Consider the following 56,394-nt stretch of genomic DNA (forward strand, 5'->3'; position numbering starts at 1 on the left):
AACATCGACTCCTTCGACCAGTGGGGCGTCGAGCTCGGCAAGGTCCTCGCCAAGCGCGTCGAACCCGCCCTCACCGAAGGCGCCGACGTCCCCGGCCTCGATCCCTCCACGGCCGCTCTCGTGGCCGCTTACCGCACTCTCCGAAAGTAGTGAACTGACAATGCAGCTCGGACTCATCGGTCTCGGCAAGATGGGCGGCAACATGCGCGAGCGGATACGCCGCGCCGGCCACACCGTCATCGGCTACGACCGCAACCCGGACCTCGCCGACGTGCACAGCCTCACCGAGCTCGTGGGCGCGCTCGAAGGCCCGCGCGTGGTCTGGGTGATGGTGCCGGCCGGCGCCGCCACCCAGACCGTCATCGACGAACTCGGTGATCTGCTGGAGGCCGGCGACACGGTCGTGGACGGCGGCAACTCCCGCTGGACCGACGACGAGAAGCACGCGCGGGAGCTGGCCGCCAAGGGCATCGGCTTCGTCGACGCGGGAGTCTCGGGCGGGGTGTGGGGCCTGGACAACGGCTACGCGCTGATGGTCGGCGGCGACGCCGAGAACATAGCGAAGGTGCGGCCGGTCTTCGACGCGCTCAAGCCGGAGGGCGACTTCGGCTTCGTGCACGCCGGCAAGGTGGGCGCGGGGCACTTCTCCAAGATGGTCCACAACGGCATCGAGTACGCCATGATGCAGGCCTACGCCGAGGGCTGGGAGCTCCTGGAGAAGGTCGACTCGGTCACCGACGTGCGCGAGGTGTTCCGCTCCTGGCAGGAGGGCACCGTCATCCGCTCCTGGCTGCTCGACCTCGCGGTCAACGCCCTGGACGACGACGAGCACCTGGACAAGCTGCGCGGCTTCGCGCAGGACTCCGGCGAGGGCCGCTGGACCGTCGAGGCGGCCATCGACCACGCGGTGCCGCTGCCCGCGATCACGGCCTCCCTCTTCGCGCGTTTCGCCTCCCGCCAGGACGACTCGCCGCAGATGAAGATGATCTCGGCGCTGCGCAACCAGTTCGGCGGCCACGCCGTCGAGTCGGCGAAGTAGCCGAGGTCATGGGCGACCTCGTCCTGGTCCGTCACGGCGAGACCGAGTGGAGCCTGACGGGCCGGCACACCAGCCGGACCGATCTGCCGCTGACCGGACACGGGGAGGAGCAGGCCAGGTCCCTGGTCCCGTTCTTCGCCGGGCGCTCCTTCGCCCGGGTCCTCACCAGCCCGCTCGGCCGCGCGGTGCGGACGGCCGGGCTCGCGGGCCTGTCCGGCGCCCGGATCGACCCCGATCTGCGCGAGTGGGACTACGGCGGCTACGAGGGGATCACCACCCGCGACATCCACCGGACCCGGCCCGGCTGGGTGCTCTGGGAGGACGGGGTGCCGCCCGGCCCGGACGGCACCCCCGGTGAGTCGCCCAGCGAGGTGGGGGCGCGCGCCGACCGGGTGCTCACCCGGGTGGACGCCGCGCTGCGCGAGCACTCCGGTGATGTCGTGCTGGTGGCGCACGCGCACTTCCTGCGCGTGCTCACCGCGCGGCGGCTGGGGCTGCCGCCCGGGTCGGGGCGGCTGTTCCGGCTGGCGACCGGGACGGTGAGCCGGCTCTCCACCGAGCACGGCGATCCGGTGATCGCGACCTGGAACGAGCGGGGAACTTCCGCGGCGGTCCACTAGTTCCCACGGTGCCGCAGCAACCGGGTGTCCGGTCCGCCCGTCGGGCGGACCGGACACCTGACTACGTATGGAGTTCTCATGGCCCTGTGGGACCGCGTCAAGGAATCCGCGTCGACGATGCAGACCCAGCTCATGGCGAAGAAGAACGACCTCAAAAGCGGCGCCTTCCGCGACGCGAGCATGGCGATGTGCGCGCTCGTCGCCGCGGCGGACGGCTCGATCGACCCGTCCGAGCGACAGCGGGTGGCCCAGCTCATCGCCACGAACGAAGTGCTCCAGAACTTCGACGCCACGGACCTCCAGCGCCGCTTCGACGAGAACCTGAACAAGCTGACGGCCGACTTCGCCTTCGGCAAGGTCAGCGTTCTCCAGGAGATCGCCAAGGCTAAGAAGAAGCCCGCCGAGGCCCGCGCCGTCATCCAGATCGGCATCGTCATCGGCGGCGCGGACGGCGACTTCGACAAGACCGAGCAGGCCGTCGTCCGCGAGGCGTGCTTCACCCTCGACCTGCCGCCCCACGAGTTCGACCTGTAGACACCCGCTGCGCGAGAAACGGGCCCGGCCGCGCCGCCTCCCCGACCCGCTGCCCTCCGGCCGGGCGGGCGGGTGGGGACGGCGGCCGGGATCCGTCGGTCCTCTCCCGGTTCCCGAGTCGTCCCCGTCCGGCGGCACTCCCGACAGCGGCGGGCGTGTTCCACCGTGCCGCCCGGTCAGCGTCCGGCGCCTCCCGCCGCGCGCTGTGCCGCGAGGCGCACGGGGGCGTTCGGCGCTCCGTAGCCCTGGTATCCGCCGTCGCGCTGGACGAGTTCGAAGAAGACGCGGCCGACGCTCTCCGTGTAGCAGTGCCGGAACTCCCCTCCCCCGTCCCGGTCGTAGAGGATGCCGAACGCGCGGTACGCCGCGAGTTCCTCGTCGCCGAGTCCGTAGCGCGCGGCCAGGTCGTCGTAGTAGTTGGCCGATATCGCCAGCAGTCGGCCGCCCGCCGCGCGAAAGCGCCGGGCGGCCTCGATCACGTCGTCGGTGGCGAGGGCGATGTGCTGGGCCCGGGCACCGTCGTCCGAGGGCCCGGGCCCCACGCCCAGGGCGATCCGGACGCTTCCCTCGGCGTTGGTGACGGCGCGGCTGCGGTGCAGGCCGTACGGGTCGGCGACGTCGACGCTCTCCCCGCCGCTGAGCCCGAGCACCCCCCGGTGGAAGAGGGCGGCCTCGTCGAACTGGTGCCAGGGCTGGGTGAGCGCCAGGTGGTCGATCCGGGTCACGGAACCGGCGCCCGACCCCTGCTCGGGCCGCCCCGCGCCATCCTGCCCGGCCCGCTCCGGCGGCCCGGCGGGCGGGACCGGCTCGAAGTCTCCGGTCCAGTCGCGGGGTTCGGGGTGGCCGGGGTCACCGCCCTCTTCCGCCGGGGCCGGGAGTCCGGGAGCGGCGCAGAAGAAGAGTTCGGTGCCGTCGGGTGCGGCGACCGCGTCGAGGGGCGCGTCGGTGAGGGCCCGACGGCGCGGCAGGACGGGGGCGAGGAGGGATTCGGCCCGCAGCGCCGCGGCGGCCGGGTCGGGTGACTCCAGGCCGATGGCGGCGAGAGCGGTGCCGCCGTGCCGGACGGCCGGTCCGGTGTTGACCAGGACGCGGGCCTCGCCCTGCTGCCAGAGGTCCACCGGCTTTCCGCGGTGCCGGGCGCCTCGGCGGAAGCCCAGAGCGCCGAGGAGCCCGGTGACGGGGACGACGTCGGGTGTGACGAGTTCGGCGAAGGCCACGCCGGTGGGCACGACGGGGGCGGGCGGCGCCGCGAGCCCGGCCGCTTCCGGAAGGAGGGGCCGGGTCGCCTCCTGGAGGACCAGGAGGGAACGGCGGGCGTCGACGGCGGTCGGTCCCGCCTCGGCCTGCCGGAACACGTCGTTGAAGACCTCCAGGGACAGCGGCCCCCGGTAGCCGGCCCGCAGGACGTGGGCGAGCAGTCCGGCGAGGTCGAAGCCGCCCTGCCCGGGGAAGCAGCGGTAGTGCCGGCTCCACTGGAGCACGTCCATCGCCATCAGCGGGGCGTCGGCCAGCTGCAGGAAGAAGATCTTGTCCCCGGGGATGTCCTCGATCCCCTTGGGGTCCGATCCGCGCGCGAGGATGTGGAAGCTGTCGAGACAGGTGCCGAGCGCCGGGTGCCCCGCGGCCTCGACGATGCCCCAGGCGCGGTCGTACGTGTTCACGTGCCGGCCCCAGGCGAGCGCCTCGTACGCCACCTTGACGCCGAAGTCCTCGGCCAGTCCGGCCAGTCGGCTCAGCTGCTCCGCCGCGAGCGCGTCGTCGTCGACGGCGAGCGGCGAGACGCTGGAGCACACCAGCACGGTGCCGGCGCCGAGTCGGCGCATGAGCTCGAACTTGTGACGGGCCCGTCGCAGGCCGCGCGCGAACTCCGCCTCGGGGACCGCCTCGATGTCGCGCATCGGCTGGTAGAGGTCGATGCTCAGACCGAGGTCGGTGGTGCGGGCCCGGATCTCCTCGGGGGTGAGGGGGCTCGCGAGCAGGTCGTTCTCGAAGATCTCCACACCGTCGAACCCCGCCCGGGCCACTGCGGTGAGCTTCTCGGTCAGAGAGCCGCTGAGGGACACGGTGGCGATGGACGTACGCATGACGACGCTCCTTCGGTTCGCTTCATTTCGGTCGGGCCCCCGGGGCGGGCGGGCGTCGGCGGCGATACGGGTACCTCGCGCCCCCGACGGACGTGCGGAGACGCGGGGTGCCGGCGGAGGTACGGGACGGCCCGCGCCGCCGACGGACGTACGCAGGGACGCGGCGGCGACGGAGGTGCGGAGCGGCGCGAGAGGCATCCGCCGACCCGGTGCCCGCCCGCCCGGCCGGGCGGCGAGGTCTCCCGACACACACCGCGCTCGTCTCGGGGCACCCCTGCGCCGGAGCCCGGGGCCGGCTCAGCTCCGGGCCCCCGCCGCGCCCGCCAGACCGGCGATGTCCGCGAGCATCCGTGCCGGGTCGGGTTCCCGGCCGGTGAACAGCCGGAAGGCGTCCGCCGCCTGGAACGCGGCCATGCCTCCTCCGTCGAGGGTGGCGCAGCCGACGGCGCGGGCGGTGCGCAGCAACGCGGTCTCCAGCGGCCGGTAGACCACCTCGGCCACCCACAGCCCGGGACGCAGCAGCCCGGCCGGGAAGGGGAGTCCGGGGTGCGCGGCCATGCCCGTGGGCGTGGCGTGCACGACGCCGTCCGCGCGGGCGAGCAGGGCCCCGAGGGCCTCCGGGGTCGCGGCGGCGGCCCGGCCCTCGCCGAAGTGGCGGTCCAGGGCGGCGGCGAGGGAGACGGCGCGGTCGGGCATCGCGTCGACGAGGGTGATGTGCCCGGCGCCGAGGGTGAGTACCGCGTGGGCGACGGCCGCCCCGGCGCCGCCCGCGCCGAGCTGGACGACCCGTTCCAGGGACACGTCGGACAGCCCGCGCGCGAAGGAGGCCGCGAAGCCGGTGACGTCCGTGTTGTGCCCGATCGCGCGGCCGTCCTCGAAGACGACGGTGTTGACCGCGCCGAGTGCCGCCGCCCCCGGGGAGAGGTCGTCGAGGTGCTCGATGACCAGCTGCTTGCAGGGGTGGGTGATGTTGAGCCCGTCGAAGCCGACGTCACGGGCGGCGCGGACGAGTTCGCCCACCGCCTCCGGCGGAGCCCCGAGGGTGTCGATGTCGATCAGCCGGTACAGACAGCGCAGTCCCTGCCGTTCGGCCTCGCGCTCGTGCAGCGCCGGGCTGAGGGAGGGACCGATTCCGGCGCCGATGAGGCCGACGAGATACGAGGTCTGGGACACGGCGGGCCTCCGGAGGCGTGAGGTCGGCGGCGGGTCGGCGGGCGGTGGCGGCCGACCGGCGACCGATTAATGTACTAACCGGTTCGTTAGTCATATCAAGTCGTCCGCATGAAGGGAAGGGCGGCACCCGGGCCGCCTCGCGTCGCCGTGCCCTGCTTCTAGAATCGCGGACACCGACCGCCTCGCCCGAAGGAACCCGATGACCAGCGCCGAAGAACCGGCACGACCCGGCGGCCGCACCCGCGACGCCGCCCGCACCCGGGCCGAGATCCTCGACGTGGCGACACAGGAGTTCTCCCGCGCCGGTTTCGCGGGTGCCAGGGTCGACGAGATCGCCGCCCGCACGAGCACCACCAAGCGGATGATCTACTACTACTTCGGCGGCAAGGAGCAGCTCTTCACCGCGGTCCTGGAGCGCGCGTACACGGTGATCCGGCAGGCCGAGCAGGAGCTGGACGTCGAGCACCTGGACCCGGTCGCGGCCATCCGCCGGCTCGCCGAGCTGACCTTCGACCACCACGAGGCGCACCCCGACTTCATCCGCCTGGTGAGCATCGAGAACATCCACGAGGCCGAACACATCGCCGCCTCCGAGGAACTGGGCCGCATCGGCTCACCCGCCCTCGACGTGATCGGCCGGATCCTGGCGACCGGCCGGAAGTCCGGTCTGTTCACCGCCGACGTCGACGCCGTCGACCTGCACGCGATGATCAGCGCCTTCTGCTTCTTCCGGGTCTCCAACCGGCACACGTTCGGCGCCCTGTTCGGCCGCGACCTGGTAGCGGCCGACCAGCGGGAGCACTACCGCGCCATGCTCGGGGACATGGTCATCGCCTATCTGACCGCGGACCGCACCGGCGACTGAGCGCGGCCGGCACGGCCCCCGGCCGCGGACCCCGGGGGCGACCGGCCGCGGGAATCCTTCGACGCACCCCCTTGACACCCGGGAAGCGCGGGCGCAGCATCCCTAGCCATCCACTACTAACTATCCAGTGGGTTAATTAGCCGCGCCACCGCCACCGTCGTCACCCCGACGCGCTCCCGGCGCGGCCGACCCGCACCCTCGGGGCCGGTATCCCTCCCCGTCCCCGCCGCACTCCCGTCCCCCGGAGTTCCCCCGAAGGAGCACGCCGTGTCCGACCCCGCCGTCCCGCTCGACGCGCCCGAGGGCCAGCCCAGGAAGGCGGCCATGGCCGCCTGGATCGGCAGCGCCCTGGAGTACTACGACTTCTTCATCTACGGCAGCGCCGCGGCCCTGATCTTCCCCAAGGTCTTCTTCGACGAGTCCGACCCGGCCACCGCGACGCTGCTGTCGCTCGCCACCTTCGGCGTCGCCTACGCGGCCCGCCCCGTGGGCGCGCTCTTCCTGGGCCATTTCGGCGACCGGCTGGGCCGCAAGAAGATCATGGTTTTCACGCTGATCCTGATGGGGCTGTCGACGTTCCTCATCGGCTGCCTGCCGACCCGCGACCAGGTCGGGGGACTCGCCCCGGTCCTGTTGGTCGCCTGCCGCGTCCTCCAGGGCGTCTCCGCGGCCGGCGAACAGGCCAGCGCCAACTCGATGACGCTGGAGCACGCGCCCCCGAACCGGCGCGGCTACTTCACCAGCTTCACCCTCAGCGGCACCCAGGGCGGCCAGCTCCTCGCGACCCTCGTCTTCCTGGCGGTGGCTGCGCTGCCCGAGGACCAACTGCTCTCCTGGGGCTGGCGCGTGCCCTTCTGGGCGAGCCTCGCCGTCGCCGTGGTCGGCTACGTCATCCGCCGCACGCTCCAGGAGACTCCGGCCTTCACCCGGCAGGCCGCGACCGAGGGGATCGTCAAACTGCCCCTCGCCGTGCTCTTCCGCGAGCACTGGGCGGATGTGCTGCGGGTCGTCGCGGGCGCGCTCATCGCCTCGGTCAGCACGATCTTCACGGTGTGGGCGCTGGCCTACGGCACCAGTGACACGGTCGGCCTGTCCCGGACGCAGATGCTGTGGGTGGGGGCCCTGGCCAACCTGGTCGCGCTCGGCGCGATCCCCGCGTGGGCCACGCTCTCCGACCGCATCGGCCGCCGCCCGGTCTTTCTGATCGGCGCCGCGGGCAGCGCGGTCCTCATGTTCGCCTACCTGTGGGCCATCTCCACCGGCTCGTACCCCCTGGTGCTGCTCTTCGGCATCCTGGCGTTCGGTGTCGTCTACAGCGCGGCGAACGGTGTCTGGCCCGCCTTCTACGGCGAGATGTTCTCCACCCGCGTCCGGCTCTCCGGCATGGCGATCGGCACCCAGATCGGCTTCGCCGTGGCCGGGTTCGCCGTCACGTTCGCGGCGCGGATCGCCGGACCGGACGGCGACGACTGGTCCTCGGTGGCCCTGTTCACCGCGGCCCTGTGCGTGCCCCCGGTCCTCGCCGCGCTCACCGCCCGGGAGACGCACCAGGTGCCGAGCGAGCGGCTCGGCGGGGACGCGGCCGCCGACGCGGCACGGCGCGAGGCCGTCACCGCCTGACCCGCCGCGGGCGCGTCCACCGAGGCCCGCAACCCTTTCCGAGTCCCCGAGCGGCCCGAGCCGCTCGGGGACTCGCGGCCGTCCGGGTCCTGGGCGGGCCGGTCTCAGCGTCCGGGAATCCCGTACGCCCGCTCCACGCGCAGCCGCAGGACTAGCCGGCGGTCGCGGACCATCGCGGCGCGGTAGTCCTCCCAGTCGGGGTGCTCGCCGAGGACGTCCCGGTAGACCCGGATGAGTTCCTCGACCGTCTCGTCGTACGGGTCCTCCGCCACCGGCGTCAGCTCGGCCGTGCCCTCGACGACCGTGTACGCCCACCGGTCCGCGCTGGTCACGTGGTAGGAGGCCCGGTCGTCCCGGCGCAGGTTGCGGGTCTTGGCGCGGTCGTCGGTGAGCGAGACGCGGACGATCCGCTCGTCGGGGTAGTAGAAGTGGCTGACGTTCGACAGCTGGGGCCGGCCGTCCTTCTTGAGGGTGACCAGGACTCCGCCCCTGTGCTCGGAGAGCAGCTTGAGCAGTGCGTCCTGCGTCACGCCGGGGGTCTCTTCGTTAGTCATGTCTGCACCAACGCTCCGCATCCCGCACGCCATTCCGCGCGGGCGGCCGCACCGGCGGGCCGCCCGCCCGCGCTCCCCGTCCCGGCACATACGAGTAGACAGTGTCTACCCACTCCTGGTAGACACTGTCTATGAGCGATGAGGACACCACCGGGCTGAGAACCCGTCTGATCGACGTCGGTGTCGACCTCGTGACGAGGGAGGGCGCGCAGGCACTGACCCTTCGGGAGATCGCCCGCCGGGCGGGGGTCTCCCACGGCGCCCCGCGCCGCTACTTCCCGACCCATCTGGAACTGCTGTCCGCCATCGCGCGCCGCGGCTTCCTCGACCTCCAGGCCCGGGCGGCGCGGGCGGCCGGGGACGACGGGGCCGACCCCCGCGCCCGCCTCACCGAACTGGCGGGGGTCTACCTGGACTTCGCGCTGTCCCAGCGCGGCATGTACGAGCTGATGTTCCGTCACGACCTGCTGGAAAGCGGCAGGCTGGGACTCCGCGAGACGAGCCTGCCGATGTTCGGGGCGCTGGTGGACCTGGTCGGCCGGGTGCGCCCGGACGCCGACGCCCGGATCGTGGCGGGCTCCCTGTGGGCGAACCTGCACGGCATCGCCCAGCTGTGGGGCTGGGGCAGCCTGAGACTCACGACGGGCGCCGACGACTTCGTACCGCTGCTGCGCGCGGCGCTCGACGCGCACCTCGGACCGGAGGAACGGTGAACACACCCGCCACGGGCGACGCCGCCGCCCGCCCCTCACGCGCCGCCGTACACCGGTGGCTCACCCTGGCCGGCAGTGTCGTCGGAGCCGTGATCGTCGCCCTCGACGGCACGGTCCTCACGATCGCGCAGCCCACCCTGCAACGCGACCTGGGCGCCTCGTTCGCACAGGTCCAGTGGGCCGGCACCGGGTATCTCATCGCGGTGGCGGGTCTGTTGGTGTTCTCCGGCCGGCTCGGGGACCGGCTCGGACATCAACGGGTGTTCGCCTTCGGCATCCTGGGGTTCGGAGCGGTGTCCGCGAGCATCGCCCTCGCACCCGGGATCGGCTGGGTGATCGCGCTGCGGGTCGCGCAGGGGGTCTTCGGAGCGCTGCTGCAACCGGCCACCCTCGGGATGCTGCGCGCCGCGTACCCTCCCGACCGGCTCGGGATGCCCATCGCGCTGCGGACGAGCGCCATCGGACTCGCCGCGGCGGCCGGTCCGCTGCTCGGCGGCGCGCTGGTCAGCCACTTCGGCTGGCGGGCCGTCTTCCTCCTCAACGTCGTACCCACGCTGGTGATGGGAGTGGCGGCGCTCATCGTGCGAGCGCCCGCCGAGGCGGGGAGCGGGTCCGCCGGCCCCACCACCGCGGGTGACCTGGACCTGCCGGGCGCCTGTCTGCTGATGGTGGCGCTGGCCGCCCTGGTGCGGACGCTGGTCGCGGTGCCCGAGACGGGCTGGACCGGTGCGACGTTCGCCGGAACGGCCGTGGTGGCCGTCGCGGGTGCCGCGTTCGTACGCCGGGAGCGCCGCGCCGCGAACCCCCTGGTGCCCTCCGAGATCCTCGGCTCGGCGGCGGTCGGGGCGGCGCTCGGCATCCTGGTGGCCGCGTCCGCCGCGATGCTCGGCACCCTGTTCGCCGCCGCCTACTTCCTCCAGGGCCCACTGGGTCTCGACCCGCTGGAAACCAGCCTGTGGGCCCTGCCGGGCGGCGTCACCATGGTGCTCGGCGCCCCCGTCGCCGCCGTACTGCTGCGGAGATTCGGCCCGCGGCGCACCGCCCTGGCCGGCACGCTCGTCCTCACGCTCGGTGTCCTGCTGCTGTCCCGGCTCGACGAGTCGTCGGCGGCCCTGCCGGTCGGACTCGGCTTCCTGCTGCTGGGCGGCGGATTCGCCACGGTGATGGTGACCGCGACGGCGGTCGTCGTGCGGCACGCCCCGGTGGCGTCGGCCGGGGTGGCCGGCGGCCTGCAGCAGACGGCGATGAACATCGGGCCCGTCCTGGGGATCGCGGTCGCGGCCACGCTGATGGCGGCGGCTCCCGGCGCCGCCGTCGGCCTTCCGCTGACCACGCTCGCGGCGTTCTCCGCGACGGGCGTCCTGCTCGCGCTGCGGCTTCCGGGGCATAAGAACACGGTGGGCGCCGCCCAGGAGAGCCCGGAGGACGTCTCACCCGCGCGTACGGGACGATGAGGGACACGAGCCGCAGCTCGGAGGAGAGCCATGGGACGTCTGCGACAGGAAGTCGAGCCGGGATCGGTCGGCCTCGACGCCGGGGCACTGGACCGGCTCGACCGGCACTTCGCCCGGCTGGTCGACGAGGGCCGGCTGCCCGGTCACCTGGTCGCCGTCTCCCGGCACGGCCGCGTCGCCCACCTCACCACGTACGGCAGCCGTGACCGTGCGGCCGGGCTGCCGGTGGAGAGCGACACGCTGTGGCGGATCTACTCGATGACCAAACCGGTCACCTCGGTCGCCGCGCTGATGCTCGTCGAGGAGGGCCGCCTCGGACTGGACGACCGCCTGGCGGACTTCCTTCCCGCCTTCGCGGAACCACGGGTGTACGTCGACGGGGCGGGGCCGGACACGAGGACCCGGCCGGCAGGACAGCCCATCCTGATCCGCCACCTGCTGACCCACACGGCGGGCCTGACCTTCGGCTTCTACCACGCGCACCCCGTGGACCAGCTCTACCGGGACGCCGGCCTGGAGTCGTCGGTGGCACCCGGCGCGGACCTGGCCGGGACCTGTGAGGCGTACGCCCGGCTGCCGCTCCAGTTCGAGCCCGGCACCCGGTGGAACTACTCGGTCGCCACGAACGTCCTCGGCCGTGTCATCGAGGTGGTGTCCGGCCGGGATCTCGACGACTTCGTCCAGGAGCGGATCCTGCGCCCGCTCGGGATGACGGACGCCGGTTTCCAGGTCACGGACGAACAGGTCGGCAGACTGGCCGAGTTGTACGGGGAGGACGGCGAGGGAGGGATCGTCCCGATCGCCGGTCTCCCGCTGCGCGGCCGGCCCCGGTTCCTGTCCGGCAGTGGTGGGATGGTCGCGACCGCTCACGACTACCACCGCTTCATGGAGATGCTCCGGCGGCGCGGTGAACTCGACGGGGCCCGGCTGCTCCGCCCCGCGACCGTGGACCTGATGGTCACCAACCACCTGCCCGGCAACGCCGACCGCCTCGCCTTCGGCAGCGCCGTCCACCGGGAACCCGGCAACGCGGGACTCGGTTTCGGCCTCGGCGTGTCCGTCGTGGTGGATCCGGCCCGCACCCAAGCGCCGTCTAGCGAGGGCGCGTTCGGCTGGAGCGGAGTGGCCACCACGACGTTCTGGGTCGACCCCCGGCGCGACCTGACCGTGCAGTTCCTGAGCCAACTCCGCCCGACGGCCTCCCACTCGGTGTTCCCCGAGCTCAAGCGGCTGGTGCACGAGGCCGTACGGTCCCCTCGGTGACCACGAGGCCGCCCCCGTCGGGACGGCACCCTTGTCGCGGCCGTACCGTCCCTTCCGCCGCGTGGGCGCGGGCCCGGAATCCCGCCGGGCGGATCCACGGTGCCGTCACCGGGCGCGGTGACGGCCGCGCGGCACCGCGGGGGTCACCCCGGCGGTGTCCGGCGGCCGTGTCACCCGCTCACGCGAGAGGAACCACGGGCGGAGGTATCCCCGGTCATTCCTCGGTGACGGCGGTCTTCGCCGACTCGCACAGGATCGCCTTCGCCCATTCGTCGCCGTCCAGGTGGGGCAGGTGGTGGTCGAGACGCTCCCGCTTGGTCATCAGGTAGGTGAGGTTGTCCTCGCACGGCGGTATCAGCAGCGGCACCTGCTCGGCGACCTTGATGCCGTGGCGCACCAGGGCCTCGCGCTTGCGCGGGTTGTTCGACAGCAGCCGTACGGACCGTACGCCGAGGTCGTGCAGCATCTCCGCCGCCACCCGGTAGTCGCGGGCGTCGACCGGCAGCCCGAGGGCGAGGTTCGCCTCGACGGTGTCGAGGCCCTCCGCCTGGAGCTTCATCGCCTTCAGCTTGGCGAGCAGGCCGATGCCCCGGCCCTCGTGGCCCCGGAGGTAGACGAGGACGCCGCGGCCCTCGGCCACGATGGCCCGCAGCGCGGCGGTGAGCTGGGGGCCGCACTCGCAGTGCTGCGACCGGAACGCGTCGCCGGTGAGGCATTCGGAATGCAGCCGGGTGAGCACGTCCCCTTCCCGGACGGCATCCAAGTCGCCGTAGACCAGGACGACTTGTTCTTCGCCCCGGTCGTGGTCGAAGAAGCCGACGGCGTGGAAATCGCCGAACTCGGTGGGCAGTGGGGCAATCACGACTCGTTCGACACCTGTGAGGTGGGCATTCCCGCCGAGTACGCCAAAGTTATCTGTCATGATCTGGTTCCTAAGCAGAGTCGAAAGGGCCGTGAAAAACATGAGTGGTTCGGGAACGCGCGCGACGGCGTCCGGTGTACTGCCGCTGGACACCACCAAGGACGTCCGTGAGCGGGGGGCCGGTGTCGCCCGTCAGGTCGCCGTCCTTCCCGTCGGCAGCCTCGAACAGCACGGCGCCCACCTGCCGTTGACGACCGACACCCTCGTGGCCTGCGCCATCGCGCGAGAGATCGCGGACGCCTATCCGGTGCATCTCCTTCCTCCGGTGACGATCTCCTGCTCGCACGAGCACGCCGACTGGCCGGGCACCGTGAGCATCTCCGCCGTCACCCTGTACGCGGTCGTCCGGGACATCGCCGCTTCCTTGCGCCGCTCGGGTGTCGACACCCTGGTGGTGGTCAACGGACACGGCGGAAATTACGTACTGGGCAATGTAGTGCAGGAATCCGCCGGAACGGGCACGCGCATGGCACTTTTTCCCGCGATGGAGGACTGGGAAGGCGCTTGCGAACGGGCCGGTGTGCAGACGTCGTTGCTCACCGATATGCACGCGGGAGAAATCGAGACGTCCATTCTCCTGCACGCCCATCCGGAATACGTCAAAGACGGTTATGAGGCCTCCGATTTCGTCGCCGACGACCGTCGTCATCTGCTTACCCTCGGCATGGCGGCCTATACCGAGTCCGGGGTCATCGGCCGTCCCTCGATGGCCCGCGCCGAGAAGGGGAAGGAACTCCTCGCCGGGCTGACCGAGTCGTTCGGCGCGTACTTCTCGCTCGTGACGTCCGAGACGCTGCACTGATCACGCCCTCCCGCGCTCTCCTCGCCGGGGCGCCGGAACGCGGCACCCCAGCGGACGACCAGGACCACGGCGCCGGGCAGGCTCGCCGCGAAGCTGAGGACTCCGTAGATCACCGCGACCGTGAGGCCCATGCCGGCGCCGAGCCCGGCGGCGCCGAACGCCCACGCGGTGACGCCCTCGCGGGGGCCCCAGCCTCCGACGTTCAGCGGCAGCCCCATGGCCAGCAGGGCGAGCAGCGCCAGCGGTACCAACTGGGCGACGGGAGCGGCCGATCCGGCGGCGCGGGCCGCGAGGACGAACATCGCCAGATGACCGGCGAGCACCAGCACCGACGAGATCGTCACTCCGGGCCAGCTGCCACGGGCCAGCAGGGCGCCGCGGGCCTCGGCGAGCGCGTCACGGAGTGCCCGGTACCGGGGGGAGGCGGAGGGGGTCCGGCCGCGGACCCGGCGGACGGCGCCCACGGTCACCACGGCGCCCACCGAGACGATCGCGAGGATCAGCGCGAACTCGCGGGCGTCGGCGAGCACCGGTGACGGCCGGGTGAGCAGCACCACCGCGCCGACGGCGGCCAGCACGGCCTGTCCCGCAGTGCGTTCGAGCACCACGGCGCGCACCCCCCGGCCGACGTCACCGGCGCTCTGCCCGTGCCGGACGGCCCGGTGCACATCGCCGAGGACCCCGCCGGGCAGCGCGGCGTTCAGGAACAGCGCGCGGTAGTAGTCCGCTACGGCCGCGCCCAGCGGGAGCCGGATGCGCAGTTCGCGCGCGACCAGGCACCAGCGCCAGGCGCTGAACACCGTGGTGAGCAGCCCGATCCCGATCGCCGCCCACAGGGTCGTGCCGTCGATCCGCCGCAGGCCGTCCAGGAACACCCCGGTACCCAGCCGCCAGAGCAGCACACCGAGGATGACGACGCCGGCGACGGTGCCGAAGTGGGTACGCAGCCGACGGTCACCCAGCCGGGCCCGCAGGCCCGTCCGCTTCGCGTCGGCGGCGGAACCCCCGGGGGCCCCGGCCGGGTCGGAACCCGGCTCGGCGCCCTCGGGGACGGAGACGGACGGTGGGGGGACGTCCGTACCGGGTCCGGCCGCCGCACCCGACTCGGTGCGGACCGGCGGCCGGCTCGTGTTCAGGTGCGGGCCGTCGAGATCCGGGGCCGTGACCGCAGCGGCCACGTCCACCGTCTCCAGGCCCGCGCTCACACCGCACCCCCGGCCGGATGCGGCAGGGCCAGCAGGTCGCTGTGGTGGACGACCACCCGCAACTCGCCCGCGGCGCACGCCTCGAGGCGCGCGTCCAGGTACGCCTGCGCGCGTTCCGCCAGCTCGGGGCTCTGCTCCACCGCCGCGCCGACCCAGCCGCGCAGCCACTCCGCGGTGAGATCGGCCGTCGCGGGGCCGAGCCGCCAGGGGCTCGGGTGCACCCGTACGGTCGCGCCGTGGCGGCCGAACGCCTCGCAGGCGGCCGTGATGGCCTCCGGGCCGAGCAGTTCGCCGCGCCGCTGGTGGGCGTCGAACGCGTCGGCGATCTCGGCGTCCATCGGGTCGGCCGGGGTGAGCTCGACGCGTCCGACGACGGACAGCGTCAGCAGGGCCGGCACCCCGGCACCGGCGCAGGCCTCCGCGAGCCGCTCGATCTCCTCGCTCGTGAGCACGTCGAGCAGCGCCGACGCGGTCACCAGCGCGGCGCCGGCCAGCGCGTCCGGGGTCAGCCGGCCGATGTCACCGCGCTGGGTGGTGACGCCGACGTGGCTGCCGTCGGCGGCCGCCCTGGGCGCTCCGACACTGGCGAAGTGCAGCAGGTACGGGTCCCGGTCGTGCAGCACCCAGTGCTGGGCGCCGTCGAGCCGAGGCGCCAGCCAGCGGCCCATGGAGCCGGTCCCGCACCCCAGGTCGTGGATGACCAGGTCGCCGCCGCGCACCGGCCGGTTGGCCAGCCGTATCCGCAGCGGGTCGAGCAGTTCGACGGCGCGCGCGGCGGCGTCGGCGGGTTCACGCAGCTGGAGCCACTGGGGCGCGAAGCGCGGCACCTCGTCGGTGTCCGGGTTCCCGACTCGCTGAACGGGCACGCCCGCCCTCACCTTCTCCTCGGGGAAGCCGGAGTCCGGCCCGCTCGCGGGGGTCGTCGCGGTACTCACGCCGCCCTCCGGGGTTCCTGGGGCAGCCGGCCGAGCACGCCGGCCAGGCTGCGCGCCGTGGTCGCCCAGCCGTCGAGCGCGGCGCGCCGTCCGCGGGCGGCGGCCTTCAGCCGTCGGCGTACGTCGGCCTCGCCGAACCAGCCGCGCAGCTCGGCGGCCAGCGCGGCGGGGTCCTCCGGCGGTACGAGGATGCCGGGCACCCCGCCGTCGGGGGCGCGTCCGACCGCCTCGGGCAGTCCGCCGACGTCCGTGGCGAGCACCGGGATGCCGCGGGCCAGGGCCTCGGTGACGGCCATGCCGTACGTCTCCGCGTAGGAGGTGAGGACCATGAGGTCGGCGGCCGCGTAACTGGCGTCGAGTTCGGCGCCGGCCTGCGGTCCCGCGAGGTGCAGCCGGTCACCGAGGCCGTGCTTCTCGATCAGGGCGCGCAGCTGGGCGACGTAGGCCGGGTCCTGGGCGAGTCCGCCGACGCAGACGCAGCTCCAGGGCAGGTCGGTGACGGTCGCGAGGGCCTCGATGAGCCGGTGCTGCCCCTTGCGGGGCGTCACCGCGGCGACGCACAGCAGCCGGGAGACGCCGTCGGTGCCGGAGGCGAGGGGCGCGATGTCGGCACCGGGCGTGGCGACGTGGACGCGGTCGGGGGCGAGGCCGTGGTGGGCGACGAGCCGGCGGACGGCCCATTCGCTGGTGGCCACGACCGCCGACACGGCCCGCAGGGTCGTCCGTTCCAGGGCGTCCAGCTCCGCGGCGACGGCGGGCTCGAGCCCGGTCTCGTCGCCGAGCGGCAGGTGTACGAGGACGACCAGACGCAGCCGGTCGGCCTCGGGGGCGATGATCTCGGGGACCCCACAGGCGACGATGCCGTCGAGGAGGACGACCGTGCCGTCGGGCAGGTCGGCCAGCGTCCTGGCGAGTTCCGCCCGGGCGGCGGCGGTGGGGCGGGGCCACTCACCGGGAACGACGTGCCGGTGGACCTGCCAGCCGAAGCCGGGAAGATCCAGGCAGAGCCGGCGGTCGTAGGCGTTGCCGCCGCTCGGCGCGGCCGGGTCGTCGACACCGCCCGGCATGACGAAGTGCACGGAGCGCAGGGACATGGGGATGATCTCGGCGTTCTTGAGAGCCGTGTGCTGCACGGGGACGTAGCTCAGCGCACCCGGGGCGGCGGTCGCGGCGGCCTGGCCGGACAGCGGTGATGCCTGGTCGAGGGTCACGTCGGTCACAGCTCACGCTCATAACTCGCCCAGGCGATGTGCGACTCGTGCAGGGTGACGGTGAGGCCGGTGAGGCCGTGCGCGCCTTCGCCGAGCGCTCCGGCCCGAATACGGTCCGCGAGTCTGTCGGCGATGACCTTCGCCAGGAACTCGGTCGAGGTGTTGGTGTCCTTGAAGTCCGGCTCGCTGTCGAGATTGCGATAGTTCAACTCGCTGACGACTGCGCCGAGCTCCTGCGTGGCCAGTCCGATGTCGACGACGATGTTGTCGTCGTCGAGCTCGGGGCGGCGGAAGGTTGCGTCCACCAGGAACGTCGCCCCGTGCAGGCGCTGCGCGGGTCCGAAGACCTCGCCACGGAAGCTGTGGGCGATCATCAGGTGATCGCGGACGGTGATGCTGAACAACGGACGACCCTCCAGGTGCGGTGCGTCTGATCCTCTGCCGGGATCACGTTGGGTAGTACGGCTGCCCGGTTCACCTTGTTCAGCCGCTTGTCGGCCTTTCTTCGGAGTCCGTAGAGGTCAGGCCGGTTCTCGTCGGCTCAAACGTCGTCGTAGGCGACGCGGTGGCACAGGGCGGGTATCGATCCGGAGGCGAGTTCCCCCATCACGTCGGGGAGTTCCCCGAAGGCGCTCTCGCCCGTGATCAGGGCGTCGAAGGCCGGTTCGGCGAGGAGGTCGAGGGCCAGCGCGAGACGGTCGGCGTAGGTCCTGCCGGGCCGGCCCGAGGGCGATACGGAACCCACCTGGCTGCTGCGCAGGGTCAGCCGGCGGGAGTGGAAGGCCTCGCCGAGCGGCAGGCCGACCCGGCGGTCGCCGTACCAGCTCAGCTCGATGACGGTGCCTTCCCGGGCGAGCAGGTCCAGGGAGCGGTTGAGGCCGGCCTCGGTGGCGCTGGCGTGCACGACGAGGTCGAGCTCACCGGTGGCGTCCTCGGGGAGCGCGAAGTCGACGCCGAGCGCCCGGGCGACGGCGCCGCGGGCCGGGTCGGCGTCGACGAGCTGGACCCGTACCCCGGGGAAGCGGGCGAGCAGCGCGGCGACCGAGCAGCCGACCATGCCGCCGCCGACCACGGCGATCCGGTCGCCGACGAGCGGGGCGGCGTCCCACAGGGCGTTCACCGCGGTCTCGACGGTGCCGGCGAGGACGGCGCGGGACGCGGGCACGGACTCGGGCACGACCGTCACGGCGCTCGCCGGGACGACGTAGCGCGTCTGGTGCGGGTAGAGGCAGAAGACCGTGCGCCCGAGCAGGTGCGCCGGCCCTTCCTCCACTCGCCCGACACTCAGATAGCCGTACTTCACGGGCGCGGGGAAGTCCCCGTCCTGGAACGGCGCGCGCATCGCCGCGTGCTGGTTCTCCGGCACTTTCCCGTGGAACACGAGCGTCTCGGTGCCCCTGCTCACGCCGGAGTAGAGCGTGCGTACGAGCACCTCCCCCTCCGCGGGCGCGGGCAGGGTGACGTCCCGGATCTCACCGAGGCCCGGTGCCGTGAGCCAGAAGGCTCGAGCTGTGAGTTCCATGAGCGTCCCCCTGAACGATTGAGCAGATCTTCACGTACGGACCAGTGACAAGCCGCGCACTGTACGCGGCGTTGATCGAATCTGTCATACGGCCGGAGGATGTGCGGTGGCCCTGAACGACATGTACGGCGCGAGGCTTCCCCAGCAGGAGACCATGGTGGGAGCCGGCGTGCAGCTCCTGCTGCTGGCCCTGCTGGGCTCGGCGATCGGGATGGGGCCCGCGGGCTGGCTGACCGGCGTGGTCTTCGCGATCGCCACCTGGGCGGTGCTGACCCGCGCCCTGCGGCGCACGCGGCCCCGCTCCTTCGGGCCCGCCAACCGCGTCACGCTCGGCCGCTCGATCCTGGTGGGCGGCGTCACCGCCCTGGTCGCGGACTCCTTCGAGAGTTCGCCGCCGGCGAGTCTGCTGGTCGGTCTGACGGCGGTGGCCCTGATCCTCGACGGCGTCGACGGCAAGGTCGCCCGGCGGACCGGCACCTCCTCCGCGCTGGGCGCGCGCTTCGACATGGAGGTGGACGCGTTCCTCATCCTCGTGCTGAGCGTGTACGTCGGGATGGCGCTCGGTCCGTGGGTGCTGCTGATCGGCACGATGCGGTACGTGTTCGTCGCGGCGGCCCGGGTGCTGCCGTGGCTGAACGGCGAACTGCCGCCGAGCATGGCGCGCAAGACGGTGGCCGCCCTGCAGGGCGTCATCCTGCTGGTCGCGGGCTCCGGGCTGCTGCCGTACGAAGTGGCCATGGCGGCCGTGCTGTCGGCCCTCGCGCTCCTGGTGTGGTCGTTCGGCCGCGACATCGCGTGGCTGTGGCGGCAGAGCGTGTCCGCTCCCGTCGAGCCGGTCCGCGCGGAGGAGCTGCCGCGCGAACTGGTCGGCGTGGCCTCGGCCCCGGCGCGTTCCGAGGGCTGAGGGCCCGCGCGGGGCGGCATCGGGCACAGGACGTGCGTCGCGCGGGGGACTTGAGACGGCTCACAGGAACCGAGACGCCCGACGGGACTTGGGACGGCTGACGGGGACGTACGGGCGGTGACACCCGGGGCGTGAACGGCGGCGCTCCGGCGCGGGCGGCGAAATCGGACCTTCGTCCGACATTCGCGCTCCGTCGCGACCGGGAACGAACATCAACTGGCTAGACTACGCACCCTCGTGCACGTGATCGCGCCACGCGCGAGCAAAGCCGTTCCCGAAGGGTCTCGACGCTTGATAGCCATCGAAGATGTCAGCAAGCGATACGCCGACGGCACGGTGGCCGTCGATCGCCTGTCCCTCCAGATACCTGACCACTCCATCACCGTTCTCGTCGGACCTTCGGGCTGCGGCAAGACCACCACGCTCCGCATGATCAACCGCATGATCGAGCCGAGCAGCGGCACGATCCGGGTCGACGGCGAGGACATCCGGAACCGGCCGGTCAACTCCCTTCGGCGTTCCATGGGTTACGTCATCCAGAACGCGGGGCTCTTCCAGCACCGGACGATCCTCGACAACATCGCCACGGTGCCCCGGCTGCTCGGCTGGTCCAAGCAGAAGGCCCGGGAGCGCGCGGCGGAACTGATGGAACGGGTCGGTCTCGACCCCGCCATGGCCCGCCGCTACCCGTACCAGCTCTCCGGCGGTCAGCAGCAACGCGTGGGTGTGGCACGCGCGTTGGCCGCCGACCCGCCGATTCTGCTGATGGACGAGCCGTTCTCCGCGGTCGACCCGGTCGTACGCCGGGGTCTCCAGGAGGAGTTGCTCCGCATCCAGGGTGAACTGGGCAAGGCCATCGTCTTCGTCACCCACGACATGGACGAGGCGATCACGGTCGGGGACCGCATCGCGGTGCTGCGCACCGGTGGCAAGCTCGCCCAGTTCGCGGCCCCGGACGAGATCCTGTCGTCGCCCGCCGATTCCTTCGTGGAGCGGTTCCTCGGCGCCGACCGGGGCATCCGCGGTCTGTCGTTCCTGTCCACCGAGGGCCTCGAGCTCGACCGCTCCCGGGTCTTCCCCGTCGGCTCCGACCGGCAGGAGATCGCCGGACGCGACCCGGAAGGGGCGCCCGTGCTGGTGACCGACGCCGACGGCAAGCCGCTCGGCTGGGCCGACCCCGGGACCTGGGACGCCGAGGTCGCGACGCTCGAACCGTACGGAGAGACCTTCGAGGTGGGCCGGGACTCGCTGCGGGTCGCCCTGGACCGGGCCGTGCTCTCGCCGACCGGTCTGGCCGTCGCGGTCGACGCCACCGGGCGGGTGCTCGGGATCGCCGGGCAGGAGACGATCGCCGCCGCGATCCGGTCCGACCGGCGACGACGGGCCGCGGACGCCGGGCAGGACACCTCGCCGGCGAAGGCGCTGCGATGAACGGGTACTTCGACATCCCGAGCGACCTCCAGCACAGCTACGGCGGTCTCATCGCCGTCCACCTCCAGGAGGCGCTGGTCCCGGTACTGGTCGGGCTGCTGCTGGCGTTGCCGATCGGACTGCTGTGCGTCCACTTCGAATGGCTCTACCCGCCGTTGCTGTGGACCTCCACGGTGCTCTACGCCGTCCCGTCGATCGCCTTCTTCGTGGTGCTCATCGACTACACCGGTCTGACCCAGCTGACCGTGATGATCCCGCTGTGCCTGTACAGCCTGGTCGTGCTCGTACCGGCGGTGGTCGACGGCATCCGCTCGGTCCCCGAGGAGACGAACGCCGCCGCCTCGGCCATGGGCATCGGCCTCGCGCGCCGCTACCTCCAGGTCCAACTGCCCATAGCCGTACCGGCGATCACCGCCGGACTACGGGTGGCCGTCGCCTCCAGCATCAGCCTGGTGAGCGTCGGCGCGCTCATCGGCAACCAGGGCGGACTCGGCAACCTGCTGACCACCGCGCAGTTGTACCACCGCCCCCGGCTGGCCGTGACGTCGGTGGTCACCACCGCCCTCCTCGCGATCGTGATCGACGCCCTGCTGGTCCTGCTGCGGCGGGTCCTCACCCCCTGGGAGCCGCCGTCCGCCCGCGCGGCACACGGCTCCGGGGCCACGACCGCGGCCCCCTCGGCCCGCACTCCGGACGGTGTGTCGTGAACGTGCTCGAGTTCATGCGGTCCTTCTTCGCGGACGGCGCCCACTGGCACGGCCGCGACGGCATCCCGCAACGCCTGTGGGAACACCTCCAGTACACCGGCGGGGCCCTCGCGATCGCCGCGGCCATCGGTCTGCCGGTCGGCCTGATCACCGGCCACACCGGGCGCGGCGGCAACGCGCTCGCCTTCATATCCACCGGTGCCCGCGCCCTGCCGACCTTCGGACTGCTGGTCCTGATGTTCGTCTGGCTGGGGCTGGGCATCACGCCGGTGATGATCCCGCTCGTGGTGCTGGCGGTCCCCCCGATCCTCATCACCACCTACGAGGCGATCCGCACCGTGGATCCCTCCCCCGTCGACGCCGCCCGCGGCATGGGCATGCCGGAACCGCTGATCCTCTTCCAGGTCGAGGTCCCGGCCGCGCTCCCGCTGATCCTCAGCGGACTGCGCTCGGCGACGATCCAGATCGCCTCGACGGCGACGATCGCCGCGTACGTGGCCCTCGGCGGGGTGGGCCGGTACATCCTGGACGGTCTGTACCAGCACGACTACGAGAAGGTGGTCGGTGGTGCGGCCCTCACGGCCGTCCTCGCCCTGTTCGTCCTCGTGCTGTTCTGGGCGGTGGGCAAGCTGGCGGTCTCCCCCGGGGTGGCCCGGCGGCGGGCGGCCTAGACCCTGTCGTCACCGTCCCGCCTGCCCCGTTCTCGCCGTCCGGGACCCGCCCGTTCACAAGGAGGTCACCTTCCACTCCCAGGGTTTGTCGGAGATCTGCTGGAGCAGCCGTCCGAAGGCAGCGCCGTCGTAGAGCAGACCGTTGTACTCCATGGGGATCCGCTTGTCGTTGATCACGGCGGTGGGTGTCCCGGGGCCTCCGGGTTCCTTCGCTCCGCCGGCCTTCTCATAGGCCTTCTCGGAGGCGGTGACGAAAGAGCGGTACTTCATGCCCTTCACGGCCGCGCTGAACTCCGGTCCCCCCAGGCCCTCCACCTGGCCGGCCAGTTCCAGCAGATACGCGTCGGTGTAGCCGTCGACGCTCTCCTCGGGCTGGTTGGCGAAGAGCACCTCGTGGTACTCGACGAACCTGCCCTCCTCCAGCGCGGCGCGCAGGGCGTTGACCGCCCTCTTCGACCCGCCGCCGCCCAGACGGTCGTCCAAGAAGGAGGCCATCGTGTACTCGCCCCTGGCCCGGCGGTCGAGCATCATCTCCCGAAGCTTCGGAGAACCGCCGGTCGTCTCGAAATCCTCGCAGTACGGACAGCGCGGGTCCTCGTACAGGTGCACGGTCGTCCTCGCGCCCGGATCGCCCACAAGAATGGTGGTGCCGTCCTTCGCGAGCTTCTCGGGCAGCTTCTCCACACTCTCGAACGCGGGCTTGTCCTGCTCCGCCTGCAGCCCGCACCCGGCCTGCATCAGCACCGCGGCCGCGCACAGCACGGCCGCCCGTCTCCCACGCACCATGCGTATTCCCTCCCCATGAACAGCGCGACCATAGATCATCAGCGCGAAGAAGGCACCTGGTTTCCAGGGAGAGCCGGTTGGGACAGGGAACGCTTCCTGACCTGGCGTGCTCGTCGGTCCGCCGAGACGGCCCCGGGCCGTCCCCGTCTCAGCTCTGGGCCCTGGCCAGGGCGTGTTCGAGGACGACGAGCAGCGCGTCCCGCACCGAGCCCCGTTCGCGCGCGTCGAACACGGTCAGCGGCACGTGGTCGGCGACGTCGAGGGCCCACCGGACGTCGTCCAGGTCGTGGTCGAGCTTCCCGTCGAAGGCGTTGACGGCCACCGCGAACGGGATGCCGCGGTGCTCGAAGTAGTCGACGGCCGCGTAGCAGTCGTCGAGCCGTCGGGTGTCGACGATGACGAGACCGCCGAGCGCCCCCTCCACGAGGTCGTCCCACATGAACCCGAACCGCTCCTGGCCGGGGGTGCCGAACAGGTAGAGCTTCAGGGTCGGGTCGAGGGTGACGCAGCCGAAGTCCATGGCGACGGTCGTCGTCACCTTCTCCGGGGTGTGGGTGAGGTCGTCGACGCCCGCGGCGACCGAGGTGATGGACGCCTCGGTGGTCAGCGGCTCGATCTCGGAGATGGCGCCCACCGTGGTGGTCTTGCCCACGCCGAAGCCGCCCGCGATCACCATCTTCACCGGCAACGGCGGCCGGGGCGGCTCGCCGTCAGCCTCCACGGACCGCGCCCCGGGAGTCGGGGATAGCTCGAAGACCATCGATAACCCTTCGCAGAACAGTGACATCACGGTTGGAGCGGGCCTGCGGTGCGTACAGGGCCAGTTGACCGTCGGCGCGCAGATCGTCGGCGAGCACCCGGATCACGTTCAGGTGCATCCGGAGTTTCGCCGCGATCTCCGCGAGCGACTGCGGCTCGCGACAGACCGTGATGATGTCGCGGTGCTGGTCGAAGGCGAACGCGTCGAGTGCCGCCAGTCCCACGTTCGTCGCCACCACCTGGGTCTCGATGGGGATCGGCGGTACGAGACTGTCGCCGCCGGCGATCCGGCCCGCGGTCAGCAGGAACGGCCGGACGACCGAGGCGGGGCGTTCCCTTCCCCACTCGGCGTTCCCGCCGGCCAATGGCTCACCGGACGTCATCACGTCCTCCCCCTTCAGCTCGCGGGGCGTCACCGGTCATGTGACGCCCCCGTCGGACGTCACCCGGTCGGGGCGATGCCCACGGTGTTCTTCAGCTCCATGACCAGTTGCGGGCTCAGCACCGCACCGGCCCGGTTGGCGAACAGCGTCATCTCGTAGGCGATGTTGCCGAGCTTCGCCTCCTTGGAGGCCACCACTCCGAGCACCGCTCCGGCGCCGAGGGCGGACACCAGGACGTGCCCCTCCTCGAGGTCGATGATGACCTTGTTGAGGCCGCCGAGTCCGTAGTTGCCCGAGGCCCCCATGGCGAGGCTGGTCATACCGGAGACGATCGCCGCGAGCCGCTCGGAGTCGGCCTGGTCGCGCAGCCGGGAGACCGCGATCAGCAGTCCGTCGGAGGAGACACCGATCACGTCGACGACTCCGGCCGTCTCGCTGGCGAAACGATTGAGCAGCCAGTTGAAGTCGGCGGCGGCGGTCTTCACGTCCGCCGCGGGCTCAGCGGTTCGGGACTCCGGCTCGCCTGTCCACATGGTCACGTGCTCATGCCTTCCGGGGAAGAGGGTCTTCTGTCGCGGACACCGGGTCCGGCCGGGCCCGCGGGCCCGCCGCCCGGCCTGTTCGCCCCGGCCGGGGCGTCCTCGGCCGCGCTCTCGCGTTCGGCCCGAAGCACGGCCGCCTCGAACTCGTCGAGTTCGTCGCGCGCCGCCTCGGCGTCCGTCGGTGCCCAGGAGGGCGGCCGACGGTGGGTCATGGGTTCCTTGGGCCGGGGCAGCCTGCTCGACGCCGTACCGGCCGACAGGGTCGCCCCGCGCACCCGGCGCCGCAGCGGACCGGCGTCGCCGGGCCGGGTCGGGGCCGCGGGGCCCGCGTCGGCCGGGGTTCCGGGCCGGGTGCCGCCGTGCGTCGTGGGGCGTTCGGCGCCGCTCTCCGTCACCGGTTCCGCGCGGCGGGCGTGGCCGGGGGACTCGGTCTCCTGGGAACGCGCGGGCACGCGGCGGGGCAGGCCCGCCGGTCCGGCCGGCGACTCGGCCCGCGCCGGGCGCGGCTCCCTCGGGCCGGACCGGCGCGCGGGTGGCTGGATGCGCGGGGGACGTGCCGCGGGGTGACCTTGCACGAGGTGGGACGCGGGCACCGCCACGGTCGCGGTGACGCCGCCGCCCGGGGTGCGGGACAGGACGACCTCGATGCCCCAGCGCCGGGACAGGCCGCCGACCACGAACAGACCGAGGACCTCCGTGGGCGCCAGGTCGAGGCGTTCGCGCCGGATCAGCCGGGCGTTCTCCTGTTCCAGCCGCTCGGGGCTCATGCCGAGCCCGTGGTCGACGATCTCGACGAGGGCTCCGCCGCCTCCGTGCCGGGGCCGCAGGACCACTTCGACACCGCTGGTGGCGGGGGAGAACATGACGGCGTTCTCCAGCAGTTCGGCGAGCATCAGCGTCAGGTCGCCGACGATGTCGGGGACGACGGTGACGTCGCCCTCGGCGTGCGGGGTGACGCGCTGGTAGCCCTCGATCTGGCCGAGCGCGGCACGGACGATGTTGCTGAGCCGCATCGGTTCGGTGGTGAGGCCGGTCTCGCTGATCCCGGCGAGCAGCATGAGGCTGTCGGCGTTGCGCTGGAGGCGGACCGCGATGTGGTCGATGCGGTACAGCCGGTCCAGCACCTCGGGGTCGGTCTCGCCTCGCTCCACGGAGTCGATCAGGGCGAGTTGACGTGCTGTCAGGTTGCTGACGCGACGGCCGACGTTGCCGAACATCTCGGCGATGTTGCGCCGGCCGACGACCTGGCGTTCCAGCAGCGCGGTCGCGGTGACCTGGACCTGGTTGAACGCTTCGGCCAGTTCCCCGATCTCGTCGCGCACCTGGACGGGGACGGCCTCCAGCCGCGGGGGGCTCGCGTCGTCGGCGTCGTCGTCGGCCACGCGGGCGAGTTCGGTCTGGGCGGCGGCGGCCACGTGCTGGGCCGCCCCCGTGAGCGTGCGCACGGTCCGCACCACGGAGCGGCGGGTCAGCACGGAGAACAGCAGCCAGGCGGCGAAGGCGAGCACGCTGCCGGTGATCAGCCAGGCCACCCGCCACCAGGCGTTGTTCGACGCGGACTGGGCGTCCGCGGCGATCTCGCCGATCAGCGACTGGACGACCTTCAGCCGGTTCTCGGCCTGCCGCTCGTAGGTGGGGTCGGCGCGCAGCGCGTCGTCGAGCGCGGCCCGCAGCTGCGTGGCGTTGTCGGCGACCAGCGCGCCGGTGTCGACCTGGAGCGCGGCCCAGTGCTGGGAGATGACGTTCTGGTAGGGGCTGCGCTCGATCTCGGCGAGTGCGGTGCCCTGCTCCTGGCTGGCGAACCGGGTGAACCGCTCGGCCTGGTAGGTGTACTGGTCGTAGTCGCCGACGGCACCGGTGAATTCGAGGAGCGCGTTGGAGTCACGGGTACGGGCGGCGAAGACGCTGGTCTCGAAGGAGGCGTGGGCGGCGTCGGCGCGCAGCAGCGCGTCGAGCAGATTGCCCGCGGACGAGGAGGACTCGCCGCCCGCCTGACCGAGACCGAGACCGTTGATGAGGTTCTCGATCACCGCTCCGTACGCCGGGTCGATGTTGTCGGCGGGGATCGGTCCCTGCTCGACGGTCTTGCGCAGGCTGTCCAGGCCCTCGAGTTCCTTCAGCGCCTCCGCCTCGCCCTCGGGCAGCCGGTCGCTGAAGGCCGAGCGGACGGCGTCGATGCGGATGCCGGACTCCTGCTGCGCGTCCAGGTAGGCGGAGGCGTCGGGCCGGCCATCCCCCGGGCGGGCCGCCTCGTAGCGCAGGGAGACGAGGAGGGCCTGCCGGTGCTCGGTCTGCACGGCGTCGATGAGCTTGGTCACCTGCGCGCTGTCGCGCACCAGTTGGGCGGTCTCTGCGGCCGAGCGCGCGCGGTCGATCTCACCGGAGACGACATAGGAAAGCATCACGGAGATGACCGCGAGCGGCACGATCACCAGAACGTTGAGTTTCCGGCGGAAAGGCCAACGGTCGAGCAGAGACGGTGTCCGGCCGGCCCCAAGAGCCGTGGACGGCTGTCCCGAGGTGGCTCTTCTGTGCGCGGGCACCCAACCTCCTTGACTTCATTCCCCGTTGGAAACCAAGCGACAGGCCTGCATGGAGCAATGGTCACGAACAGCACGATCGGCCCGACAAGTGGAAGGGGGCCCTCGGCGCGGCCAACACTAGCGGCTGGCGCAAGAGTACGGCCATGATCAACCGAAAAGTGAACTGCTCGGACGCCTGGTTCGACCGTATTTTGATCACGTTGTGCCTACAGGCTGAAGCTGTACGGTCCCCATCAGTGATCTATTCGTGCCTTGACGGTAGTTGAGGCCTCTCGATTGGATCGTCGGGACCGTCACCACCCGCACCCGGCGACCACCCGCCCCATTCATTGCCAAGTCTGGATGACCAACGTGACCATCGCCAGAAGCACTCGAACCTCCACAACTTACGCCGTTTCCCTGCTGGTTGTGGCCGCGGCCGCCCTGACGGGCTGCGGTTCCTCCGACGACTCCGGCAAGGACGACCCGTTGCAGGGCGACGCCGCCAAGGGCGGCACGGTCGTCGTCGGTTCCAACAACTTCCCCGAGAGCATCCTGCTCGCCGACATCTACGGCGAAGCCCTCAAGTCCAAGGGCATCAATGTCAGTTACAAGCTGAACATCGGCAGTCGCGAAACCACGTACGGCCTGATCAAGAACGGCACGATCACGGTGCTGCCGGAGTACAACGGCGCTCTGCTCGCCTACCTGGACGCCAAGGCCGTTCCGACGACCGTCGAGGAGACCAACTCGGCGATATCCGCGAAACTCGACGCCAAGCTCGCCCTGTTGACCTCGTCCAAGGCCGAGGACAAGGACGCCATCGCCGTCAACGAGGCCACGGCCAAGAAGCACGGCCTCACGGCCGAGTCGACCATCGCCGACCTGTCCGACGTGGCGAAGGACCTGGTCATCGGCGGTTCCCCCGAGTTCCAGACCCGGCAGCAGGGGCTGAAGGGTCTGAAGTCCGAATACGGTCTCGAATTCAAGAACTTCAAGGCGCTCGACGCGGGCGGCAACCTCACGACGACGGCCCTCAAGGGCGACAACATCCAGGCCGCGGACATCTTCACGACCGACCCCGGAATCGCCAAGAACAAGTTCGTCGTCCTGAAGGACCCCAAGAATCTCTTCGGATTCGAGAACGTGACTCCGCTGACCTACAAGAGCAACCTGTCAGCGGCCGGAGTCGCGGTGCTCAACGAGGTCTCGGCCAAGCTCGACACGGAAACCCTCGTGAAACTCAACGGCGAGGTGCAGAAAGGCGGCAAGGACCCGCGGGACGTCGCGAAGTCGTGGCTGTCCTCGGCCGGACTCGGCTGACCTTCGCACCGGCACCCCCGTCGAAGAGTGACGGGGGCGAATGCCCGCGGGCCGGGGAGCGCTTCTCCCCGGCCCGGTCTTCCGACCGCGTACGGCCGAGGAGTGAGAGTCCGTCATGCTCGAGCGCACGGCCGGCGCGGCCACCGGCGGCACCATCGTGGACCGCCCGCCGCGCGAGCCGGCCGGGGACGAGCACGACGGCACGGCACCGGCCGGCACGGCGTTCCTCGGCCGGAGCCTCGATGCCGCGGCGGTGGCCAGAGTCGCCGACGGAGCGGCACCTCCGCTCCCTGGTCAGCCCGCCCTCGACGCGATGGAGCGCAACCGGCGCGCCGCGCACCGACTGGCGGCCGAGGGCGCCCGGGTCTACGGGCGCAGTACCGGAGTGGGAGCGCACCGGGGCCTCGCTGTCGAGGAGCACGACGGCGCGGGCCACGATCTGCGCCTGCTGCTCAGCCACGCGGGCGGTGCGGGCGAGGCCCTGCCCACCCGGCAGGTCCGCGCGATGATGGTGGTGCGTGTCAGCCAACTCCTGGCCGGTGGCTCCGGGTTGGGACCCGAGATCGCGGTGGCCGTCACGGACGCGCTGCGCGCCGGAGTGCATCCCCTGGTCCCCGAGTACGGGTCCGTGGGCACCGGCGACCTGACGGCACTGGCCCAGTTGGGACTGGCCCTCTTCGGCCACGGCACCTGGCTGCGGGACGGGACGGACACCGGAGATCCCCTCCCCGCTGCCCGGCTCCCGGAGGGCTCGCTCCCGGAGGGTACGGCCCCGGAAGGCGCGTTCCCGCGAAGGCTGGCCATGCGACGAGGTGACGCGCTCGCCCTGCTGAGCAGCAGCGCCCTCACCCTCGGCCAGTCCGCGCTCGCCTGGCACGATCTCGGCGTCCCGCTCCGCGCCGCGCACCTGGTGGCCGCGCTCTCCCTGCACGCGGTGGGCGGCTCCCTCGAGCCGTACGCGCCCGAGGTCCACCGGGCCCATCCGCATCCGGCGATCGGGCGGGCGGCCGCCCGGGTCCTGGCCCTGCTCGGTGCGGCGGACGGGAACACGACGGCCCTGCCGCCACCGGCGAGCGGGGTGGCGGCGCGGGTGCAGGACCCCTTCGGTTTCCGCTGCTTCCCGCAGGCCCACGGCCCCGCGGTCCAGGCGTGGTCCGCCCTGGAGGAGGTGCTGTCGATCGACCTCAACTCCGCGACCGAGAACCCTCTCATCGGCTGGGACGCGACCACGGACACCCCCGTCGCACGGCACCACGGCGGCTTCTTCACCACGCCGCTCACTCTCGCGCTCGATCAGCTGGGCCTCGCCGTGCTCGGCACCGCCCGGCTCTCCGCGGCCCGCCTGTCGGCCCTCGGGCAGCCCGAACTGACCGGACTGCGGTCCTACTTGGCGGACACCTCCTCGGCCGGGTCGGGGATGATGATCCTGGAGTACAGCGCCGCGTCCGCCCTCGCCGAGGTTCAGGCGTGTGCCGCCCCCGCCGCGCTCGGACATGTGGTGCTGTCCCAGGGCATGGAGGAGGCGGCGACCTTCGCGACGCAGGCAGCCCGCAAGTCGCTGCGGCTGGCACCGGCGTACCGGCTGGTGCTGGCCTGCGAACTCGTCACCGCCGTAAGGGCGTTGCGGATGCGCGGCACTCCGCCCGCTCCGGACACGCCGGCCGGCCGCGCCTACCTCCGCGCGGCGACGACCCTGGACCCGGACCCGCGGGACCGCCCCCTCACGGACGACGTGACCCGCGCGGCCGCCCTGCTCGACGAGTTCGCCGCGCTCGTCGGCGACGACTGAGCGGGGCCGCCGCGCCGGCCCCCGGCCTCAGCCCCGCGCGCCCGGCGCGACGGATCCGGCTTCGGCCGTCACCCCCTCGCCCGCGGCGGAAGCGGCCTCGGTACCGGATCCGGAACTGGACCCGGTACCGGAACCGGCATCGCGGCTCGTCGCCCGTCCCGAAGCCCGGGGTGCGCCGGTCAAGCGCGCCGCGCGCTGGACGGGGACGAGGAGCGCGGCGAGGGCGGCGGCCAGGCAGAGCAGGGCGAGCAGCGTGAATCCGTGGGTGTACCCGGCCTCGTACGGCAGGCCCGAGGGCTGGAGCCGGCCGGTCACCAGGACGCTGGTCACCGCGGCGCCGATGGACCCGCCGATCGTACGGATGTTGGCGTTCATCCCGGTCGCGGCGCCGGTCTGCTCGGGCGGGACGCTGCCGACGATGAGGTTGGCCATCGAGGCGAAGGCCAGTCCGATGCCGAGGCCGAAGACACCCGCCGCGAAGGCGACGTGCCACGGCCGGTCGTGCCACACGGCGAGGAATCCGCAGGCGACCGCGCCGAGCGCGGCACCGGCGACCAGCAGCTTCTTGGCGCCGAGGACGGGCTCCAGTCGGCCGCTCAGTACACCCGAGCAGAACATCGCGACCAGCATCGGCAGCATGAGCAGTCCGGCCGAGGTCACGCTCGCGCCGAAGCCGTAGCCCGCGGAGCCCGGGGTCTGGACGAAACCGGGGAGGAAGGACCAGATCGCGTACATGCCCGCGCCGAAGAGCAGCGCGGCGGTGTTGGTCGTCCACACGGCGGGCAGGCGCATGATCCGCAGGTCGATGAGCGGGCTGCGGGAACGGGCCTCGGAGCGCAGCCAGAGCGCGAAGAGCAGCACGGCCGCGGCGAACAGGCCGATCGTCCTGCCCGATCCCCAGCCCCATCGGCTCGCCTGGCTGAGCGGCAGCAGCAGCGCCACGAGCCAGCCGGAGAGCAGCACGGCACCGAGCCAATTGACGTTCCCCTGGGCGCGTTTGGGTGACTCGGGGACGTACCGCAGGGCGATGAGGGCGGTGACCGCGACAACGGCGACGGGGATCCAGAACAGCCAGCGGTAGTCGAGCGCGGTGACGATCGGGCCGGCCGCCACCATGCCGACTCCCCCGCCGGCCGCGATCACGGCGGACAGGTTGCTGATGCTGCCGCTCACCCGGGACGCGGCGAACTCGTCCCGGATGATGCCGAAGGACAGCGGGAACAGCGCGCCGCCGGCGCCCTGGACGACCCGGGCGACGATCAGGACGCCGATGGTGGGCGCGAGCGCGGCGAGGAGGCAGCCCGCCAGGACGGCCACGAGAACGGCGACGAGGGTGCGTTTCCTGCCGGCCAGGTCACCGACCCTGCCGAGGATGGGGGTGAAGATCGAGGCGGACAGCAGGTACGCGGTCATCACCCAGGTCGCGGTGGACTGCGAGGTGTGCAGTGCGTGCTGGACGGTCGGCAGGGCCGGCGCGATCAGCGACTGCAGCATGGCGAACACGCCGGCACCGGTCGCGAGGACCGCGAAGGTGACACGGGTGGACGTACGGGGCATGAGGAGCCTCTCCGAACAGGATGCGGCCGAGGTCGTCGGGGCCACGGTCGGACGGGACGGACCGCGGGGCGGCGCCGGGCAGGCCGGCGGCCGCGAGGGCGGTCGCGTGGGTGGGGATCGGAACGGCGGGGCGGTGCGGTCACCGCGCGGGCCGCCGGGTGGCGGGGAGGGGGTGGGCGCCCGGCCGCGCGTGCGGCCGCACGCGTCCATGCCGGACGCACCCCGACTGGTAAAGTGGAGGTACCCCTCCACTGTAACGGAGGCGACCCTCCGCTTCAACCTGGATCCAGCCCGGGAGGCAGTAGTGACGGCACAGTCGTTCCCCGTCAGCGAGATCGTCGCGTCCCGGCGGCCGCACCGGAAGGACGCCGCCCGCAACTACGACGCGCTGCTGGCGGCCGCCCGCGAGGCGTTCGCGGAGAGCGGCGCGGAGGCCTCCCTGGAGGACGTGGCCCGACGGGCGGGCGTCGGCATCGGCACGCTGTACCGGAACTTCCCGACCCGCCGCCACCTGTTCGAGAGCGTCTACGCGGGCGAGGTAGACGACCTGTGCCGGGTCGCCGAGGAGGTCGCCGGCCTGGAGCCGTGGGAGGCGCTCACCTCATGGCTGCGCCGCTTCGTGGACTACACGGTCACCAAACGGGCCATCCGCGAGGCGCTCAACGACGAGTCGGAGATCTTCCTGGCCTGCCGGGAGTCGATGTACGCCGCGGGCGGCCCCCTCTTCGAGAGGGCGCAGAAGGCCGGGGAGGCCCGCGCCGACATGAACTTCGACGACCTGCTGCGGATGGTCGCCGGCATCACGGCGACGAACTTCCTGGACGACGCCCAGCGCGACCGCGTCCTGTCGGTGGCGCTGGACGGGGTCCGCAGCGCCGGCTGACCTCCGCTCTCCCTGCCCGTCCGCATCCGCACGCCGCCGGCCTGCCCGCTCCGGGCGGCCGGTGTCCCGCCGCGCCGCCGGAAGCGGCCTCCCCCGAGAGCCTCATGACCGGTGAAGGCCCACCGGCCCGGGCCGCTGGGCTACAGTCGGCGCGGTCCCCGGTCAGACGCTCTGCCGTGGGTGGTGGTGCGCTGGGGGATGACGACGTCATGCGGTACGAACACGTGGAACTGCCCGGTTACGAGGTCCAGGAGGTCCTGGGGCGGGGCGGCTTCGCCACCGTCTACCGGGCCCACCAGTCGGCGGTGGGCCGGGAAGTGGCGCTGAAGGTGGACAGCAGGGCGCTGACCTCGGCCCGTGACCGGCGGCGCTTCCTGCGCGAGGTCACGGCGGCGGGCCGCCTGTCCGGGCATCCGCACGTGGTCCCGGTCTACGACGCGGGTGTCCTCGACGACGAACGCCCCTACATGGTCATGGAGTTGTGCCCGGGCGGCTCGCTCGGCGACCGACTGCGCCGCCAGGGCCCCCTCGACCTGGAGGAGGCCCTCGACATGGGAACGGGCATCGCCGACGCGCTGGCGGCGGCGCATGCCGCCGGGGTGCTGCACCGCGACATCAAGCCGGGCAACATCATGATCAACCGGTACGGCGCCGCCGCCCTCACCGACTTCGGCCTCGCCGCCATGCCCCGGCCCGGCGCCGAACTGTCGGTGACACGCGAGGCGTTGACCCCGGCGTACGCGCCACCCGAAGCCTTCCACCTGGCCGAACCCACGACGACCGGCGACGTGTACTCACTCGCGGCGACGCTCTACGCCCTCCTGGTGGGCCGCCCGCCGCACCACCCCGAGGACGGCACCCAGCTCAGCCTCGCGGAGCTCATCGTCCGGCACACCTGGCCCTACGCGGACCTGCCCGGGGTACCGGCGCCGCTCAACGAGGTGCTGAGACACGCCCTGTCGACGGATCCGGCCTCCCGGACGCCGGACGCGGCGACCCTGCGCGACGCCCTCGCCGCCGTGGACGTCGAGGGCGCCCGTCGCACCGGTTTCGGCCCGGCGTTCCGTACGGTCGGCACCGTTCCGGCACACCGGGACGCGCCGCCCGCGCCGTACGCCCCGCCGGCCACCTTCCCGCCGCCGCCTTCGGACATGGCGGCGCCCCGTCCGTACGGGGACGGTGGTCCGGAGGGGAACGGCGGTCCGGACGGGAACGGCGGTCCGGACGAGGTGGGCGACAAGCGGGAGGGCGCGTCGTACCGCCGTCCCGCCCGGGGCTCGGGGGACGCCCGGAGCGGCCGGGACAACCGGGGCGCGGGGACGGACACGGCGACGAAACCGGCGGACCACGGGACCTCGCGGCGTCGGCCCGTGCTGATCGCCGCGTTGGCGGTGGTGGTCTCGGTGAGCGTGTCCGTCACCTGGGTGATCCACGAGTACGGGACGCCGGGCGGCCCCGGCTCCTCGTCCACCGGGTCCCCGTCCCCCAGCGCCACGCACCAGGGTTCGCCGGGCGGGAACTCGGGGTTCGGCACCCGGACCACCCGTCGCGGCTGCGCCGCGGCGGACGTCGAGGGCATCGGCGGCCGTTGTGTCACGAGCGCCGAGTGCTGGAGCGGCATCACCGACAACGCGGGGACGATCACCGTCAGCCGCGCCGACTGCCACGTCTCGCACGTGTGGGAGACGTTCGCCATCGCCCCGCTGCCCGAGGACGGGACGACGTACAACGCGAGGGACCTCGTCAAGCATCCCGACGTACGGACCCTGTGCTCCCAGCAGGTCCTGCGGAGCTCGCTGACACCCACCGGCCGCACGGTCGACGCCGCATGGGACGTGGACGTCCTCCCGCCGACCGCCGAGCAATGGGGTGCGGGGCTGAGGGTGTTCCGCTGCGTCGCGGCGGCACTCACACCCGACGGACAGACGACGGAAAGCCACTTCGGGGTGGACGGGTGACCCGTGCACCCGTGCACCCGTGCACCCGTGCACCCGTGCACCCGTGCACCCGTGCACCCGTGCACCCGTGAGGACAACGATCTGACGCGGCGCCGGAATGCCGCTCAGGCGCAGCCGATCGTTCCGGTCACCGCGCCGTTCCCGCACCGCACAGCCACACCCACCGTCGCCGCTCCGTGAAGCACGTGACGGCGGCCAGCACGGTGACCGGGACGGCCGCCCAGGCGGGCCAGGCCAGCCACGAGGACACCACCGCCGCCACGAGCTGGAGGAGAACCAGCAGCACGGTCGCCCGACCCGGCACCGGAACCATGACGTTGCTCTTGTCCCCCGGCGTGGCGAAGACGGTCGGCAGGCCGATCAGCAGCACGACGGAGAGCACCGCGAGCGCCACCGAGTGGCCGGACAGGGCCCAGGGGGTCGCCACCCAGGCCACGAGTTCGGTCGCGAAGCGCAGAACGGACGGCATGCGGTCGTCGGGGCGCCCCGGCGCGGTCTCTCCCACAGCGGTTTCGGTCACCGCGTGACGATCCCACGCGCGCGGCGCGACCGCCAGAGGCGGCCACTCGGCATGGATACCGCCATCCCCACGACGTCAACCACCCCTGCCCACCGCGAACTTCTCGATGGCCTGATCTCCCGGAGCGCTCCCGGATCTCCTTGAAGCGGACCACCCGTGGAAAGTGGATTCTGTATACTGTCGTCACCAATCAGCCCCGGTTCGGAGGCGACATGGACGATCTGGATCCCGAGGTGGTGCTGGGCATGGCCGCCCAAGCGCCCGACGGTGTGGTGATCATCGACAGCGAAGGTCTGATCCGCTACTGGAACCGGGGCGCCGAGCGCGTCTTCGGGTTCCCGGCCGCCGAGGCGGACGGCCGCAGTCTCGACATCATCATCCCGGAGAAGCACCGCCGTCGTCATGGGGACGGCTTCCGCACGGCCATGGAGCGGGGCGCCACCAAGTACGGCGAGGCCGACCTCCTGACGGTCCCCGCGCTCGCGGCCGACGGCAGGACCCTGTCCATCGAGTTCAGCGTGGTGCTGTTGACCGGGAGCGACGGCGCGCCCTACGTCGGTGCCGTCGTCCGGGACGTCACCGCCCGGCGTTCCAGGGAGCGGGAGTTGATGCGACGGCGGGCCGAGACCGGCACCGACCGCGCGACCGTATGACCCTCTGATCTCGCAACTCCCGCAAGGAAGGGACTTTCGGCGTCCTCTCGGCCGCCAAGTGCCCCGCGAACGGCATCCGTTCACGGGGCACTTGCGCATGCGGGACTCTCGGACCCGCATCCATGGGTCAGGCGACGACCTTCCCCTCGCGCAGCCTGCGGACGGCGTCCGCCGTGTAGCCGAGGCCGGCCAGCACCTCGTCGGTGTGCTCGCCCAGCAGGGGTGCCCCGACGATCTCGGGCTTGAACGCGGAGAACTTGATCGGGCTTCCCACCGTCAGATAGGTGCCGCGTTCCTTCTGCTCGACCTCGACGATCGTGCCGCTCCTGCGCATGTCGGGGTCCTCCGCCAACTCCTTCATGCTGAGCACCGGGGAGCACGGCACCTCGAAGGCGCTCAGGACGCCGACCGCCTCGTACTTGGTCTTGTCCGCCAGCCACTTCTCGATCTCGGCGAAGATGTCCATGATGCGCGGCTGTCGCGCCAGGGCGGTGCTGTACTCCGGGCCCTCGGCCCAGTCGGGACGGCCGATGGCCTCGCAGGTGCGGGCCCAGTTCTGCTCCTGGATCGTGAAGTAGATGTAGGCGTTGGGGTCGGTCTCCCAGCCCTTGCACCTGAGGATCCAGCCGGGCTGCCCGCCGCCTCCCGCGTTGCCGCCGCGCGGGACCGCGTCGCCGAACTCGCCGTTCGGGTACTGCGGGTACTCCTCCAGGTGGCCGACGCGTTCCAGGCGCTGCTGGTCGCGGAGCTTGACCCGGGTCAGGTTGAGGACGGCGTCCTGCATGGACACCGAGACCTTCTGGCCGAGGCCGGTGGCGTCGCGCTGGATGATCGCGGTCAGCAGACCGATCATCAGGTGCATGCCGCTGTTGCTGTCGCCGAGCGCCGAGCCGCTGATGGTGGGCGGTCCGTCCCAGAACCCGGTGGTCGACGCGGCGCCGCCGGCGGCCTGGGCGACGTTCTCGTACACCTTGAGGTCGTTCCACTTGGAGTCGTCGTTGAAGCCCTTGACCGAGCCGAAGATCAGCCGCGGGTTGAGCGCGTGGAGGTGGTCCCAGCCGAGACCCATGCGGTCCATGGCGCCCGGCGCGAAGTTCTCCACCAGGAGGTCCGCCCCGAGGATCAGTTTCTCCATGACCTCCTTGCCCTCGGGTGACTTGGTGTTGATGGCCAGGGAACGCTTGTTGCTGTTCAGCATGGTGAAGTAGAGGGCGTCGACGTCCGGTATGTCACGGAGTTGATGACGCGTCACATCGCCTCCGTCGACGCGCTCGACCTTGATGACATCGGCGCCGAACCAGGCGAGCATCTGGGTGCACGCGGGACCGGCCTGGACGCCGGTGAAGTCGATCACCTTGATTCCGGCGAGCGGCTTTGCACTCATGGTGGATTCCTTCTCGTCATTGAACTCGGTGCGGAAGTCGGCAGTACGCGTGGGGAGTCCGGGGCTCACTTCTTGGTGGGCGCGATGTTGCCGACGGTGATGCCCTTCGGGTTCAGGTGGGCGATGTGGCCGCTCTCGGTGCCGGCCGCGGGGTCGATCACGCAGTCGACGAGCGCGGGGCCGCCGGAGGCCAGGGCCTCGGTGAGGGCGGCGGTCACCTCGGCGGGTGTGGTCGCGCGGTAGCCCTTGCCGCCGAACGCCTCGATCATCCGGTCGTGCCGGGCCGCGCCCATCAGCGTGGTCGGCGAGGGGGCGTCGCCGAGGGGATTGACGTCGTCGCCCCGGTAGACACCGCCGTTGTTCATCACGACCGTGACGACGGGCAGTCCGTACCGGCAGATCGTCTCCAGCTCCATGCCGCTGAACCCGAAGGCGCTGTCGCCCTCGACGGCGACGACCGGTGCGCCGCTCTCCACGGCGGCGGCGATCGCGTAGCCCATGCCGATGCCCATGACCCCCCAGGTGCCGCTGTCCAGGCGGTGCCGCGGCACGTGCATGTCGATGACGTTGCGGGCGATGTCCAGGGCGTTGGCGCCCTCGTTGACGATGTACGTCTCCGGGCGGCCGCGCACGACGTCGCGTACGGCCTTGAGGGCGCCCATGAACTGCATGGGACTCGGGTCCGCCTCGAGCCGCTCGGCCATCTTCGCGACGTTCTGCGCGGAGCGCGCGGCCAGTTCGTCGCGCCAGGCGGCGGGGGCCGCGATCCGGCCGGGCTTGGTCCTCTCGGCGATCGCGTCGAGCACCGACTCGATGTCGCCGACGAGCGGGGCGGCGATGGGCTGGTTGCTGTCCATCTCGCGGGCCTCGATGTCCACTTGGATGAACCGGGCGTCCTGGTTCCACTGCGGCGCCTCGCCGTGGTTCAGCAGCCAGTTGAGGCGCGCTCCGACGAGCATCACGACGTCGGCCTTCTTCAGGGCCAGCGAACGGGCGGCGGCCGCCGACTGGGGGTGGTCGTCGGGCAGCAGACCCTTGGCCATCGACATCGGTATGTAGGGGATGCCGGTGGACTCGACGAACTCACGGACACGGTCGTCCGCCCGCGCGTAGGCGGCGCCCTTGCCGAGCACCACCAACGGCCGTTCGGCGCCAGCGAGAAGCTCGATGGCCCGGTCGACGGCCTCGGGGCCCGGCAGCTGGCGCGGCGCGGGGTCGACGAGGCGGCTCAGGGTCCTCGCGCCCGCCGCCGCGTCCATGACGGAGCCGAGCACCGCGGCGGGGATGTCGAGATAGACACCGCCGGGGCGTCCGGAGACGGCGGTGCGCAGGGCGCGGGCGATGCCCCGGCCGATGTCCTCCACGCGGCCCACCCGGTAGGCCGCCTTGCAGAACGGCTGCGCCGCGGCGAGCTGGTCCATCTCCTCGTAGTCGCCCTGCCTGAGGTCGACCAGGTGCCGCTCGCTGGATCCGGAGATCTGGACCATCGGGAAGCAGTTGGTGGTGGCGTTGGCCAGCGCGACCAGACCGTTGAGGAAGCCCGGCGCGGACACGGTCAGACAGATGCCGGGCCGCTTCGTCAGGTAGCCGGCCGCCGCCGCGGCATGCCCCGCGTTGCTCTCGTGCCGGAAGCCGATGTAGCGGATGCCCCGAGCCTGCGCGAGGCGGGCCAGGTCGGTGATCGGGATGCCCACGACCCCGTAGATGGTGTCGACGTCGTTCATCGTCAGCGCGTCGACGACCAGGTGGTACCCGTCGGTCAGCTCGGTCGGAACGTCGGCGTTCGCCGTGGTCTCCGGTGTCGAGGGAGCGGTCATGGTCCGGGATCCTCCTTGGGCAGGTCCTGTCGTCACGGTGGTTCCTCTCACTGTCCGCAGCCCGCTCTCCCTCGTCCGGGACCCCTTCAGGAGCCGCACCGCGTCGATCACCAGCGGGTGCAGCCCCTCGGCTCCCCCGTCGACGTGCGCGAGGAGCCGGGCGCGCATGCGGGGGTCCCAGAAGCGGTCGATGTGACCCGCGACGGCCTCGGCGGCCGACTCCCCGGGCAGATGACGGAGGTTGACGGCGATGTCGTTCGCCATCCGCGTCTCCGGCGGCACGGTCGCCGTCATCTCAGTCCACCGCCGTGAGGACGTCGCCGACGGCCGACTCCGGTGTCTCGCCCCCGGCTCGTCCGACGGACTCGTCCCCGGCCCGTTCCGGTGTCCCGTCGCCGTGCCCGAGCGGATGGGCGAGTCCCACCTGTACGGCGGTCACCTTGTACTCGGGGCAGTTGGTCGCCCAGTCCGAGTTCTCGGTGGTCACCACGTTGGCGCCGGTCACCGGGTGGTGGAACGTGGTGTAGACGACGCCGGCCGGCATGCGGTCGGAGATCTCCGCCCGCAGCGTCGTACGCCCGACCCTGCTGGCCAGGGTCACCAGCGCGCCGTCGGTGATGCCGCGCACCTCGGCGTCGTGCGGGTGCAGTTCGAGAACGTCCTCGGGGTGCCAGGCGACATTGCCGGTCCGCCGGGTCTGCGCGCCGACGTTGTACTGGCTGAGGATGCGCCCGGTGGTGAGCACCAGGGGGAAGCGCCGGGTGCTGCGCTCGTTGGTCGGGACGTACGCGGTGACGACGAACCGGCCCTTGCCGCGCACGAACTCGTCCACGTGCATCACCGGTGTCCCCTCGGGCGCGGCGGCGTTGCACGGCCACTGGACGCTGCCGAGCTTGTCGAGCACCTCGAAGGAGACGCCGGTGAACGTCGGGGTGACCGAGGCGATCTCGTCCATGATCCGGCTGGGGTGGTCGTACTCCATGGGGTAGCCCATGGCCGTGGCGATCTCGCACACGATCTGCCACTCGTGCTTGCCCGTCCTCGGCTTCATCACCGCGCGCACCCGGTTGATCCGGCGCTCGGCGTTGGTGAACGTGCCGTCCTTCTCCAGGAAGGACGCGCCGGGCAGGAAGACGTGGGCGAACTTGGCGGTCTCGTTGAGGAACAGGTCCTGCACCACGACGAGTTCCATCGCCGCGAGCGCGGCGGTGACGTGCCGCAGGTTGGGATCGGACTGGGCGATGTCCTCGCCGTGCACGAACAGGCCGCGGAAGGTGCCGTCGATCGCGGCGTCGAACATGTTGGGGATGCGCAGTCCCGGCTCGGCGAGGAGGGTGCCGCCCCACAGGTTCTCGAACACCTCGCGCACGGCGTCGTCGGAGACATGGCGGTAGCCGGGCAGTTCGTGCGGGAAGGAGCCCATGTCGCAGGAGCCCTGGACGTTGTTCTGCCCGCGCAGCGGGTTGACGCCGACGCCGTCGCGGCCGATGTTGCCGCACGCCATGGCGAGGTTGGCCATTCCCATGACCATGGTCGAGCCCTGGCTGTGCTCGGTGACACCGAGGCCGTAGTAGATGGCCCCGTTCGGCGCCTGCGCGTAGAGCCGCGCGGCGGCCCGCAGTTGACCGGCGGGGACACCGCTCACCTGCTCCGTGGCCTCCGGGCTGTTCTCGGGCAGGGCGACGAACCGCGCCCACTCGTCGAACCCCTCGCACCTGCGGTCCACGAAGGAACGGTCGACCAGGCCCTCGGTGACGACCACGTGGGCCATGGCGTTGACGACGGCGACGTTGGTGCTGGGCCTCAGCTGGAGGTGGTGCGCGGCCTCGATGTGCGGGGAGCGCACCAGGTCGATGCGGCGGGGGTCGACGACGATCAGCTCCGCGCCCTCGCGCAGCCGTCGTTTCATCCGCGAGGCGAACACCGGGTGTCCGTCGGTGGGGTTGGCGCCGATCACCATGATGACGTCGGCCTCGGCCACGGAACGGAAGTCCTGGGTGCCGGCCGACTCTCCGAAGGTCTGCTTGAGTCCGTATCCCGTCGGGGAGTGGCAGACGCGGGCGCAGGTGTCGATGTTGTTGTTGCCGAACGCGGCCCGCACCATCTTCTGGACGACGTAGACCTCTTCGTTGGTGCACCGCGACGAGGAGATGGCGCCGATCGAACTCGGCCCGTACCGGCGCTGGATGTCCCGCATCCGGCGGGCGACCGTGCCGATCGCCTCGTCCCACTCCACCTCCCGCCAGGGGTCGGTGATCCGGTCACGGACCATGGGGCGGAGCATCCGGTCGGGGTGGGTGGCGTAGCCGAAGGCGAAGCGGCCCTTCACACAGGAGTGGCCCTCGTTCGCTCCGCCGTCCTTGTACGGCACCATGCGCACGAGTTCGTCGCCGCGCAGCTCGGCCTTGAAGGAGCAGCCGACACCGCAGTAGGCACAGGTGGTGACCACCGACCGGGTGGGCATGCCGAGTTCGACGACCGACTTCTCCTGGAGCGTGGACGTCGGGCAGGCCTGGACGCAGGCCCCGCAGGAGACGCACTCGGAGTCCATGAACGTCTCGGCGGCGCCGGGCGAGACCTTGGAGTCGAAGCCGCGCCCCTCGATGGTCAGCGCGAAGGTTCCCTGCACCTCGCCGCAGGCGCGTACGCAGCGGGAGCAGGCGATGCACTTGGCGGGATCGAAGTCGAAGTAGGGGTTGGACGTGTCCTTCTCGGCGTCGAGATGGTTCTCGCCCTCGTAGCCGTACCGCACCTGTCGCAGGCCCACCACGCCCGCCATGTCCTGGAGTTCGCAGTCGCCGTTGGCCGGGCAGGTCAGACAGTCGAGCGGATGGTCGGAGATGTACAGCTCCATGACGCCCTGGCGGAGCTTCTCCACCTTCGGTGTCTGGGTGCTCACCCGCATCCCGTCCGCCACGGGGGTGGTGCAGGAGGCCGGGGCGCCCCGCCTCCCGTCGATCTCCACGAGGCAGAGCCGGCAGGAGCCGAACGGCTCCAGGCTGTCGGTGGCGCACAGCTTGGGTATGTCGATTCCCGCGAGCGCGGCGGCGCGCAGTACGGACGTGCCCTCGGGCACGGTCACCGGAAGGCCGTCGACCTCCACCGACACCGTGGCCGCTCCGGGCCGTTCCGGGGTGCCGAAGTCGGGTTCCTTGAGCAGGGTCATGCCGTGCCCTCCGTCCTCACGCGCTCGTCCGCTTCGGGTGGGTCCGCCCGTCCGGTTCACGGGCGAGGAAATCGTCGGGGAAGTGCGCGAGGGCGCTCCGTACGGGCATCGGCGTCAGCCCGCCCATCGCGCACAGCGATCCGTCGGTCATCAGGTCGCACAGGTCCTCGAGGAGCGCCAGGTTCTCGTCCCGGTGCCGACCGGCCACGATCTTGTCGATCACCTCGACGCCGCGCACCGAACCGACCCGGCACGGCGTGCACTTGCCGCAGGACTCGGCGGCGCAGAACTCCATCGCGAAGCGTGCCTGGGCGGCCATGTCGACGGTGTCGTCGAAGACGACGACGCCGCCGTGGCCGACCATCGCGCCCGCCGCAGCGAAGGCCTCGTAGTCCATCGGCAGGTCGAACATCGAGGTCGGCAGATAGGCGCCGAGCGGCCCGCCGACCTGTACGGTGCGCACCGGGCGCCCGGAGAACGTGCCGCCGCCGTAGTCCTCCACGAGTTCGCGCAGTGTGACGCCGAACGCGGTCTCGACGATGCCGCCGCGCGCGATGTTCCCGCCGAGCTGGAACACCTGGGTCCCGCGCGAGCGTTCGACGCCGAGTTCCTGGTACGCCTGGGCGCCGGCCGCGAGCACGACGGGGACCGTCGCCAGGGTGAGGACGTTGTTCACCACGGTCGGTCTGCCGAACAGGCCCTCGATCGCGGGGATCGGCGGCTTGGCGCGGACCGTACCGCGCTTGCCCTCCAGGCTCTCCAGCATGGAGGTCTCCTCGCCGCAGATGTACGCGCCGGCGCCGACGCGGACGTGCAGGTCGAAGTCGAGCGCGGAACCGAGGACCCCCTCGCCGAGCCACCCGTGTTCGCGGGCGATGCCGATCGCGGCGCGCATGGTGGCCACCGCGTCCGGGTACTCCGAGCGGATGTAGAGGTAGCCCTCGTTCGCGCCGACGGCGTGCGCGGCGATCGTCATGCCCTCGATGAGCATGAAGGGGTCGCCCTCCATGGCCATCCGGTCGGCGAAGGTGCCGCTGTCGCCCTCGTCGGCGTTGCAGCAGACGAACTTCTGCTCGTCCACGCGGTCGAGCACGGTCTTCCATTTCAGGCCGGCCGGGAATCCGGCGCCGCCCCGGCCGCGCAGCCCGGAGGCGGTGACCTCGGCGACGACGTCCGCGGGCGGTCGCTCCAGCGCGGCGCGCAGGCCCGCGAGGCCGCCGTGCGCCACGTAGTCGTCCGTGGAGAGCGGGTCGGTGACGCCGATCCTGGCGAAGGTGACCCGGTTCTGGCGGGCCAGCCAGGGCAGTTCGCCGACCACGCCGAGTCGCAGGGGATGGTCGGCGCCGTCGAGCATGCCCGCGGCGAGGAGTCCGCCGACGTCGGACGGGGTGACGGGGCCGTATCCGACGCGGCCGCGCGGGGTCGCCACCTCGACGAGGGGTTCCAGCCAGAGCATGCCGCGTGATCCGTTGCGTACGACGTCGAGGGCGAAGTCGGCGCGGACGGCGGCCTCTTGGAGGGTGTCGGCGACCTCGTCGGCGCCGACCGACCGGGCGGCCGAGTCGCGGGGTACGTAGACGGTCGCCGCGGCGGGCGTGGTGTCGTTCACGATGAGACCGTCCCGTCGAGGATCGAGGTGAGCCGGGCCGGGCCGACCCGTCCGTACAGCCGGCCGTTCACCTCCACGGAGGGCCCGAGCGCACAGTTGCCGAGGCAGAAGACCTGCTGGACGGTCACGGCCCCGTCGGGGGTCGTCTCCCCCAGCGCCAGTCCGGCCTCGCGGACGTGGGCCACCAGCCCGTCGGACCCCAGGGCCTGGCAGGCCTCGGCGCGGCAGATGCGCACGGTGGTGCGTCCGGCGGGCTCGCGACGGAAGTCGTGGTAGAAGGTCACCACTCCGTGGACGTCGGCCCGGGAGAGGTTGAACTCGTCGGCGAGGACCGGAATCGCCTCCTGCGGCACTTGCCCCAACTCGGCCTGCACGGCGTGCAGTACGGGAAGCAGCGCACCACGCTCACCGCGATGCCCGGCCGCCAGCCTCCGGACCACACTCTCGACCGTCACGTCACTCGCGCTGGTCGTCATGATCGCTCCGCCCTCCGTCACGCGGTCCCCGGCGATGCTTGCGGGAGACTGCGACCCTACCCCATACAGGCTTCTGTATACAGAACTCAATCGAACTCCACCGCTTCCCAACTCCTGATCCAGCGAAGGTAATTACCTCGGAGGGATGACAGGGCCGCGAAGGACCCTGCCGGCCGTCCGCACTCGCGACCTGCACGGAGGCGCACGCCGGCCCCGGCCGGACGGTATTCCCGCGGACCCCGGACCGCTCCTGCGGCAGCACGCCATCCTGCATACCAAAACCTGTATCCTGACGCAGCCGTCGGCGATCCCGGCGGCGGTCACCACTCGGCAGAGCCGCCGGCCCCGAGGGCGCGGTGGCAGAACGGGGCTCCCATGCGTGAGGCACTCACGGCCGCCGCGTCCCGGCGCGTCACCCGCCCGGCACCACTGCGGCAGGCCGTGTACGACGCCCTGACCGAGCTGATCGTCAGCGGCTCGCTCAAGCCTGGCCAGCACCTGGTCGAAGCGGAGCTCGCCGAGCACCTGGGCGTCAGTCGCCAGCCCGTGCGCGAGGCCCTGCAACGACTCCAGACCGACGGCTGGGTCGACCTGCGCCCCGCCCAGGGAGCCTTCGTCCACTCCCCCACCGAGGAGGAGGCCTCCCAACTCCTCGGTGTCCGGGCCGTCCTTGAGACGTACTCGGCGCAACTCGCCGCCCAGCAGGCGAAGCCCGAGGACGTCGAACGGCTTTGGGAGCTTCACCAGGAGGGAGTCGACGCCCTCGCCGCGAGCGATGTCGACCGACTGGTGGCGGCCAACACCGCGTTGCACGCCTTCATCACGTCCATGGCCGACAACGCCGTGCTCGCCGGCCTGATCGCTGGCGTCAGCCAGAAGGTGCGCTGGTACTACACGCCGATCGCCCGACCTCGCGGCAAGGAGGCCTGGAACGAGCACGCCCAGCTGATCAGGGCGATCGCCAAGGGCGACGCGGACCGCGCGGGCGAGGTCATGCGCAAGCACACCGAGCGCACCACGGGCTTCTATCGCAAGCAGTACGCGGCCGGGGCGAACCAGGACTGACCGCGGGCGCACCCGCGGGGGGCCCACCCCGCCGCCACCCGCCCGGTCACTCCGTCCACCGGACCCGGTCGCGTCGGCGCGTGCGGGTCGGCGGGGTGGAGGCCCGCACCCCGCCGTCCGCCGGGCCGGGGTCACGTCGACGCGAGGGAGTCGGCGGGACGGCGGTGCGAGCCGAGGTCGAGCCCCTCGGCCTCGGGACCAAGGCCGAGGCCATCACCCCCATCACGCCCGGCCCCACCACTTCCGCCCCCATCACTTCCGCCCCCATCACGCCCGGCACTGTCGTGCCCGGCCTCGTCACGCCCGCCCCCTCCACCGACGGATCCATCGCCGACGCACCGGTCCGCGACACACCCCTCCGCGACGTCCCGTTCGTGGCCGACCCCGAGGATGTCGGCTCCGGCGGCCGCCCTCAGCTCCGTCAGCCACGGCCGCACGATCCGCAGCAGGATGTCGAGCCCTCCGCCGTCCGGGCCGAGCATCACGTCGGCGGGAAACAGCACCGGATCGGCGCACACCGTGGAAGTCGCGCCGCCGGCGGTCCCTCCCCCGACGACCGCTCCCCCTGCATCCGCTCCCCGGCCGGGCCCGGCCGGTACGAACAGATGCGGGGCCTGCGCCGGGACCACCCACAGCGTCAGACCGCCCCGCCCCGCGACCGGCCGGGAGGACCAGAGGTAGCTGTCGGCCTCACCGGCCGCGACCACCTGCCGCTTCCAGCCACGGAGGGCGATCACGTCGCCGGAGCGGGAAGCGACGGAGTACGGCGACCCGTGCGAGACCCGCGCCACCCCCTTCCCGCCGGGTGATCCGTCGGCGAGCGCGAGGCTGCCGAGGTGTCGCCCGGCGGCGATCTCGCACCGTACCCAGGGACGACCGCCGCAGGACTCGACGGCGGCGACCGCGGCGAAGTGGGCCGTGAGCACGGCGGCGGTGGCCGGGCACACCCGCGCCGTCCGCGCCACCACGTCGACGGCCTCCGCCAACCCGAGGCCGGCCCCGCCGAACTCCGTGGAGACGGTGAGGCCGAGCAGTCCGGCGCGCCCAAGGGCCGCCACCAAGGCCCGGGGAAACCCGCACCCCCGGACGGCCGCTTCGGCGGTGGGCGCGACGGTCTTCGCCAGGACCGCGGAGAGGGAACTGCGGTACGACACGGGGCGACCCCCTTCTCAGGAAGGATTCCCACAGTAATTGCATACAGTATGCCATCGCTGTTCGAGGTGCGCCAGAGGAGTGCGGGGGTAGGTTGCGCCCTCTCGCCGCGGACGGGCGTCGACGCCGAGAGGGCGGGACGACTCAGGCTCTCGGGTCGATCTCCCGCAGCAGCCCCGTCGTCACGCCGAAGACGAAGCCGCGCACGTCGTCGGTGACGACACCTCCGGCGTTGCGCACGGCATGGCAGTCGCCGAGTCGGAGGCCGAGTGCGGCGTGGAGATCGATCCGGGCGTCCATACAGACCACGACGGCGACGCGCTGGACCGGACGGGCATCCATCCCGGGGTCCACGAACTCGGCTGCGTACTCGCGGTTGGCCGCCACGAGCCGGTCGATGACCGTCCCGTCGCCCGGACGACGGTCGGCGGGCTGGGCGAGTCGGGGCACTGGGGTCGACATGCCGGGCCGCCCCACTCCGGTCGAGGACAGTTCGAACACGTGAAGATCACTCTTCACGTCGCAGAGGAGCATTCCCCCGGGACACGCCCGGCCGCCCGTCATCGAGCCCGGCAGCGGGAGGGCCAACCGCCGGGCGGGGAGGGCGAGGAACGGGCCTCCGAGGACCTCCGGACAAGGAGCGACACGTATTCGGCAGGGGTGACTACCGCATATCGCATACACCACACCTCATACGTGCTTACCTCGTCCTGCGCGCCCCAGGTTCCAGCGGGCCGCCGCGTGTGCCGCGCACGCTTCCGCTCAGGGTGACGGCGGGAGAGGGCGTCCTTCCGCGGCGATGTCCGCACGGGCGGTGTTGACCGCTTCCTCCAGGTCCTGGACGTGCTGGGCACGGCTTTTGGCCGCGGCCTTCGCTCTCTTGGGAATCCGTTGGACGGGCAGTTCGCCGAGCCACACCCGCGCGCCCGTGATCACTCTGTTGGCTCGCTTACGAGCCGACTTGCTCATCCTGGGTCGCAGTCCGCCGAGTTCGGCGATGAGGTCGCTGATTCGCTTGTCCTGCCGCTTCTTGACCGTGGTCGTCGCGTGACGGGGAGGGACGGCGGTCGCGGTCCGACGGGGCGGTGGCGGTGGGGGGACGCGCCAGGCGCGCAACGCCGTGGCCAGTTCGCTGTGCCCCACGGAGGAGGACCGTGCGGGCGCCAGATCCAGTCGCGGGTCCATGGCCCGCGCCGGTCGGCCGTACGCGGCGAACGCGCGCCGCACCTCGGCTTCGGCCCACTGCCCGAGACGCGCCGAGCCCTTGGCGTACGGGACGCCGAGCCGTGCGAGGATCTCGCCGAGATAGGGCAGGGGCCCGTCCCCGTCGCGAATCAAGGCCGAGCGGACGGGAACGTATTCGGAGAGCGGGGTGTCCACCTCCACGAGCAGATCGCAGCGGTCGGACACGGAGAGCCGCGAGCTATCGAATCCGACCCGGCCGGCGAGTTCGTCCCACGTCGTGGTCGAGCCCAGCCGGGCGGAGTCCGCCAGAGCGTCGCGGAGGTGGGTCACCAGGTCCGCGTGCGTGCGCGGCCGGGACACCACGGGAACCCGGACAGGGACGGTGGTGACCGGGCGGACGGGTGCCGGTTCCGCGCGGGAGGCGGGTTCAGGACGACGGACGGCCCGTGGCGGCCCGGCGGGCGGGAGTTCAGGCTCGGGCGGGTCCCCGGGCCGCGGGGTCCACAGGCCCGTGCGCTGGGCTTCGTGGGCGTGGAGACGGGTGTAGCGGTCGGCTTCGACCGCCCAGCCTCGGCCGTCTTCCAGGACGAGCATGAGCGCGGGGTCCTGCACGCGGTACACGTGCTCGGCGGAGGGCGCGTCCATGTCGGCCGGAAGGGAGAGCAGCCCGCGCACGACGGGGCTGTCGACCGGCTTGACGTCCGCGACGAGCAGGTGGCGGTCCTCGGTGGCGAAGGGCGAAGAGGAGGGGACGTCGGCCTCGTCGACAGGGGCGAAGACGAAGCCGCCCCGCAGGGGGAACGAAGGCACCTTCGGGCCGGGGCCGGAGAGGCGAATCGTCTCGAGGTGCGGGGTGACCAGGCCGGTCGGCGTCAACTCGCAGTCCTCGAGCGGGGTCCAGTCGACCGGGCCCGTACGGTCGCGCGGTTCGGCCCCGATGTGAACGCGCCGCTCACCGCCGACGGTCTCACAGCGGACACGCAGGCAGAAGCCATGGCGGCCGGTGAGTTCACGGGTGACGGGGGTGTCGACGCCGAAGACCCAGTCCAGGTCGTCGACGTCCAGGGACAGGTCGTCGTCGGCGCGCCGCCAAGTTCGGTAGTCGAGTGGGCTCAACTGGAAGCGCAGCCTGCGCCGGATGCCCGGCAGGTGGACGTCGACGGCGTCGCCGGGACCGGTCCCGAGGTTCCGCGTCCGCACCTGGCCGCGCACCTTCTGCTTGCCGAGCAGGCGTTGCACCCCCCGCTTGATGAACAGGTGGTCGGCGCTGGACTCGCCGTTCGCGGCGCGGTGGCAGACGGGGGCGCTGGGGTGGTGGGCGAAATGACAGACCTTGTCCGTGTACCGCTTGTCGCTCAGCTCGCCGCCGCAACCGCCCAGTTGGATGCCACACCAGTAGGTGTACACGGGATGGGCCCGGCGCCAGTGGTCCAACTCGTCGGCCTCCATGGGGAGGATGACCGGGTGATCGGAGTTCTTGTCTCCGATGACGGCGGTCTGCACGCGGCGGTGGTCGAAGACGATGCCGTACTGGGACATGGAGCCTCGCGGTGGGACATGGGGACACGGCGCACCGGAGGGCCACGGGTGCACCGGCCGGTGCGTAGGACGATCGTACGACCGGACGCCGTGCCGATCGCCTGATGGGGTGACGAACGAAGTCGACGGTCACAGCCCGGAGCCCCACAGAGGGATGCCGTGGCGGCGACGCCCGGGCAGAACCGCTCCGCGCCACCCGGCCTCCGGCCGGACACAGCCCCTCGGCGGCCCCCTCCCGGAACTGGACACCGCCTCGCACCTGGACCTGGACCTGGACCTGGCGAACCGGAGGACACCGCGATCCCCACTCCGCGCGCGACCGATCAGGAGGCGCCTCGATGCGTCGTACGGCGCGGTGCGGACCGGATTCGTCCTGCACCGCTGCCGGGCCGCCGCGAGCCGCCGTGGTCACGTCACTCGGGAGCACCGCGACACGGCTGCGGGAAAACCGCTCGCGCTCCCCGCCACCCCTTGCGACACCGCCGGAGGAGGGGCGACCCGACCCGCGTTCCCGAGTCCTCCCACGTGGCTCCGGCAGTCGTATGCCCCTGGGTGTTTTATGGTGACTCAAGGAGTATGCCCCTACCGGAGGTGCAATGATGCGCGCCGCGGCAGCGATCGTCTCTGTGACTGTCGGCGTGGCGCTCATCGTCACGACCTCGGCTTGTGACCAGGGCGGGTCCGAGTCGTCGAACGTCCGCTACGGCGACTGCGCGGTCTCGGGACAGCGCGGTGAGTTCCACCTGTCGCCCGAGACGGCGGGCGCCCTCACGGTCAAGACGACCCTGCCCGCGCCCGGCTGGTGGAACGGCGGGGACACGCCGGGCTCCATCACGAGCGGCTACGAGTACTGCATGGCCGCGAACATCGCCTACCGGTCCGGGCTCGACCGGGTGAAGGTGGAGAACGCCCCGTTCCCGGTGATCGTGTCCGGCCGGACCAAGGACTTCGACCTGGCCCTGGCCCAGATCACGATCACCCCGGAACGGAGCAAGGTCGCCGACTTCTCCCCGGCCTACCTCTCCTCGACCCTGGGAGTGCTGATCAGGGACGGCGAGAAGATCGACCAGGCCAACATCCGTGACGTCCGGATCGGAGTGGCCGAGGGCACCACGGGTGAGCAGTTCGTCGAGCAGCGCCTCAAGCCGACCAAGCCCGTCACCGCCTTCGCCAACGATCCGGAGATGGTCACGGCGCTGGAGGAGGGACGGATCGACGCGGTCGTCCACGACACGACGATTCTGCTGGCGTACCCGCAGAAGCGGGAGCAGCGGGTACGCCTGGTGGGCCAGTACCGGACCGACCAGGGCTACGGCGCCCTGTACCCGAAGGGGTCGTCCGAGAAGGACGAGCTGGACCGGATCATCAAGCAGCTGATCGACGACGGGACGCTCGCCAAGCTGTCGGCCGTCTATCTCGGGGCCGCGTTCGGCCAGGACCCGGCCAAGATCCCGTACTTCACCGTGCCCGAGGGCTCCTGAACGCCCGGCGGGCGCACACCCCGGGGCGGGCGGCGGGCCGGCGTCCGTCCCCCGTCACAGGTCCGCCATCAGGAGTCCGCTCAGGTCTCCGGCGGCTCCCGCGTCGAGCGCCTGCTCAGCCCAGATGATCTTGCCTCGGTCGGTGTACCGGGTCCCCCAGCGGCGGGACAGCTGCGCGACGAGGAACAGGCCACGGCCCCCCTCGTCGGTGAGGGTCGCGCGGCGCAGGTGCGGAGAGGTGCTGGTGCCGTCGGCGACCTCGCAGATCAGGCTGTCCCGGTCGCGCAGCAGCCGCAGACTGATGGGGGTCCCTCCGTACCGGATGGCGTTCGTCACCAGTTCGCTGAGGATCAGCTCGGTCGTGAACGCCGCCTCGCCGACCCCCCAGGATTCCAGCCTGCGGGTGGCCTCGGCGCGGATCCGGGGGACGGCCGCGGGGTCGTCGGGCACCTCCCACTCCCCGACCTGGTCCGGGTCGAGCAGCCGGGTGCGCGCGACGAGCAGCGCCACATCGTCACTCGAACGGGTGCGGAGCATCGCGTCGAGGACCGCCCGGCAGGTGGCCTCCGGGGTGGCGCCGTCCGTGTCGGCGAGCGCCGCCCGCAGCATGCCGAGCCCGACGTCGATGTCACGGCCGCGGGCCTCGACCAGGCCGTCGGTGTAGAGGACGAGCCGGCTGTCGGCGGCCAGCCGGAGTTCGGCCGTCTCGACCGGCAGGCCTCCGCCGACGCCGAGCGGCGGGGCGACGGGGATCTCGGGGAAGCTCACGGAGCCGTCCGGCGCGACCAGCGCCGGACCGGGATGACCGGCCCGGGCGAGGACACAGCGCCCGGAGACCGGATCGTAGACCGCGTACAGGCAGGTGGCGCCGGTGATGGCATCGGTGCTGCCCTCGGCCGCCGCGTCCTGGTCGATCCGGGTGATCAGGTCGTCCAGGTGTGCCAGAAGCTCGTCCGGAGGCAGGTCCAGGGCGGCGAAGTTGTGCACCGCGGTCCTCAGCCGGCCCATCGTCGCGGCGGCGTGCAGACCGTGTCCGACGACATCGCCGACCACCAGGGCCACCCGGGCACCCGGCAGCGGGATGACGTCGTACCAGTCGCCGCCCACCCCCGCCTGTGCGGGCAGGTAGCGGTGCCCGACGTCCAGGGCGGACAGCTCGGGGAGCACGCCGGGCAGCAGGCTGCGCTGGAGGGTGACGGCCGTCTTGTGCTCGCGGGTGTAGCGGCGCGCGTTGTCGATGCACACGGCCGCCCGGGCGGCGAGTTCCTCGGCCGGCGACAGGTCGTCCGCCTCGAAGCGGTCCTGCTCCGAACGCCAGAACTCCACGACCCCCAGCAACTGGCCCCGGGCCTGGAGCGGCACCGAGATCATGGAGTGGATCCCGTAGTCGATGACCCGCTGGGCCCGCTCCGGGTTCTGGACCCGCCAGCCGTCGGCCATGGCGAGGTCCTCCACCAGGACCGGCCGGCCGGTGGTCATACCGATGGCCACGGGGTTGCCGGGCTCGTAGCGCATGCGCCGCCCGACGGGGTAGAGGGGCACCCCGTCCCGGATGCCCGCGGCCGCGACGCGGCGCATGTCCATGGTCGACCCGGTCGGTTCACCGCCCTGCAGCACGGGCTCCACCAGCTCGACGGTGGCGAAGTCGGCGAAGCGTGGGACCGCCACCTCGGCCAGTTCCTCGGCGGTCCGTTCCACGTCGAGGGTGGTGCCGATCCGCATGCTGGCCTCGTAGAGCAGTTGCAGTCGCCCGCCCGCCACGTCCGCCCGGCCCGCGAGGGCGCGCAGCTCCGTGGTGTCCCGCAGGGTGGCCACGGAGCTGCCCTTCAGACCCACCGGCCGCACGTTGACCGCGAGCAGGATGTCTCCGGCCAGGAAGACCTTGTCCGTGGCCGGGCGGCCCGATCCCAGCAGGGCGGCCAGGTCCGGGTTCAGCCCGAGTCCGGTGACCGGCCTGCCCTCGGCCTCCGGCGGCAGTGCGAGCAGCCGGCGTGCCTCGTCGTTGACCAGCAGCAGCTTTCCGTCACCGTCCAGGATGATCACGCCCTCGCGGACCGCGTGCAGCACCGCGTCGTGGTGCTCGTACATGCGGGTCATCTCCACCGGCCCCAGGCCCCGGGTCTGGCGCCGCAGCCGCCCGCTGACCAGTGCCGACCCACCGGCGGCCAGCAGCAGCGCGAGTCCGCCGGTGGCGAAGATCACCGGCAGCTGGCGCTGCACCACACCGGTGACCTTGTCCACCGTGACCCCCACGGTCACGAGGCCGACCGCTGTCCCCTTGTCGTCGAAGACGGCCACCGTCGAGTCGACCGCCTTACCCAGACTGCTGTCGAACGTCGTCTGGTGGGGCTCGCCCTCGAGCGCCTCATCGTAGGAGGTGGAGACGTGCTTCCCGATCTGGTCCGGGTCCGGGTGGGTCCACCGGAAGCCGTAGGGGCTCAGCGCCACGACGTAGTCGACGCCGGTCTTCTTGCGCACCGCCTCGGCATGCGGCTGGAGTTCCGCCGTCGGGTCGTCGCTCTTCATCGCCTCGGCGGTGCCCGGGGCGTTCGCGAACGACTCGGCGGCCACCAACGACCGGTCACCGGCCTCCTGGATCGCGCGGTTGCGGTCCTGGACCACGAGCACCACCACGGCCGTGGTGATGAGCACCAGGATGACCACCAGTTGCAGCAGGAAGACCTGACCGGCGACGCTGCGCGGCTTCAGCAACGACCACAGGCGTCGGCCGAACGAACGCTGACGGGCTTCCGGGCCGGCTTCCGCCGGCCCGGCCTTCGGCGGCACGCGGTCGCCCCGGCGGCTCGCCGGGACATCTCGCCCAAGTTTGCCCATTTCATCAGTATCAGTGACAGGTCCGGCGGGCGCGGCTCAGGATCGACTGGTCCAGGCGCCGAGTGGTGTCGCCACCGTCCCGGCCTCCCCGCCGGTCGGCGGTGGAGGCCGGGGCGAGCCGGGCCGGCTCGCCCCGGGGGAGGTCAGCTGTTGGCGTTGAGGACGGGGTAGTAGCCACCGGCGTGGCCGGTGGCGGTGGGGTGGTACGACTCCCAGCCCGGCGAGACCGCCAAGGAGTGCAGCCAGCCGTCGCTGGAGCACAGCTCATGACCGCCGAACGTGGTGCGGACGTCCCCGAAGACGAAACCGTGGGCGGCGGCACGGCCGGCGATGACACTGTCGATGACGTCCGAGGCCTCGTCGATCTTGCTGTGCTTGGTGGCGCTCAGGCCGACGCAGAAGACGTTGAGCGTGTACATGCGCGGATAGCCGAGAACGACCACCTTGGCGTTGGGCGCCTTGGCGCGGATGGCGTCGTAGGTGGCGTCGAGGCGGGCGGGGAGCGTGTTCCGGGCGTAGTTCTCGGCCGTGTTCACGCGATTGACGCAGTCGGTGTCCGAGCCGGTCACGCAGGTGGTCATGACGTCCGAGAAGCCGGCGTCGTTGCCGCCGACGGTGAGGGAGACGAGGCCGGTGGAGGAGTTCAGCGGGGCGAGCTGGCCGTTGGTCACGTCCGTGGTGACCGCGCCCGAGCAGGAGGTGTCGGCGAACGAGGACGGTGCGTGGGCGTTCTTCCACAGATAGGGGTAGGCACTGAGGCTGCGGTGGCAGCCTCCGCTCGAACTGTCGTAGTTCCCTGCGCCGTTGCCGGCCGAGTACGAGTCACCCAGTGCGACGTAGGCCGGGCCGGCGGCATGCGCCGGACCTGTCAGCACCAGGCCGAACATCATCGCGAGACCGAAGGCGGCAAGGGTGGATCGCAATTTGACGCGTCTCACAGGACCTCCCTGAACGGGAAAGCTGGCCCCCATTTGGTACAACAGGCAACCATATTATGGAAGTGTTCATGTCAAAATTGGTTCCGTATTCAACATCACGTTTAACGCCACGGAAACACGCGCGAGCACGCCCTGAAACCGGTCCCGCCGACACACAGAGGGCGCGGGGGCACCGGCCGGTGCGGCCGCGGGCGGCGATCACCCTGCGCGCGGGCGGGGTCCGCCGACTCCCGCCACCCGGCCCCGAGCCGCCGGACCCAGAGGGCACGGCATGACCCTCCGGGATCACCGGTACACGAGGCCACGGCCGTCGGGCGGAGCCTCGGGGCCCGCGCGACTCACCGCGTGAGCCCCGCCACAAACCCCTCCCGAAAAACGGACTAATAGATAAAAATGCTTCTTTGTGGCTGATTACCTCCTTCGGTAACCAGTTCCGGGGATTCGACGACCAGTGGCAGGGAGAAGCGCTTGATCACCGTACGCAGGCGACACGCAGGACTGATGGTTACGGTCGGCGCACTCGCGCTCACGGCGCTCGGCGGTACCAGTCACGCTGCCACCAACGACACCGGGGCCGCCCCGGAGAAGCAGACGCAGGCGGACAAGAAGGCCACCCAGGACGCTTCCGACGCCCGAATAAGGATCACGCCCGGGCAAGGAGCCCGCGGCGTCGGGATCAACGACCCCGTGAGAGTCACCGTCAGCGACGGCACCCTCACCAAGGTGACCATGACCGCCGTCGCGACCGGTACCGAGGTTCCGGGCACCCTGTCCGCGGACGGCACATCCTGGAAGCCGAACGGCCCCCTGAAGCAGGCGACCCGGTATCAGGTCGCCGCGGAGGCCGAGGACGCGAAGGGCCGCTCCGCCACCGGGAACTCCACGATCTCCACGGTCTCCCCCGCCAACGACTTCCTCGGGCACCTCTCCCCCGCGAACGGCTCGACCGTCGGTGTGGGCATGCCGGTGACCTTCGACTTCGACAAGGCGATCGGCGACAAGGCCACTGTGGAGTCGAAGATCCAGGTCAGCACCAGCACCGGCGAGCAGGTCGTCGGCCACTGGCTCAACGACAGCCGCCTGGACTTCCGCCCCGAGCACTACTGGAAGCCCGGCTCCACCGTGACCGTCACGATGAACCTCGACGGCGCACAGGAGACGGTCACGTTCAAGATCGGCAGGAGCCAGGTCAGCACCGTCGACGCCAGGACGAAGCAGATGTCCGTCGTACGGGACGGCAAGACGATCAAGACCGTCCCGATCTCGTCCGGCAGCGCCGAGCACCCGACGTACAACGGCCAGCTGGTCATCTCCGAGAAGTACCGGCAGATCCACATGAACGGTGCGACCGTCGGCCTCACGGAGAAGGACGGCAAGCCCTCGTACGACATCAAGGCCGTACCGCACGCCATGCGCCTGACCAACTCGGGCACCTTCATCCACGGCAACTACTGGGGTGGCGACTCGGTCTTCGGCAAGGTCAACACCAGCCACGGCTGCGTCGGCCTGAAGGACGTCAGGAACGCCGGCGACGGCAAGCAGCCCGCCGCGTGGTTCTTCGACAACTCGCTGATCGGTGACGTCGTGATCGTCAAGAACTCCGCCGACAAGACCACGGTGGCCGCGGACAACGGCCTCAGCGACTGGAACATGCCGTGGAGCGAGTGGATCTCGGGCAGCACGTCCAACTGACGCCACGCCACTCGCGCGGGTGAACCCGCGTCCCTTCCGCCAGGCGGGGGGGGGGCCCCCCGCCGCCGCCCCCCCCGGGGCCCGGGGAACGCCACATGTACCCCACCCAATGGGGGGGGGGCGCATTAAGGGGGGGTGGTTTATTTTTTTG

General features: G+C 71.8%; 46 protein-coding genes and 2 pseudogenes. 22 read left to right on the forward strand and 26 right to left on the reverse strand.

Annotation, left to right across the window (positions count from 1 at the left end; translation table 11 throughout):
* From ACFYW7_RS14165 to ACFYW7_RS14180, 4 genes are all read left to right on the forward strand, one after another.
* Window positions 1-150: hypothetical protein (locus ACFYW7_RS14165; protein ID WP_389502688.1), on the forward strand; the 150-nt coding region annotated here is incomplete at its 5' end.
* 10 nt (window positions 151-160) lie between these two features.
* Entirely contained in the window at window positions 161-1,039 is an 879-nt protein-coding gene (gene gnd, locus ACFYW7_RS14170; RefSeq protein WP_389501695.1) for a phosphogluconate dehydrogenase (NAD(+)-dependent, decarboxylating), read from the forward strand.
* A gap of 8 nt (window positions 1,040-1,047) precedes the next feature.
* The gene (locus ACFYW7_RS14175) at window positions 1,048-1,659 is read left to right on the forward strand and encodes a histidine phosphatase family protein (RefSeq protein ID WP_389501697.1); all 612 of its coding nucleotides are present in this window, start codon (window positions 1,048-1,050) and stop codon (window positions 1,657-1,659) included.
* 78 nt (window positions 1,660-1,737) lie between these two features.
* Window positions 1,738-2,193 (forward strand): tellurite resistance TerB family protein, encoded by a 456-nt coding sequence (locus ACFYW7_RS14180; RefSeq protein ID WP_389501699.1) that lies wholly within the window; start codon window positions 1,738-1,740, stop codon window positions 2,191-2,193.
* Between the two features lie 176 nt (window positions 2,194-2,369).
* Here the strand turns inward: ACFYW7_RS14180 and ACFYW7_RS14185 are convergent, their stop codons facing one another.
* Together ACFYW7_RS14185 and ACFYW7_RS14190 are read right to left on the reverse strand one after the other, a co-directional pair.
* Window positions 2,370-4,277, reverse strand: coding sequence for a bifunctional sugar phosphate isomerase/epimerase/4-hydroxyphenylpyruvate dioxygenase family protein (locus ACFYW7_RS14185; protein WP_389501701.1), 1,908 nt, complete (start codon window positions 4,275-4,277; stop codon window positions 2,370-2,372).
* Window positions 4,278-4,574: 297 nt separating this feature from the next.
* Entirely contained in the window at window positions 4,575-5,450 is an 876-nt protein-coding gene (locus ACFYW7_RS14190; RefSeq protein WP_389501703.1) for a shikimate dehydrogenase, read from the reverse strand.
* Window positions 5,451-5,649: 199 nt separating this feature from the next.
* On the opposite strand from ACFYW7_RS14190, the gene ACFYW7_RS14195 reads away from it, so the two are divergent.
* Entirely contained in the window at window positions 5,650-6,315 is a 666-nt protein-coding gene (locus tag ACFYW7_RS14195; RefSeq protein ID WP_389501705.1) for a TetR family transcriptional regulator, read from the forward strand.
* Between the two features lie 324 nt (window positions 6,316-6,639).
* Window positions 6,640-7,935: an MFS transporter gene (locus ACFYW7_RS14200; RefSeq protein ID WP_389502690.1), complete on the forward strand. Its 1,296-nt coding sequence runs from the start codon at window positions 6,640-6,642 to the stop codon at window positions 7,933-7,935.
* A gap of 104 nt (window positions 7,936-8,039) precedes the next feature.
* Here the strand turns inward: ACFYW7_RS14200 and ACFYW7_RS14205 are convergent, their stop codons facing one another.
* On the reverse strand, window positions 8,040-8,489 hold the full coding sequence (locus tag ACFYW7_RS14205; RefSeq protein WP_389501708.1) for a PPOX class F420-dependent oxidoreductase: 450 nt from the start codon (window positions 8,487-8,489) through the stop codon (window positions 8,040-8,042).
* 131 nt (window positions 8,490-8,620) lie between these two features.
* Here ACFYW7_RS14205 and ACFYW7_RS14210 point away from each other — a divergent pair, with 131 nt between their 5' ends.
* The 3 genes from ACFYW7_RS14210 to ACFYW7_RS14220 are packed head-to-tail and all read left to right on the forward strand — an operon-like array spanning window position 8,621 to window position 11,919.
* Window positions 8,621-9,202 carry a TetR/AcrR family transcriptional regulator gene (locus tag ACFYW7_RS14210; RefSeq protein ID WP_389501710.1) on the forward strand — a complete coding sequence of 194 codons (582 nt, stop codon included), beginning with the start codon at window positions 8,621-8,623 and terminating at the stop codon, window positions 9,200-9,202.
* Window positions 9,199-10,656 (forward strand): MFS transporter, encoded by a 1,458-nt coding sequence (locus tag ACFYW7_RS14215; protein ID WP_389501713.1) that lies wholly within the window; start codon window positions 9,199-9,201, stop codon window positions 10,654-10,656. Before ACFYW7_RS14210 ends, ACFYW7_RS14215 begins: the two co-directional genes overlap by 4 nt.
* A gap of 30 nt (window positions 10,657-10,686) precedes the next feature.
* Window positions 10,687-11,919, forward strand: coding sequence for a serine hydrolase domain-containing protein (locus ACFYW7_RS14220; RefSeq protein ID WP_389501715.1), 1,233 nt, complete (start codon window positions 10,687-10,689; stop codon window positions 11,917-11,919).
* Between the two features lie 214 nt (window positions 11,920-12,133).
* On the opposite strand, the gene ribA is transcribed toward ACFYW7_RS14220, so the two are convergent.
* Window positions 12,134-12,841, reverse strand: a complete 708-nt coding sequence (gene ribA, locus ACFYW7_RS14225; RefSeq protein ID WP_389501717.1) for a GTP cyclohydrolase II — start codon at window positions 12,839-12,841, stop codon at window positions 12,134-12,136.
* Between the two features lie 40 nt (window positions 12,842-12,881).
* On the opposite strand from ribA, the gene ACFYW7_RS14230 reads away from it, so the two are divergent.
* Window positions 12,882-13,643 carry a creatininase family protein gene (locus tag ACFYW7_RS14230; RefSeq protein WP_389501719.1) on the forward strand — a complete coding sequence of 254 codons (762 nt, stop codon included), beginning with the start codon at window positions 12,882-12,884 and terminating at the stop codon, window positions 13,641-13,643.
* A gap of 89 nt (window positions 13,644-13,732) precedes the next feature.
* Here the strand turns inward: ACFYW7_RS14230 and ACFYW7_RS14235 are convergent.
* The 5 genes and pseudogenes from ACFYW7_RS14235 to ACFYW7_RS14255 form a co-directional block, all read right to left on the reverse strand.
* Window positions 13,733-14,926: pseudogene (locus ACFYW7_RS14235) on the reverse strand (lysylphosphatidylglycerol synthase domain-containing protein); the annotation flags it as partial.
* Complete coding sequence (locus ACFYW7_RS14240; protein ID WP_389501721.1) at window positions 14,845-15,783, reverse strand: class I SAM-dependent methyltransferase; 939 nt, start codon at window positions 15,781-15,783, stop codon at window positions 14,845-14,847. The pseudogene ACFYW7_RS14235 and the gene ACFYW7_RS14240, both read right to left, overlap by 82 nt.
* Window positions 15,780-17,003, reverse strand: a complete 1,224-nt coding sequence (locus tag ACFYW7_RS14245; protein WP_389501723.1) for a glycosyltransferase family 4 protein — start codon at window positions 17,001-17,003, stop codon at window positions 15,780-15,782. Before ACFYW7_RS14245 ends, ACFYW7_RS14240 begins: the two co-directional genes overlap by 4 nt.
* Window positions 17,000-17,398, reverse strand: a complete 399-nt coding sequence (locus tag ACFYW7_RS14250; protein ID WP_389501726.1) for a 6-pyruvoyl tetrahydropterin synthase family protein — start codon at window positions 17,396-17,398, stop codon at window positions 17,000-17,002. The genes ACFYW7_RS14245 and ACFYW7_RS14250 overlap by 4 nt, the downstream gene beginning before the upstream one ends.
* Before the next feature lie 137 nt (window positions 17,399-17,535).
* Window positions 17,536-18,516, reverse strand: a complete 981-nt coding sequence (locus ACFYW7_RS14255; protein ID WP_389501728.1) for a zinc-binding alcohol dehydrogenase — start codon at window positions 18,514-18,516, stop codon at window positions 17,536-17,538.
* 106 nt (window positions 18,517-18,622) lie between these two features.
* Here ACFYW7_RS14255 and ACFYW7_RS14260 point away from each other — a divergent pair, with 106 nt between their 5' ends.
* From ACFYW7_RS14260 to ACFYW7_RS14275, 4 genes are all read left to right on the forward strand, one after another.
* The gene (locus ACFYW7_RS14260; protein ID WP_389501730.1) at window positions 18,623-19,420 is read left to right on the forward strand and encodes a CDP-alcohol phosphatidyltransferase family protein; all 798 of its coding nucleotides are present in this window, start codon (window positions 18,623-18,625) and stop codon (window positions 19,418-19,420) included.
* Window positions 19,421-19,711: 291 nt separating this feature from the next.
* Window positions 19,712-20,851, forward strand: a complete 1,140-nt coding sequence (locus ACFYW7_RS14265; protein ID WP_389501732.1) for an ABC transporter ATP-binding protein — start codon at window positions 19,712-19,714, stop codon at window positions 20,849-20,851.
* On the forward strand, window positions 20,848-21,558 hold the full coding sequence (locus ACFYW7_RS14270; protein WP_389501735.1) for an ABC transporter permease: 711 nt from the start codon (window positions 20,848-20,850) through the stop codon (window positions 21,556-21,558). The genes ACFYW7_RS14265 and ACFYW7_RS14270 overlap by 4 nt, the downstream gene beginning before the upstream one ends.
* On the forward strand, window positions 21,555-22,229 hold the full coding sequence (locus ACFYW7_RS14275; RefSeq protein WP_389501739.1) for an ABC transporter permease: 675 nt from the start codon (window positions 21,555-21,557) through the stop codon (window positions 22,227-22,229). The genes ACFYW7_RS14270 and ACFYW7_RS14275 overlap by 4 nt, the downstream gene beginning before the upstream one ends.
* Before the next feature lie 54 nt (window positions 22,230-22,283).
* Here the strand turns inward: ACFYW7_RS14275 and ACFYW7_RS14280 are convergent, their stop codons facing one another.
* The 5 genes from ACFYW7_RS14280 to ACFYW7_RS14300 form a co-directional block, all read right to left on the reverse strand.
* A complete protein-coding gene (locus tag ACFYW7_RS14280) occupies window positions 22,284-23,015 on the reverse strand; it encodes a DsbA family protein (protein ID WP_389501742.1) in 732 nt (243 codons plus the stop codon).
* 148 nt (window positions 23,016-23,163) lie between these two features.
* Window positions 23,164-23,775, reverse strand: a complete 612-nt coding sequence (locus tag ACFYW7_RS14285; protein WP_389501744.1) for an ATP/GTP-binding protein — start codon at window positions 23,773-23,775, stop codon at window positions 23,164-23,166.
* Window positions 23,726-24,157: a DUF742 domain-containing protein gene (locus tag ACFYW7_RS14290; RefSeq protein WP_389501746.1), complete on the reverse strand. Its 432-nt coding sequence runs from the start codon at window positions 24,155-24,157 to the stop codon at window positions 23,726-23,728. Before ACFYW7_RS14290 ends, ACFYW7_RS14285 begins: the two co-directional genes overlap by 50 nt.
* A 59-nt stretch (window positions 24,158-24,216) precedes the next feature.
* Window positions 24,217-24,690 (reverse strand): roadblock/LC7 domain-containing protein, encoded by a 474-nt coding sequence (locus ACFYW7_RS14295; protein WP_389502692.1) that lies wholly within the window; start codon window positions 24,688-24,690, stop codon window positions 24,217-24,219.
* A gap of 2 nt (window positions 24,691-24,692) precedes the next feature.
* Window positions 24,693-27,131 (reverse strand): ATP-binding protein, encoded by a 2,439-nt coding sequence (locus ACFYW7_RS14300; protein WP_389501748.1) that lies wholly within the window; start codon window positions 27,129-27,131, stop codon window positions 24,693-24,695.
* A 453-nt stretch (window positions 27,132-27,584) separates the two neighbouring features.
* Here ACFYW7_RS14300 and ACFYW7_RS14305 point away from each other — a divergent pair, with 453 nt between their 5' ends.
* Complete coding sequence (locus tag ACFYW7_RS14305) at window positions 27,585-28,544, forward strand: ABC transporter substrate-binding protein (RefSeq protein ID WP_389501750.1); 960 nt, start codon at window positions 27,585-27,587, stop codon at window positions 28,542-28,544.
* Window positions 28,545-28,659: 115 nt separating this feature from the next.
* On the forward strand, window positions 28,660-30,333 hold the full coding sequence (locus ACFYW7_RS14310) for an aromatic amino acid ammonia-lyase (RefSeq protein ID WP_389501752.1): 1,674 nt from the start codon (window positions 28,660-28,662) through the stop codon (window positions 30,331-30,333).
* Between the two features lie 27 nt (window positions 30,334-30,360).
* On the opposite strand, the gene ACFYW7_RS14315 is transcribed toward ACFYW7_RS14310, so the two are convergent.
* The gene (locus tag ACFYW7_RS14315; RefSeq protein ID WP_389501755.1) at window positions 30,361-31,890 is read right to left on the reverse strand and encodes an MFS transporter; all 1,530 of its coding nucleotides are present in this window, start codon (window positions 31,888-31,890) and stop codon (window positions 30,361-30,363) included.
* A gap of 304 nt (window positions 31,891-32,194) precedes the next feature.
* Here ACFYW7_RS14315 and ACFYW7_RS14320 point away from each other — a divergent pair, with 304 nt between their 5' ends.
* Both ACFYW7_RS14320 and ACFYW7_RS14325 read left to right on the forward strand, forming a co-directional pair.
* Entirely contained in the window at window positions 32,195-32,773 is a 579-nt protein-coding gene (locus ACFYW7_RS14320) for a TetR/AcrR family transcriptional regulator (RefSeq protein ID WP_389501757.1), read from the forward strand.
* A 209-nt stretch (window positions 32,774-32,982) separates the two neighbouring features.
* On the forward strand, window positions 32,983-34,731 hold the full coding sequence (locus tag ACFYW7_RS14325; protein WP_389501759.1) for a serine/threonine-protein kinase: 1,749 nt from the start codon (window positions 32,983-32,985) through the stop codon (window positions 34,729-34,731).
* 127 nt (window positions 34,732-34,858) lie between these two features.
* Here the strand turns inward: ACFYW7_RS14325 and ACFYW7_RS14330 are convergent, their stop codons facing one another.
* On the reverse strand, window positions 34,859-35,200 hold the full coding sequence (locus tag ACFYW7_RS14330) for a hypothetical protein (protein WP_389502694.1): 342 nt from the start codon (window positions 35,198-35,200) through the stop codon (window positions 34,859-34,861).
* A gap of 263 nt (window positions 35,201-35,463) precedes the next feature.
* Between ACFYW7_RS14330 and ACFYW7_RS14335 the strand changes: the two genes are divergently transcribed.
* Entirely contained in the window at window positions 35,464-35,904 is a 441-nt protein-coding gene (locus tag ACFYW7_RS14335; protein WP_389501761.1) for a PAS domain S-box protein, read from the forward strand.
* Between the two features lie 127 nt (window positions 35,905-36,031).
* Here the strand turns inward: ACFYW7_RS14335 and frc are convergent, their stop codons facing one another.
* The 5 genes from frc to ACFYW7_RS14360 all read right to left on the reverse strand — a co-directional run bounded on the left by frc (window position 36,032) and on the right by ACFYW7_RS14360 (window position 44,356).
* Window positions 36,032-37,288, reverse strand: coding sequence for a formyl-CoA transferase (frc, locus tag ACFYW7_RS14340; protein ID WP_389501763.1), 1,257 nt, complete (start codon window positions 37,286-37,288; stop codon window positions 36,032-36,034).
* Window positions 37,289-37,353: 65 nt separating this feature from the next.
* Window positions 37,354-39,399 (reverse strand): oxalyl-CoA decarboxylase, encoded by a 2,046-nt coding sequence (oxc, locus tag ACFYW7_RS14345; RefSeq protein ID WP_389501765.1) that lies wholly within the window; start codon window positions 39,397-39,399, stop codon window positions 37,354-37,356.
* Between the two features lies 1 nt (window position 39,400).
* Window positions 39,401-42,271, reverse strand: coding sequence for a formate dehydrogenase subunit alpha (gene fdhF, locus ACFYW7_RS14350; RefSeq protein WP_389501767.1), 2,871 nt, complete (start codon window positions 42,269-42,271; stop codon window positions 39,401-39,403).
* Between the two features lie 16 nt (window positions 42,272-42,287).
* Entirely contained in the window at window positions 42,288-43,880 is a 1,593-nt protein-coding gene (locus ACFYW7_RS14355) for a formate dehydrogenase beta subunit (RefSeq protein ID WP_389501769.1), read from the reverse strand.
* The gene (locus ACFYW7_RS14360) at window positions 43,877-44,356 is read right to left on the reverse strand and encodes an NAD(P)H-dependent oxidoreductase subunit E (RefSeq protein ID WP_389501771.1); all 480 of its coding nucleotides are present in this window, start codon (window positions 44,354-44,356) and stop codon (window positions 43,877-43,879) included. The genes ACFYW7_RS14355 and ACFYW7_RS14360 overlap by 4 nt, the downstream gene beginning before the upstream one ends.
* Before the next feature lie 375 nt (window positions 44,357-44,731).
* Between ACFYW7_RS14360 and ACFYW7_RS14365 the strand changes: the two genes are divergently transcribed.
* Complete coding sequence (locus ACFYW7_RS14365) at window positions 44,732-45,421, forward strand: GntR family transcriptional regulator (protein ID WP_389501773.1); 690 nt, start codon at window positions 44,732-44,734, stop codon at window positions 45,419-45,421.
* Between the two features lie 131 nt (window positions 45,422-45,552).
* On the opposite strand, the gene ACFYW7_RS14370 is transcribed toward ACFYW7_RS14365, so the two are convergent.
* The 3 genes and pseudogenes from ACFYW7_RS14370 to ACFYW7_RS14380 all read right to left on the reverse strand — a co-directional run bounded on the left by ACFYW7_RS14370 (window position 45,553) and on the right by ACFYW7_RS14380 (window position 49,297).
* The gene (locus ACFYW7_RS14370) at window positions 45,553-46,575 is read right to left on the reverse strand and encodes an acyl-CoA dehydrogenase family protein (protein WP_389501775.1); all 1,023 of its coding nucleotides are present in this window, start codon (window positions 46,573-46,575) and stop codon (window positions 45,553-45,555) included.
* A 202-nt stretch (window positions 46,576-46,777) separates the two neighbouring features.
* A pseudogene (locus tag ACFYW7_RS14375) lies at window positions 46,778-47,035 on the reverse strand (carbonic anhydrase); the annotation flags it as partial.
* A gap of 300 nt (window positions 47,036-47,335) precedes the next feature.
* On the reverse strand, window positions 47,336-49,297 hold the full coding sequence (locus tag ACFYW7_RS14380; RefSeq protein ID WP_389501777.1) for a hypothetical protein: 1,962 nt from the start codon (window positions 49,295-49,297) through the stop codon (window positions 47,336-47,338).
* A 638-nt stretch (window positions 49,298-49,935) separates the two neighbouring features.
* Between ACFYW7_RS14380 and ACFYW7_RS14385 the strand changes: the two genes are divergently transcribed.
* Window positions 49,936-50,778: an ABC transporter substrate-binding protein gene (locus tag ACFYW7_RS14385; protein ID WP_389501779.1), complete on the forward strand. Its 843-nt coding sequence runs from the start codon at window positions 49,936-49,938 to the stop codon at window positions 50,776-50,778.
* 54 nt (window positions 50,779-50,832) lie between these two features.
* On the opposite strand, the gene ACFYW7_RS14390 is transcribed toward ACFYW7_RS14385, so the two are convergent.
* Together ACFYW7_RS14390 and ACFYW7_RS14395 are read right to left on the reverse strand one after the other, a co-directional pair.
* Window positions 50,833-53,613 carry a SpoIIE family protein phosphatase gene (locus tag ACFYW7_RS14390; RefSeq protein WP_389501781.1) on the reverse strand — a complete coding sequence of 927 codons (2,781 nt, stop codon included), beginning with the start codon at window positions 53,611-53,613 and terminating at the stop codon, window positions 50,833-50,835.
* Between the two features lie 143 nt (window positions 53,614-53,756).
* Entirely contained in the window at window positions 53,757-54,551 is a 795-nt protein-coding gene (locus ACFYW7_RS14395) for an SGNH/GDSL hydrolase family protein (RefSeq protein WP_389501783.1), read from the reverse strand.
* A gap of 501 nt (window positions 54,552-55,052) precedes the next feature.
* On the opposite strand from ACFYW7_RS14395, the gene ACFYW7_RS14400 reads away from it, so the two are divergent.
* Entirely contained in the window at window positions 55,053-56,243 is a 1,191-nt protein-coding gene (locus ACFYW7_RS14400; RefSeq protein ID WP_389501785.1) for an Ig-like domain-containing protein, read from the forward strand.
* The last annotated feature ends 151 nt before the right edge of the window (window positions 56,244-56,394 follow it).

This window comes from Streptomyces sp. NPDC002580 (assembly GCF_042889485.1).
Taxonomy (GTDB): Bacteria; Actinomycetota; Actinomycetes; order Streptomycetales; family Streptomycetaceae; genus Streptomyces.

Bases quoted from the DNA above. Each gene is read 5' to 3' on its own strand.
- gnd (WP_389501695.1), top strand. From the start codon at position 161: ATGCAGCTCGGACTCATCGGTCTCGGCAAGATGGGCGGCAACATGCGC.
- ACFYW7_RS14175 (WP_389501697.1), top strand. From the start codon at position 1,048: ATGGGCGACCTCGTCCTGGTCCGTCACGGCGAGACCGAGTGGAGCCTG.
- ACFYW7_RS14180 (WP_389501699.1), top strand. From the start codon at position 1,738: ATGGCCCTGTGGGACCGCGTCAAGGAATCCGCGTCGACGATGCAGACC.
- ACFYW7_RS14185 (WP_389501701.1), bottom strand. From the start codon at position 4,277: ATGCGTACGTCCATCGCCACCGTGTCCCTCAGCGGCTCTCTGACCGAG.
- ACFYW7_RS14195 (WP_389501705.1), top strand. From the start codon at position 5,650: ATGACCAGCGCCGAAGAACCGGCACGACCCGGCGGCCGCACCCGCGAC.
- ACFYW7_RS14200 (WP_389502690.1), top strand. From the start codon at position 6,640: ATGGCCGCCTGGATCGGCAGCGCCCTGGAGTACTACGACTTCTTCATC.
- ACFYW7_RS14205 (WP_389501708.1), bottom strand. From the start codon at position 8,489: ATGACTAACGAAGAGACCCCCGGCGTGACGCAGGACGCACTGCTCAAG.
- ACFYW7_RS14210 (WP_389501710.1), top strand. From the start codon at position 8,621: ATGAGCGATGAGGACACCACCGGGCTGAGAACCCGTCTGATCGACGTC.
- ACFYW7_RS14220 (WP_389501715.1), top strand. From the start codon at position 10,687: ATGGGACGTCTGCGACAGGAAGTCGAGCCGGGATCGGTCGGCCTCGAC.
- ribA (WP_389501717.1), bottom strand. From the start codon at position 12,841: ATGACAGATAACTTTGGCGTACTCGGCGGGAATGCCCACCTCACAGGT.
- ACFYW7_RS14230 (WP_389501719.1), top strand. From the start codon at position 12,882: ATGAGTGGTTCGGGAACGCGCGCGACGGCGTCCGGTGTACTGCCGCTG.
- ACFYW7_RS14255 (WP_389501728.1), bottom strand. From the start codon at position 18,516: ATGGAACTCACAGCTCGAGCCTTCTGGCTCACGGCACCGGGCCTCGGT.
- ACFYW7_RS14270 (WP_389501735.1), top strand. From the start codon at position 20,848: ATGAACGGGTACTTCGACATCCCGAGCGACCTCCAGCACAGCTACGGC.
- ACFYW7_RS14280 (WP_389501742.1), bottom strand. From the start codon at position 23,015: ATGGTGCGTGGGAGACGGGCGGCCGTGCTGTGCGCGGCCGCGGTGCTG.
- ACFYW7_RS14285 (WP_389501744.1), bottom strand. From the start codon at position 23,775: ATGGTCTTCGAGCTATCCCCGACTCCCGGGGCGCGGTCCGTGGAGGCT.
- ACFYW7_RS14290 (WP_389501746.1), bottom strand. From the start codon at position 24,157: ATGACGTCCGGTGAGCCATTGGCCGGCGGGAACGCCGAGTGGGGAAGG.
- ACFYW7_RS14295 (WP_389502692.1), bottom strand. From the start codon at position 24,690: ATGTGGACAGGCGAGCCGGAGTCCCGAACCGCTGAGCCCGCGGCGGAC.
- ACFYW7_RS14305 (WP_389501750.1), top strand. From the start codon at position 27,585: ATGACCAACGTGACCATCGCCAGAAGCACTCGAACCTCCACAACTTAC.
- ACFYW7_RS14310 (WP_389501752.1), top strand. From the start codon at position 28,660: ATGCTCGAGCGCACGGCCGGCGCGGCCACCGGCGGCACCATCGTGGAC.
- ACFYW7_RS14315 (WP_389501755.1), bottom strand. From the start codon at position 31,890: ATGCCCCGTACGTCCACCCGTGTCACCTTCGCGGTCCTCGCGACCGGT.
- ACFYW7_RS14325 (WP_389501759.1), top strand. From the start codon at position 32,983: ATGCGGTACGAACACGTGGAACTGCCCGGTTACGAGGTCCAGGAGGTC.
- ACFYW7_RS14330 (WP_389502694.1), bottom strand. From the start codon at position 35,200: ATGCCGTCCGTTCTGCGCTTCGCGACCGAACTCGTGGCCTGGGTGGCG.
- ACFYW7_RS14335 (WP_389501761.1), top strand. From the start codon at position 35,464: ATGGACGATCTGGATCCCGAGGTGGTGCTGGGCATGGCCGCCCAAGCG.
- frc (WP_389501763.1), bottom strand. From the start codon at position 37,288: ATGAGTGCAAAGCCGCTCGCCGGAATCAAGGTGATCGACTTCACCGGC.
- oxc (WP_389501765.1), bottom strand. From the start codon at position 39,399: ATGACGGCGACCGTGCCGCCGGAGACGCGGATGGCGAACGACATCGCC.
- fdhF (WP_389501767.1), bottom strand. From the start codon at position 42,271: ATGACCCTGCTCAAGGAACCCGACTTCGGCACCCCGGAACGGCCCGGA.
- ACFYW7_RS14360 (WP_389501771.1), bottom strand. From the start codon at position 44,356: ATGACGACCAGCGCGAGTGACGTGACGGTCGAGAGTGTGGTCCGGAGG.
- ACFYW7_RS14365 (WP_389501773.1), top strand. From the start codon at position 44,732: ATGCGTGAGGCACTCACGGCCGCCGCGTCCCGGCGCGTCACCCGCCCG.
- ACFYW7_RS14380 (WP_389501777.1), bottom strand. From the start codon at position 49,297: ATGTCCCAGTACGGCATCGTCTTCGACCACCGCCGCGTGCAGACCGCC.
- ACFYW7_RS14390 (WP_389501781.1), bottom strand. From the start codon at position 53,613: ATGGGCAAACTTGGGCGAGATGTCCCGGCGAGCCGCCGGGGCGACCGC.
- ACFYW7_RS14400 (WP_389501785.1), top strand. From the start codon at position 55,053: ATGGTTACGGTCGGCGCACTCGCGCTCACGGCGCTCGGCGGTACCAGT.